Genomic DNA, 57,671 nt, shown 5'->3' with positions numbered 1-57,671 from the left:
TTTATACTCAATTTCAGCATGCTCACATCGGTACTTCTCGCCAGTATGTTTGCATCGCACACGCTAATTGCCTACCCTATTTTAGGTAAATTCGGAATTACAAAAAATCGCGCTGTCAACCTAGTAGTTGGCGGTACCATGATAACCGATACGCTGGCGCTTTTGGTACTCGCCGTAATAGTTGGCATGACCAAAGGAACTGTGAATAGCGAATTTTGGATTCGATTAATTATCTCAATTCTAATCTTTGGGTTTATTGTATTGCATATTTTCCCAATTTTAGGTCGTTGGTTTTTAAAACGATATCAAGACCATATATCGCAATACATTTTTGTTTTAGTAATTCTTTTTCTTGGGGCATTTTTAGCCGAAATTGCAGGTATTGAAGCTATTATTGGAGCATTATTGTCTGGTTTTGCTCTTAATAGATTAATCCCATCCACCTCGCCACTCATGAATCGTATTGAGTTTGTAGGTAACGCTATTTTCATTCCTTTTTTCCTTATTGGAGTAGGCATGTTGATTGATTACCGCGCCTTTTTTACAGATTCTGAAACTATTTTAGTCGCTGTGGTCATGACGATAGCCGTAACATTGGCAAAATTTATTGCAGCATGGGCAACACAGAAATCGTTTAGATTCTCGGTAGATGAGCGTCGCATTATTTTTGGATTAAGCATCGCGCATGCCGCCGTTACCTTAGCAACCGTATCGGTAGGTTACAACATTATTATTGGCGAAACTGCAGCAGGCGAACCTATTAGATTGTTAGGTGATAGCGTTTTAAACGGTACAATAATTATGATTTTAGTAACCTGTACTATTTCTACCTTCGTGGTACAAAAAGGCTCTAGAAACTTATCGTTATTTCAATCGACTGCTAAAGACAAAAAAAATGGTGTAAGTGAAGAAAAGATCTTAATCGCTATTAATAATTCTGAAACGGTTGAAGAATTAATTAGTTTAAGCAGTGTAATTAAGTCGAAAGAAAATAAAAATTCCTTGTATGCCTTGCACGTAATCAATAACGATACTACAGATGCGAATGCCGAAACCAGTGCTATTAAAATTCTAGACAAAGCCATTAAAATAGCTTCTTCTACAGATAATAATTTGAATAAATTGTTACGCTATGATAAGGATATTATGAATGGTATTTTAAATGTAGCTAAAGAACAAAAAGTAACCGATTTAATTTTAGGATTGCACATAAAAACCGATATCTCAGAATCGTTTCTTGGCAGTTTAACAGAAGGTGTGTTATCCAAAATAAATGCCACGAGTTTTATTTACAAAGCATTGCAACCCATAGCGACCATAAAAAGGCATATAGTTATCATGCCTAATAATGTAGAAAATGAAATTGGATTTCCGTTTTGGCTGTTAAATATCTGGAATATCGCCTACAATACTGGGGCTCAAATTATTTTTTACGGCACCGAACAAACAATTAAAGTTATTCAAAACGTTCATGAAGAACACCCCATTGATGCCGATTTTATAACTTTTAACAATTGGAAGAACACCAAAGCACTTTCAAATAATATTAAAATTGACGATAATTTAATATTTATTTTAACCAGAAAAGACGAACCCTCTTACCATAAAAACATAAAAAATATTTCGATTTTTATAAATCGTTATTTCAAATCGAATAACTTCATTTTGGTTTGCCCAATTATGAATACTATCGCGAATAACGAAGATATTGAGTTTAACAACCCGTCTTTAATGGAACCTTTGGAAAAGCTAGACGAAATTGGAAAAACCATCGCCAGCGTATTTCGTAAAAAATAAAATAGGGGCTTAATTTCATTATTTATTGAGGCCTAATAAGTGTTTTGAAATATCAAAAAATACGGATTTTCAATTTAGATATTAAAACAGCATCTAAAAGCTGACTACCAATCTTTTAGGTTATTTTTATTGTCAGTATTTGATTTCATTATTAGATGAAATACCATTTTATTTGTACAACTTGCCTACTTTCAACGAAAAAATCAGTTTTTTAAAAGACTAATTAATCTTTTTTTTACTTTGATAAAAAATTAAAGTATGGCATCACTTAAATCGTTAAGTACAAATTTAGATTTCCGAAAGGCAAAACACCTGCTTCGACGTGCTTCTTTCAATTTTACAAAAGAGCAATTAAATACATTTGTTGGCATGTCTGCTACGCAAGCTGTAACTAGTTTAATTTCAGTGGTACCAAACGCTTTACCCGAACCTTTCGACCCCTTACCAACAGAGGCTCCAGATGGGTTTTGGACCTCATCAACAGAACTCCCAAATTCATTTACAGGGCAAAGTAGAAAACGCGGCGTAGTTACCGCATGGTGGTGGTATAATGCTATGAAGCAAATCAGCTTAAAACATAAATTATCATTTTTCTTTCACACCTGCTTTACTGTTGGTAAAGACGATGGTGCCGGAGCCGCCACATATTTTTATGACTACATACGCTTAATGGATTTTTATGCTTTCGGAAATATTAAAACCTTGGCAAAAAAAATAACCTTAGATAATGCCATGCTCGATTATTTAGATAACACCCAAAACAACAAAAATAATCCAAATGAAAATTATGCCAGAGAATATCTAGAGCTGTTTACCATTTTAAAAGGAGAACAAATAGGTGCCGGAAATTATACAAATTATACCGAAATAGATATTCAACAAGCTGCAAAGGTGTTTTCCGGATTTAAAATTCAAGCCGATAGAAGCGCTATCGATCCGGATACCGGCATTCCAATGGGCTTTGTTAATAAAGATCAGCACGATACAAATAATAAAACATTTACTGCTGCATTTAATAATCAGGTAATTACAGGAAAAAGTATTGATGCCGAAATATTTGACGAATTAAACGATTTTGTTGAAATGGTTTTTGCGCAACCAGAAACTGCTAAAGCGTATTGTAGAAGATTATACCGCTATTTTGTAAAAAGCAAATGGGATGAGGAAGTTGAAACAGATATTATTACACCATTGGCTCAAATAATGATTAACAACGATTACGAGGTTTTACCGGTTGTTGAAGCTCTACTTTCTAGCGAACATTTTTATGATGCCGACGACAGTGATGCCACCGATGAAATAATTGGAAGCATCATTAAAAGTCCGATGCAAATGTTATCAGAGATATGCTCCATGTTTAGTGTCACGTTTCCTAACCCATCAACCGATGCTTTAAATTATTACTACAACTTCTTCTTCAGATTTCTTCATAATAGTTATTTTAAAGCTGCTGGAATGGATTTTTACAATCCAGACGATGTGGCGGGTTATCCTGCTTATTATCAAGAACCAGATTTTGATAGATATTGGTTTTCATCAAACACCATTATAGGAAGATACAAGCTTATTGAAAGTTTAATAGAAGGAAAAAACACCATTGGTTCGGGTAATATTTATGCGTCTTTAGATACCGTTCTGTTTGTTAAAAACAAAATTGCAAATGCATTAGACCCAAATTTGCTGGTTACAGAAATGGCCGACTTATTATACCCCGAAGCTATTGATGCCGATAGAATTACCTATTTTAAAACGTATTTAGTAGATGAAGGTTTCCCAGATTATTATTGGACCGGAGTATGGAATCAATACTTGAGCACCAATGATGATGTTACTGTAAAAACACGTTTAGATGCCTTGGTTATTGCAATGTGTAATGCAGCCGAATTTCAATTAATGTAAGTTATGAAAAGAAGAAATTTTATAAAACTTTCGGCAACTGCTTCCGTTATTGGTTTAACACCATTTCAATTGCAAGCAGCCTTAAAATCGTTTATGCCTTTTATGGAATGCCCAGACATTTCCAACAGAAAACTGGTTCTAATAAATTTAGCAGGCGCCAACGATGGGTTAAACACGGTGGTTCCACTAAATCAATATGATATTTACAGTAATTTAAGACCCACCATTAAGGTTCCTATTTCTGGATCGAATAAGTACATAAACCTTGATAACACACTAGCCGATAATCAACAAATTGGATTAAATCCCGCACTTATAGGCGTTAAATCGTTATATGATAAAGGGTACTTACGCATTATGCAGTCGGTGGGATATCCTTCTCAAAATAAGAGTCATTTTAAATCAACCGATTTATATTTAACAGGAAACGATGGTAACAGCCTTTTAAATGGTGAAGATTCTGGTTGGATGGGGCGTTTTATGGAATTATATTATGCCGATTTAATTGTAGAAACCTACCCGCTGGCCATCGAAATTGGCTCCAATAAAACATCGCTTGGTTTTCATGCTGAAGAAGCCCACGGATTATCTATAAACCTTACCGGACAAGATCCTGCTGGTTTCTATTCCGTTTTAAACGGGTTAGGAGGTGTACCGCCTTTAAATTTCCCAGATTCAGATTATGGTGATCAATTACGATTTATAACCAATACCGATTCCCTGTCTAATACCTATGCAGAATCTATTTCGAATGCTTTCAACAAGGGCAAAAACGACATTAGTTATCCTGATAACGATTTATCCGATCAGTTAAAAACGGTGGCTCGATTAATTAGTGGCGATTTAGAAACTAAAATATACATGGTACGCATTTCTGGTTTCGATACGCACGATGCACAAGTACAAGGTTCGGGTGAAGTTATAGGAAGACACTACGATTTATTATCGCAATTATCAGGAAGCATGGAGGCTTTTATTAACGATTTGGAAAGTCAAAATCTAGCTGATGATGTGGTTGGCGTTACCTTTTCAGAATTTGGAAGAAAAGCCGCTGAAAACGGTAATTTTGGTACCGATCATGGCGAAATAGCACCTATGTTTGTCTTCGGAAAACCCGTTGCAGGTGGTGTTTCGGGCACCAATCCAGATTTAACTGAGGCTACCAGTTATAATAATTTCCAATTAAAAACAGTTCAATACGATTACAGGCAAACATTCGCAACCTTACTACAAAATTTCCTTGGAGCGGACAATGCCATTATCGATGCCACCTTTTTCAATCATACATTAAATGATAGTTTTAATAATTTAAAAGTCGATGAAATTTTAAAAGGCGCCTACGATGTATCGAAAGGTTGTGTTGCAAACACCAATACCCCTAACGGCGAAAACAAATACTGGTTGGTGTATCCTAACCCTTTTAGAGATCTGGTTAATATATCAGGAATCAATGCCACCGAAACCATTACCTACAGAATTTATAACGCTTCAGGAGTTTTATTAAAAGAAAGAACCGATACCATGGTTGATGGTAAAGTCACCCTTTATTTAAATCGCTATAGCAGAGGTGTCTATTTTTTTGAAATTCTTTCGGGAAACAAAAAAGAAGTTCATAAGGTCATTAAAATATAAATTGAATATTTAAATCTCAAAATTCACAAATTTGATACAATTATTTAAACCATTTATGAAAGCCAGAAAAACAATTTTCACATTAGTCTTGCTTACTATTTTGTGTTCTGCATGTAATAGAGATTTAACCGAAGATATTATTTTCCCTTCAGTAACAGAAAACACCGAGTTTAAATGGTGGATATTAACCCATAAAAATTATGAAAGTCCTGGTATTTATTTATATAATGAAACCACCTCAACCATAGAACTTAAACTCGACCTACCCGAAAATTTAAAATCCCCTCATGCCCTAGCCTTCGATGGTGAATCCTTATGGGTTGGAGGTAACAGCGATAATGAATCTGTCTATCAATTAAATCCAGAAACGGGTGCCATTATTTCTGAAATTAAAAATATAAAGACGGAAGGTATTGCGGTATTAGATACATATTTATATTATTCTAGTGACCATGTAATAAACAAAATTGAAAAAAACGGAACGCTGATTGAAGCAATCCCAACAAAAAACTCATCCTATAACATTCCGGATATAGCGATTTATGGCGGTTTTTTATTTTACTTACGGTATTCGGAAAAAGAATCGGTTATAAAATTAAAATTATCGACCAAAACTGAAAGCGTAGTTCCCGGAATAATAAGTTCGGGCACCTATTGCTTAGCGGTTTTTAATAATGAAATAATTACCGTAACAGCATTAAATGAAATTAGCCATAATAACATAAAAACCGGAGCTACTATTTCAACCCATCCCACCGAAATTAAGGGTTGGATTACTGCCATAGCGCCTTATAGCCAAGACTAAAACCGCTAAATTTAAATCTTCAAAAGAGAGCATCAAAAACTTATTAAAAAATTTGATTTTGTAATAATTTTCAACTAGATTCGTTTTAGCGAAGATAAAGTCTTTAAAACAGACTAATCGCCTTATAATTGTGTACAATTATATAATTTTCGAAAAAAATATGGCAATCTTAGAAAGAAAGACTTCCGTTAAAAATCATTTAAGAATTAGTTTAAATCAGAAATGGTCAAACGTCGATTTTATCAATTTTTTCACTGCAATTCAAAACATTTATGAGCTATATATTCTAGGTGAGGAAATTAATTCAATCAAAGATTTTGAAAGTTTGTTTCAATCCGACCCAATTAAGGCATCATTGATCATAACTTATCTTGAACAGAATTTCATGAAATCTGATTCCACTATGATGATAAGTGGTAAAACTGAAACTAATTTATATACTAATAATGACTCTTTAAGGTTGAAGTTCTTAATAAAAAATGAATTACAAATAGTAAGAATTAGCTATGCATCACCTGGATTTGCAGATATAGGTGGTTTTGGCGCAGCAATTGGGCATGTAAAAGACTTAATTTTAAGATTAATCGACTTTTATGAAAATAGAAAATCCAATAAACTCGACAATGAACGAAAGGAAATTGAAAATGATATTCTTAGAATTGATAAAACAAAAAAAGTTCTTGAATTGTTAAGGGAAATAAACTATCCTGAAAGTAAAATTATAAAAATATTAGAAACGGAAAATAACTCTATAAAAGCATTAAAAAATTTAGTTGAATCTAAACAAATTGAAAACGCAGAATAAAATTGCAGATAAAACCTAATCTTTTACGAAATAATAATTATCTAACAACAAGTTAGTTATATATTTCCCAACCATAACTCAGCGAAATATATCATCCAACGAATGAAAAAAAAAATTAAGAACCTGACAAAAGTCAGTTTTCAGCCCAAAAACCAATCGTACATTTGCGATAAGCCATTAGAAGTGTATTATTACAACTCATACCGTTTTCAGCAAATTGCATCTGCTAGCTAGGAGGTAAACCAATAAAAACAACCTCTATAAGCATATGAAAAGAAGTTTAGAACACATAGAATACAAAGAAAATACCGAAACCTTGGCGAAATTCGCAAAAGCCTTAGGGCATCCAACGCGTATTGCCATTTTAAAACATTTAGAAAACCAATCGTGCTGCTTTACGGGCGATTTGGTAGATGTATTTCCTTTGGCGCAATCTACCATTTCTCAGCATCTTAAAGAATTAAAAAACGCTGGTTTAATTCAAGGAGAATTAAAACCACCCAAAATAAAGTACTGCATCAATCAAGAAAATTGGAACCTTGCAAAATCATTATTTCAACAATTTTTTGACTGATATTTTTTTATTAATTAAATCGTCTATTGGCGATAAACAAACAAATGTATTATGACCAAAGTAATTAAAATTTTAGGAACTGGATGTCCAAAATGCCAAACCATGACGAATCTTGTTAAAGATGTAGTTTCAGAAAACAACATTGATGCCTCTATCGAAAAAGTTGAAGATATCATGGAAATCATGAAATTCAATGTCATGACAACACCTGCATTAGTTATAGACGATGTTATTACCATAAAAGGACGCATCCCTTCTAAAGACGAAGTATTGGCGCTTTTAAATTAACAGCACATTAGTTTATAACATTTCAAATAAATAATTCTTCTTCTCAAATCTATTCGCGGTGGCTCATAAAAAGCAATCCATTCTAGATTTTGATATTACCATTGATACAAAAAAATGTTTGATTGGATACAACATATTGCAGATTGGTTTGTCTATGATGTCCTGAATCTAAATAAAGGTCAACATTTGGCAGAAGCCTTAAACTTCTTTATTTACGACACCACCAAAATTTTAATATTACTTTTTGTGGTTATCTTTTTTATGGGCATTGTAAACAGTTACTTCCCAATAGACAAGGTTAAAAATTATCTTTCAAGAAATAAATTATACGGACTAGAATACCTATTCGCAAGCCTTTTTGGAGTGGTTACACCTTTTTGTTCTTGTTCGTCCGTTCCGCTATTCATCGGGTTTGTAAGAGGCGGTATTCCGCTTGGCGTTACATTTGCTTTTTTAATCACTTCGCCTTTAGTAAACGAAGTTGCGGTAGGTCTCTTTATAGGCTTGTTCGGCGTTAAAACAACAGTTATCTATGTAATTAGTGGTATTCTTTTAGGCACTATTTCTGGGGTAATTCTTCAAAAGCTAAAGTTAGAATCCTATTTAACACCATGGGTGAAAGAAGTTTTAGCCACTGCTCAAAAAGAACAAGATGTCTTTATAGCCGAAAAACAAACCCTAAAACAAAGATTACCCATTATTTGGGACGAAGTAATAAAAATTCTAAAAGGTGTGGTGCCTTATGTTTTGGTTGGAATCGCCATTGGCGGACTAATGCACGGTTATATTCCGGAAGGATTTTTTGAAAAATATATGGCGAAAGATAATTTATTTGCGGTACCTATTGCCACCATTTTAGCAGTACCAATGTATTCTAACGCCTCAGGCATTCTACCGGTAGCTCAAGTATTGGTTGCAAAAGGCATACCCTTAGGTACTGCCATAGCATTTATGATGGGCGTGGTTGGACTATCATTACCAGAAGCCATGCTTTTAAAGAAAGTAATGACTTTAAAACTGATTGCCATCTTTTTTGGAGTTGTTACACTCTGCATCATTTTTTCCGGATATTTATTTAACATGATATTATAAAAATTAAAGATTTATTAAAACCAAAAAAACTTAAAACCATGAGTACAACAATCAAATTTTTAACAGCTTTAGCCTTTAGTTTAATACTAACTTCTTGCAACGGCCAAGGCAAAAGCAAAGACAATTCGCTAAATCATGCTATTTCTAAAATAGAAGTCATCGACTTTCATTCTACACACAGATGCATGACTTGCAATGCCATTGAAGCGAATGCAAAATACACTTTGAACACTTATTTTGCTAAAGAACTTAAAGAAGGAAAAATTTCGTTTAAAGCGATTAATGTAGATGAAAAAACTAATGAGAAAATAGCTGAAAAATTTGAGGCATCAGGTACATCTTTATTCTTAAATGTGATAAAAAACGGAAAAGAAACCCAAATAAATTTAACCGATTTTGCTTTTATGAAAGGAAACGACCAAGAAGCTTTTTCTAAAGAACTGAAATCTAAAATAGACACCCAATTAAAAACACTCTAAATGGATTTTTTACAAACTCTTTTAGAGAATTACAATTTTCCTATTTTATCTGCTTTTGTACTCGGACTAATGACCGCTATTAGTCCGTGTCCTTTAGCGACCAACATAACAGCCACTGCATTTATTTCTAAAAATATTTCCAGTAAACGGAAAGTTTTTTTGAGCGGATTACTCTATTCGCTTGGCAGAGGATTTAGTTACACTGCAATTGGTTTCATCTTATTTTTTGGTGCGAGCAAATTTCATATGGCGCGATTTTTTAACCAGAATGGCGAAAAATATTTGGGTCCTTTATTGATTCTAATAGGATTAATAATGCTAAACATTATTAAACTCAATTTTTTCGGAAAATCAAATTTTCAAGAAAAACTGTCAGAAAAATTTACAGGTAGAGGTTTATTAGGATCTTTTTTTATAGGTGTTATTTTCGCTTTGGCATTTTGCCCGTATAGCGGTGCTTTATTTTTTGGTATGTTAATACCCATCACAATCGCTACCGCCGACGGACTCTATTTACCTATAATTTTCGCATTTGGCACCGGATTACCCGTTATTCTTTTCACCTATTTACTGGCGTTCACAGCAGGTAAAGTTGGAATTTTCTATACAAGAATTACAAACATTGAAAAAATAATGCGAACCGTAGCTGGGGTTGTTTTTATAATAACAGGTTTGTATTATATTTTCATTTTTGCTGGTATATTATAAAAACCACCTAAATATTAAAACATATAAATGCAAACCATCTTTCCAAAGCCAACTACTTAGCTTTGCGACACTAAAATTAAGTACAAAAACCGACTAACCTAAACTCGCCAAACTCGCTTTTAAGGTTTCTATTTTAGCCAAGGCATCCGCTTCTTTGTTACGTTCGTTCGCAATTACTTGCTCTGGTGCGCCTGCAACAAAACGCTCGTTTGACAGCTTCTTTTGTACCGATTTTAAAAAGCCTTCGGTATAATTTAATTCTTCGGTTAGTTTTTTAATCTCAGCTTCTACATCAATGCTTCCTGCCATTGGAATAAAATACTCATTCGATTTTACTCTAAAAGTCAGCGCTCCATCAACGGCTTCATTAACGTAATTAATGCTCTCGAGGTTTCCTAACTTAACTATAACATCATCAAAAGCAGTGCTTGACTTTTCATTATTAATTACCGAAAAACCTATGGCATCTTTAAACGCAATATTTTTTTGCTTTCTGATGTTTCTAATACCCGAAATAACTTCCGAAGCAAATTCAAACTCAGTAATTAAAGCTTCATTTATTGGTTTAGCTTCTGGCCATTTGGCAACAATTAATGCTTCTTCTGGCGTTCTATCGGCTATATAATGCCAAATATCTTCTGTTAAAAATGGCATAAACGGATGCACAATTTTTAAGTTTTCTTCAAATATTGAGATAATTGCCTTATAAGTTACCACATCGATAGGTTGCTGGTATGCTGGTTTTACCATTTCTAATAACCAACCACAAAAATCGTCGTAAATAAGTTTGTAAATGGCCATTAAAGCATCGCTTAAACGGTATTTACTAAAATGGTCTTCAATTTCTATTAAAGCTTTTTGGAATTTCGATTGGTACCAATCGATGGCTATTTTACTCGAGTTAGGTTGCGGTATCGTTTCATTAATTTCCCAACCATCAACCAAACGGTAAGCATTCCAAATTTTGTTTCCAAAACCTTTTCCTTGCTGGCAAAGTGCTTCATCAAACATTAAATCGTTTCCGGCAGCACTACTTAATAATAAGCCAACACGAACGCCATCGGCACTGTATTCTTCAATAAGTTTTAAGGCATCAGGTGAATTTCCTAAAGACTTACTCATTTTTCGGCGTTGCTTATCGCGAACCAAACCTGTTAAATACACATTATTAAATGGTTTTTCGCCTTTATACTCGTATCCAGCAATAATCATACGGGCTACCCAAAAGAATAATATATCTGGACCTGTAACTAAATCGTTTGTTGGGTAGTAGTATTTAATATCGTCGTTTTCAGGATTTCTTATGCCATCAAACACGCTCATTGGCCATAACCAAGAACTAAACCAGGTATCTAAGGCATCTGAATCTTGACGTAAATCTTCTTTTGTTAATGGCGCTTCGACTGCGCTCAGCGTGACATGTAGTTTCTTATTGGCTAGTTCAACTGCTTCATCAATAGTTTCGGCAACTACAAAATCCTCTTTTCCATCGCCATAATAGTATGCTGGAATTTGTTGCCCCCACAATAACTGACGGGAAATATTCCAATCGCGAATATTCTCCATCCAATGGCGGTAGGTGTTTTCAAACTTCTTTGGAAATAATTTAATATCTGGATCTTCACCTAAAACCGCTTCGATAGCTGGTTTTACGAGCTCTTCCATTTTTAAGAACCATTGGTCTGATAATCTGGGCTCGATAACCGCTTTAGTTCTTTCGGAAGTCCCAACTTTATTAAGGTAATTCTCGGTTTTAACTAAGCTACCCTTTTCTTCAAGTTCTTTAACAATTTCCCTTCTTACAACAAATCTGTCTTTCCCTTGATAATGCAAACCAAAGCTGTTTAAACTGGCGTCTTCATTAAATATATCGATAACTTCCAGTTTATGCTTGTCTCCTAAATTTTTATCATTTTCGTCATGCGCAGGCGTTACTTTTAAACAACCTGTACCAAATTCCATATCCACATACTCATCTTCAATAATAGGAATTACTCTATTGCAAATAGGTACAATTGCTTTTTTGCCTTTTAGATGTGCAAAACGCTCATCATTAGGGTTGATACAAATGGCAGTATCGCCAAAAATGGTTTCCGGACGGGTTGTGGCAATGGTTAAAGTATCGCTACTTCCTTCAATTTTATATTTTAAAAAGTAAAGATTTCCCTGTTTTTCTTCATAAATCACTTCTTCATCAGAAAGTGTTGTTTTTGCCTCAGGATCCCAGTTTACCATGCGGTAACCGCGGTATATTAATCCTTTGTTATACAAATCGACAAACACCTTAATAACAGCTTCACTCATGTCGTCATCCATGGTGAATTTAGTTCTGTCCCAATCGCAAGAACATCCTAATTTTTTAAGTTGCTCCAAGATAACACCGCCATATTCGTGAGTCCAATCCCAAGCATGCTTTAAAAATTCTTCGCGAGATAAATCGTTTTTATCAATGCCCTGTTCCTTGAGTTTAGCAACTACTTTTGCTTCGGTAGCAATAGAAGCATGGTCTGTACCCGGTACCCAACAAGCATTTTTACCTTGTAAACGGGCACGACGAATTAACACATCTTGAATGGTATTATTCAACATATGCCCCATATGCAGCACTCCTGTTACGTTTGGTGGTGGAATGACAATGGTATAAGGTTCTCTTTCGTCTGGTTCTGAATGAAAATAATTGTGTTTCATCCAGTAATCATACCACTTGGTTTCTACCTGACTTGCATCATATTTTGAAGGTATTTGCATACTTTGGAATAGTTTTTGAATAATGAATCGCAAAAGTACTTATATTTCTTTTTCTGTGAAAGTTATAATACGGTTTGATAATATAGAAAATATCATTTTTTAACAGTAATTAATCCAATAGATAACAAGGAATATGTAAATTTGACTGAAGATATTCTGCCTTAAATATGCATTTCGTCTAATAAATTTGCTGTTTGTGGAAAAAATAAGTATGTTTGATTGAAAATAAGACATAAAAACAGTAGTAATTGAATAGCTTTTTATAATTGTTTTTTAGTCATAGAGAGTAAAAATTATAAATAACATAATAAAATGAAAAAATTAATTACAATTTTATTTATCGGATTAGTAAGTCTAGCTGTAAATGCTCAAGATAAAGTAGCTAAAATTGAATTCAAATCGGATACGATTGATTATGGAACGATTGAAAAAGGATCGAATGGACTACGTGTATTTGAATTTACTAATACAGGTAATGCACCATTAATAATATCGAATGTAACGTCTACCTGTGGTTGTACGATTCCTAAAAAACCGGACGGACCAATTTTACCTGGAAAAACTGGGCAAATTGAAGTGAAATACGATACTAACAGAGTTAGCCCTATTAGAAAAACTATTACTGTTATTTCGAATGCAGAAACACCAACAGTGGCGTTAAAAATTAAAGGCGAAGTAGTAAACCCTAATAGTTCAAGTGTTCTTGAAAAAACGAAAAGCGTCGTTCAAAAATAAAAATCTATCATTCTTAATAAATTTAAAAAGACCTAAACATATTCATGTTTAGGTCTTTTTTGTTATTGGAGATTGCAATGTAAAATCAAATTTTAATATCATACCATTTCTTTCAACTTCAAGTCTTATCTGCTTGCCTGTAGCTTCATAAAACTGATGTATAATTTGTTGTAAGGTGTATTGAGACGCATCCTTCCCGTTAATAGACAAGACAATGTCGCCAATCATTAAACCAGCATTAAAAGCAGGTGAATTTTCCCTTAATTCCACAATAGCATAGGCCGGTTTTAAAGTCAATTTATAGCGAACATCTAAAACAATACTTGTGTTGTTGTTTAATTCATTATCACTTTGCGCACTATAACTTTTAGCATCTAATTTGGTATCCTTTTCGCGTACAAGTCGTACCCCATTATGTGCTAATTCGATACCGCTTTTGTTATAACTGAATTTTTCTTTAAAAAAAGAATTCTTTTTAAATGTCACAATGCCTTTTTGATAATCAACAATTACATTAAACCGTTTTAAAATATTACCAGCAAGGGTGCCATTGCGTTCTTTTACATTTTTAGCGGTAGAGATGGAACTATCATCAGGATACGCTACATTGGAATTCTTCAATACAAAACTTTGTAATATTAAGGCATCAATGGTTGAACGCTTACCGTGAACACTTCCACCTAATCCGTAACCTAAAAAATCTTCAAAATAGGGATGCTCAATAACAATTCCTAAAGAATCATCTTCAAACAACCAAAGCGAATCACTTCCACCAGAATCTATTAACAATTTTACTGGAATTATTTTTTGCTTCACACTTACTTGAGCATTTATATAAGGTTTGTTATTGTAAAACTCTAAATTAAAAACTTCGCATTTCCTGCATTTCTTATATCTATATTTCTCAGGATTTGTTAATCGGATGTATTTGCTGCTGTAATTAATTTCAACCACCAGGTCTCTAAACACATCAAAACCAATTATTCCGTGAACCGGAAATCCAAGTCTAGGTGCAAAATTTAAATTAGAATCGAATATTTCGTATATATCCTGATTTAGTTTTAACGCATCGCCTATTTTAATTATATTGTTTTTGGATTTTATGGCCTTAACAGACTCCCCTTCTCCGAGTCCTCTTAAATAGATAGTTTCCGAATTTTTTAAGTTTAAGGTGTCAGAAATATTTAAAAAATTAAATATAATGGGCTTGCTTACACCGGTATCGAGTAAAAATGACAATTCCACGCCGTTTATTTCAACAGGTACAATTATTAGGTTGTTAACCAGTTTAAAATTTACTTTACTTGATTGTCGTTTATTTTCTACAACGAAACCGCGTTGTGCAAAACCATAGTGACAAAACAAAACGAACATCATAATTAAATAAAGTAGTTTTTTCATAAATTTCGTTACCATTTGTCATTAACAATTTACAACTCTTTGAAATACGAATATTATTTTAGTTAAAAATTTAAAAAAACTTTAAGATAATTTTCTCAACTTTGCCGCCTATAATTTATTTTAAATGCCAACAATATCTAGAAAAGGGCTATTAATGCCAGAATCTCCCATTCGTAAGTTAGTTCCTTATGCAGAAAAAGCTGCTAAGAATGGAAAGTCTATTTATTATTTAAATATTGGCCAACCAGATATTAAAACGCCCGAAGTTGCCTTAAAAGCAGTTAAAGACAATACCGTTGAGATACTGTCTTATTCTAGATCTGAAGGCTCGGATACCTATAGAAAAAAACTGGCGGCCTACTATAAAAAATACAATATAAATGTGTCTCATAAAGACATTATTGTAACAACTGGTGCGAGTGAGGGTTTGTTATTCCTATTTAGTAGCATCATGGATCCGGGTGATGAAGTTATTATTTCAGAACCTTTTTATGCCAATTATATTGCTTTTTCAACATCGTCTGGCGTTAATGTAGTGCCTGCTGTTTGTAGTATTGAAGATAATTTTGCATTGCCATCAATTGAAACCTTCGAAAAACTTATCACGCCAAAAACTAAGGCTATTTTAATTTGCAACCCTGGAAATCCAACGGGATATTTATATTCTAAAGAAGAAATTGAAAAATTGGCAGCTTTAGCCATTAAACACGATTTGTTTTTAGTTTCCGATGAAGTTTATCGAGAATTTGTGTACGACGGAAATACGCATTATTCCATTTTGCAAGTAGAAGGTTTAGAAGAACATGCTGTTGTAATTGATTCTGTATCGAAACGATATAGTATGTGCGGAGCGCGTGTTGGCTGTTTGGTTTCAAAAAATCGTAAGGTTCTTAAAACAGTATTAAAATTTGCTCAGGCCCGCTTAAGTCCGCCAACCTACGCACAAATTGCAAGTGAAGCCGCTTTAGATACACCACAGAGTTATTTTGATGATGTTATAGCTGAATATGTAGATAGACGCGACACATTAATTCATGAATTACAAAAAATTGAAGGTGTAAAAGTGGCAAAACCAAAAGGTGCTTTTTATTGTATTGCAGAATTGCCAATCAAAAATTCAGATGATTTTGCACAATGGCTACTAGAGAAATTTGATATAAACGGCGAAACCGTCATGGTTGCACCTGCAGGTGGATTTTATTCCACACCCGGCTTAGGTTTAAACCAAGTGCGCATTGCCTACGTTCTTAAAAAAGAAAGTTTAATAAAAGCGGTTCACATTATAAAAGAAGCTCTTAAAGTTTACAAAGATTAGTGCAAATTAAAGAAAACATATCGTTAAAACCCTTCAATACATTTGGTATTGATGTATCGGCAAAGTACTATGTCTCGGTATCGAATATTGAAGAATTAAAACAAATTCTATCACTAAAAACCTACCCAAATATACTATTTCTAGGAGGTGGCAGCAATATGTTACTTACCAAAAATTTTGACGGTCTTGTAATTCACATAAATTTAAAAGGCATCGAAATTGTTTCGGAAGACAGTAATTATGTTTATGTGAAAGCGTCGGCAGGAGAAAATTGGCATGAGTTTGTTGTTTGGTGTATAAATAACGATTTTGGAGGCATTGAGAATTTGTCTTTAATTCCGGGTAATGTTGGTACAGCACCCATCCAAAACATTGGCGCTTACGGCGTAGAACTTAAAGATATTTTTTATAGTTGTGAAGCCATGGCCACCGATACCCAACAACTAGAAAATTTCACTAACGAAACCTGTAATTTTGGGTACAGAGATTCTATTTTTAAAAATAAAATTAAGGGGCAATATATTATCACCAGTGTTATTTTTAAACTTACAAAACAAAACCATAAGCTTCATATAAATTACGGTAGCATATCTACAGAGCTCGAAGCTATGGGTATAAGTAACCCAACAATACAACAAATATCTAAAGTAGTAATTGCGATTAGAGAAAGTAAATTACCAAATCCAAAAGAAATTGGAAATAGTGGTAGTTTCTTTAAAAATCCGTTAGTTTCAAAAGCACATTACAATAAATTACTCAAAAATTTTAAAGACATGCCAAGCTATACAGTGTCAGAGCATGAAGTAAAAATACCTGCTGGTTGGCTAATTGAAAAAGCTGGTTTTAAAGGCAAACGATTTGGCGATTATGGCGTTCATAAAAATCAAGCTTTGGTGCTTGTAAATTATGGCAACGCCAAAGGTTCGGATATATTAAATCTTTCTAAATTAATACAAGAAACCGTTCAAAGGCTTTTCGATATTTCTATTGAAGCCGAAGTTAATATCTTATAATACCAAAGAAATTTCTAACTTTGGTATTATTAAAATTGATATTTTAACAAATTAAAACTTATTCATTTTGATTTCATCCTTAGAAATACAAATAGTTAGTTTATTAGAACAAGGCGATAAAAAAGCTATTTCTATACTCTACGATAATTATTCCGATGCATTATACGGTGTAATTAAGAAAATAATAAGTGATGACGATACCGCTCAAGATGTACTTCAAGAAAGTTTTGTAAAAATATGGCGCTATTCAGATAAATACGATTCTAGTAAAGCAAAATTATTCACTTGGCTATACAGAATTGCGTATAACACTGCAATAGACAAGGTTAGGTCTTTAAAAAACAAAGACGGTAACGAAGTCCAAATAGATAAATCATCCGTATATAAGATATCAGCAGGCGAATTAAATGAGGATGTATTAGACATACAAAAACATTTAAAAAGCATTGATGAAAAATATCAAATAGTAATAAATGCGCTCTTTTTTGAGGGCATGACCCAACAAGAAGCCAGTGAAGAACTCGATATTCCACTGGGTACTATAAAATCGAGATTAAAGATTGGATTGCGTGAATTGAAAAAAATTTATAATCCTTAACAAAAAAAGTCATGAATGCGAAAATAACTACTTTTTTAAATTCTGGCCTACTAGAAAAATATCTATTAGGTGATACTACTTCTGAACAAACAGAAATAGTAGAGTCTTATATTTCAAAATATCCAGAAGTACAGAATGAATACAACACATTACAATACAATCTTGAAATTGTAACAAGAAGTAATGCTGTTGAAGTTCCTAAAAATATTTTAAGTAATATTTTAGACGAACTAGATGAAAAACCAGTCATTAAAATGAATACCTCTGTTCGATACAAAAAGTGGTATAAATTTAGTGTTGCTGCCAGTATAGCTGCTTTTATTTTTGCTGGCACCTCGTATCTGTTTTACAATCAAAATCAACGACTGAATGAAGAAAATCAGGTAGTGGTTGATGAAATTTTCGATTTACGAAGCGATATTGAAGCTAACAATAAAAAGTTAGACAACATTATGCAGCAGTTTATGGAGCTTAACGACCCTAATACCTACAAATATATCATGCAAGGTAATAGTCGTTCAAAAAATTTCAAAACCGTAGCTTATATCAACCCGAAAGAAAAAACATCGATGATAGACGTTGTTTCTTTACCCGATTTACCAGAAGACCAATGTTACCAAATTTGGGCAGAGTTACAAGGAAAAATGGTTAGTTTAGGAATTTTAACCGAAACAGACAGACAACTTAGAGCGATTCCATACACAGAAAACGCGCTAGCGTTAAACATCACTATTGAACCTAAAGGAGGTAATACACGAGCTTCTTTAGACAGATCTGTTGCCGAAATAGATTTACATTAATAGATTGAATTGATTATAGCAAGGTAAAGGCCTTATTTGTTCATCAAATAAGGCTTTTCCATTTTCATAACATTATTATTTTTAAAACAATAAAGTTTTAAAAAATAAAAGTGAAATCCATTATCTTTGCAGCTAATTAAATTTCTGTTCCAATAATCAGAAATTGTATTTCAATTGATTAATCTTATAAAAAATGAAACTTCTTTTAATAACTATTGTACTGTTAGGTATAGGATTTGCTGGGATTGCCATAAAAATTTGGGCAAAAAAAGGTGGTAAATTTGCCGGAACCTGTGCAAGTCAAAATCCAGTACTAAATAAATCAGGTGAAAGTTGCGGGTTCTGTGGTAAAACACCAGACCAATTTGACACTTGTAACGAACCGAAACATTCATAATTTTTTATGATGCTACTTGACTTTGTCTACTATGGCTTTATAGCTGTAGTTTTTATTCAAGTTATTTTTTACTTAGGTATTTTCGGGAAATTTGCTTTTAAAAAGCCAAGTAAAGAATCTCGTAAAATAGTAGATGTATCTGTAATTATATGTGCAAAAAATGAAGCTGAAAATCTTAAAAATTTTCTGCCTTCAATCATCTCTCAAGACTATCCTAATTTCGAAATCGTTTTAATAAACGACGCTTCCAGTGACGATACACTCGATGTCATGGAAACTTTTGCCAATGAAAATGCTAATATTAAAATTGTTGATGTAAAAAACATCGAAGCTTTTTGGGGTAACAAAAAATACGCCCTTACACTTGGCATTAAAGCTTCTAAAAACGAACACTTATTATTTACGGATGCCGACTGTAAACCTGTGTCAAAATACTGGATACAAGAAATGTGTTCTCAGTTTAATGATGAAAAAAGCATCGTTTTGGGTTATGGGGCTTATTCAAAAATAAAAAAATCGTTTCTAAATAAAATTATTCGGTTTGAAACGTTAGTTACGGCGCTTCAATATTTTTCATTTGCAAAAATTGGATTGCCTTATATGGGCGTGGGCAGAAATTTAGCCTACGCAAAAGCAGAATTTTTTAAGGCGAATGGGTTTATAAATCATATAAAAATACGTTCCGGAGACGACGATTTATTTATAAATCAAGTAGCTACTAAAAAAAATACAGCCATTAGCTTTTCTAAAAAAAGCTTTACAATATCGAAACCAAAAACAAAATTTAAAGACTGGATAAAACAAAAAAGGCGGCATATTTCAACCGCCAACCATTATAAATTACATCATAAAATACTACTAACTTTAATTTATTGCACACAACTACTTTTCTGGATTTTAGCCATCATATTATTTGCATTCACCTTTAACTGGGAAATAGTTTTAGTCATCTTTTTAACCCGTATAATTATACAATTCATAGTTTTTGGAAAGACATCAAAAAAATTAGGAGAAAACGATCTCATCGCCTTACTTCCAATACTCGAAGTTTTTTTAATTACTATACAATTCGTTATATTTATAAATAATCTCATCTCAAAACCAAATCATTGGAAATAAAAGAAGCCATTAAACGTGCGAAAGAAAACGACCAAAAAGCGTTTAACTTTTTATTGGACACGTTTTGGGATGATGTATATGGCTTTCAGTTAAAGCGCATTCAGAATGAAAATGACGCTGAAGATATTACCATTCAAACATTCTCGAAAGCCTTTGATAGAATTGAAACTTTTGATGATTCTTATAAATTCAAAACCTGGCTTATTACCATTTCTAAAAATATTCATATCGATTTATTAAGAAAGGAAAAAAAGTCTATTACTCAAATTACTTCAAACGATGATAAGTCGGTGTATCAAATTTTAGATGAATCACCAACCCCTGAAGACGAATTAATTACCGAGCAACATTTAGCGAAATTATTGCGAGATATAAAAAAATTAAAACCGCATTACCAGGAAGTAATCAATCTTCGCTATTTTCAAGAATTGAGTTATAAAGAAATTTCTAATAAACTTAAAGAACCTATAAATAACGTAAAGGTTAAATTATTGCGTGCCAAAAAATTATTAGCCGAAATTATTCAGGAAAAGTAATGTTCTCTAAACTTAAAAATTTAGGTCCGGGTTTATTATTTGCCGGAGCAGCCATTGGCGTATCGCATTTAGTGCAATCTACCCGCGCGGGTGCCGATTTTGGCATGGGATTAATTTGGGCACTACTTTTAGTAAACCTGTTTAAATATCCTTTTTTTCAGTACGGACCGCGTTATGCCACTGCTACGGGCGAGAGTTTACTGGATGGTTATCTTAAATTAGGAAAAGGTGTTTTAGTAACTTATTTCATTTTAAATATAGCAACCATCTTTACCATACAAACGGCGGTTACTATTGTAACGGCAGGTTTAGCCTCTAACCTCTTTGGTGATTTTGGGTCGTTTAATCTTGGTTCTAGATTAATAACCAGTACAGAAATTTATACCGTTATCATACTTGGCATTTGCATTTTGCTTTTACTAATTGGCAAATACAAGCTTTTAGATAAATTAATGAAAATAATTGTTATAACCTTAACAATAAGTACATTAATAGCTGTTACTATGGCTTTTACAAATAAAACAGAGTCACTTTCGTTTACACAAATAATCCCATCAGACGCTGTGGGGATTGCTTTTTTAATTGCCTTTATGGGATGGATGCCCGCTCCGCTTGATGTTGCTGTTTGGCAGTCGCTTTGGTGCATTGAAAAAAATGATGAAACGAAACAGTACACACCAAAATCCGCGTTGTTCGATTTTAATATAGGCTACTTAAGCACCATATTTATTGGTGTAGGCTTCCTCATGTTAGGCGCTTTAGTGATGTTTAATAGTGGCGAAATATTTAGTAATTCGGCAAGTGTTTTTTCAAACCAATTAATTGGAATGTACACTAAAAGTCTCGGGAATTGGGCTTACTTAGTTATTGGAATAGCTGCTTTTACCACCATGTTTAGTACCACACTAACCACATTAGATGCTTCACCCAGAGCTATGGCACAAACCACAAAATTACTTTTTAAAAAATCTTCGAAATTTAATTACAACTTTTGGATAGCCTTATTAACTTTCGGAACAGTATTTATATTTTTATTTTTTGCTTCAGAAATGGGTTTACTAATAAAAATCGCTACCATTTTATCGTTTATCACGGCGCCTTTCTATGCTATTATGAATTATCGATTAATTTCAAGTAAACACACCCCTAAAGACTGGCAACCTTCCAAACAAATGCACTTATTAAGCATCATAAGTATTGCTTTTTTAATAGGTTTCAGTATTTGGTTTCTCATGTCGCTATAACGCACTTTTAAAAGAATACTTTGTATCTTTGCCCTTTATTTTAAAAACATGGATTCAGAAACCGTTTCAAATATACTACCCGAAGAACGTTTGGCTAAACCTAAATGGCTTCGTGTTAAATTACCAACAGGAAAAAACTACACCGAACTTAGAGGTTTAGTTGATAAATACAAATTAAATACTATTTGCACATCCGGAAGTTGCCCTAATATGGGAGAATGCTGGGGCGAAGGTACTGCTACCTTTATGATATTAGGTAATATTTGTACCCGCTCTTGTGGATTTTGTGGTGTAAAAACAGGAAGACCTGAAAATGTTGATTGGGATGAACCCGAAAAAGTAGCTCGCTCTATAAAGATTATGAATATTAAACACGCTGTGTTGACGAGTGTTGATAGAGATGATTTAAAAGACATGGGAAGCATTATGTGGGCTGAAACCGTAAAGGCTGTGCGACGAATGAATCCTGAAACCACCTTAGAAACACTTATCCCAGACTTTCAAGGTGTTGAGAAACATATAGACAGAATTATAAACGTAGCTCCAGAAGTGGTGTCTCATAATATTGAAACTGTTAGAAGATTAACGCGAGATGTTAGAATTCAAGCACAATACGACCGAAGTTTAGGAGTATTAAAATATTTAAAACAACAAGGACAACGTCGCACAAAATCTGGTATTATGCTTGGATTAGGTGAAACACGCGAAGAAGTTATAGAAACGCTACATGATTTAAAAGCAAATAATGTAGATATTGTAACTATTGGCCAGTACCTTCAACCTAGTAAAAAACATTTACCGGTTAAGCAATTTGTTAATCCAGATCAATTTAAAGAATACGAACAAATTGGTCTTGAATTAGGGTTTCGCCATGTTGAAAGTAGTGCGTTAGTACGTTCTTCATATAAAGCTCAAAAACACATTAATTAGTGATGATTTCTGTAGCTATTAATGGCTTTGGCAGAATTGGGCGTCGCGTATTTAGACTTCTTAAAAATTATCCAAATATTCAAGTAGTTGCTATTAACGATTTGGCCGATGCTAAAACCTTAAGTCATTTGCTTAAATATGATAGTGTGCATGGAGGTTTTAACGGAACGGTTTCTCATACCACCAATAGCATTCAGGTAAACGAACAAAAAGTTACCCTACTCAATCACCGTCATCCCAAAGAAATTAATTGGAAACCTTTTAATGTCGATTTTGTAATTGAAGCCACAGGTAAGTTTAAAACTAAATCCGATTTACAGCATCATATAACTAATGGCGCTAAACATGTTATTTTAAGTGTTCCGCCATTAGACGATGATATAAAAACTATCGTGATGGGCGTAAACGACCATATTATTGACGGTACCGAAAGCATCATTTCTAACGCCTCGTGTACCACAAATAATGCCGCCCCAATGATTGATATTATTAATAAACTTTGTGGTATTAATCAAGCTTACATTACAACCGTCCACTCCTACACTACCGACCAAAGTTTGCACGACCAACCGCATAGAGATTTACGTCGGTCGCGTGCTGCAGGTCAATCTATTGTCCCTACAACTACAGGAGCTGCAAAAGCATTAACCAAAATTTTCCCAGAACTATCAGATGTTATTGGAGGTTGTGGTATTCGCGTACCTGTTATAAATGGTTCATTAACAGATATAACCTTCAATGTAAAAAAAACAGTATCGATCGAAACCATAAATAATGCATTTAAACAAGCTGCCAAAAATCAGTATAAAGACATTTTAGAATATACAGAAGACCCCATTGTTTCTATCGATATTGTTGGAAACACACATTCTTGTATTTTCGATTCTGGAATGACTTCTGTGATAGGAAACATGGTAAAAATTATTGGTTGGTACGATAACGAAACAGGCTATTCGCAAAGAATAATTGACTTAATGTGTAATTTGTCGGAAAAAAAGTGTGTTTAATCGATAAAATAATTATATTTGTCCGTAATAATGATTAATATGTCCCGAATAAAAATCTACATATTTGTATTTACATTGCTTTTTAGCCTTGGCGCTTCTTCTCAAAAAACCATAGAAGATGACCCTGAATTGCTACAAAACAACATTAATTATCGAATTAATCAATCGCAAACGGAGTTAGAAAATTACAATTATTATAAGGCTCAGAAAAACTTAGATGAAGCTTTAATTTTAGCCGAAAAAAACGATCATAAAAAAAGTACAGGCATCATTTATTCTATAAAAGGCAAACTTCAACTTATTATAGGAGATCAAGATAAAGCCATCAAATCGCTTACAAAAGCCATAGAAGTTCAGCGACTTATAAACGATAATCAAAACTTAGGCAAATCATACAAAATTTTTGGTGATGTGTATATGGCTAAGAAAAATTACTATTCGGCCCTCGATTCTTACACCGCTGCAAAATCTAAATTCGAAGAAGAAGGTTTAAATAGCGATCTCGCTGATGTTTTATTATGCGAAGGTAAAACATATATTGCTCTAAAGAATTACAAAAAAGCCCGAGATATTATAGAACAAGCATTGGCTTTAGCAAAAAAAGAAGACGATTTTAAAACCCAGAGTGATGCACTCATTTCTTTAAGTCGTGTTTATAATCATTTAAGCAATAACGAAAAGTCTCTAACCTATGCGAATGATGGCGTAAATATCGCCAAGGCTAACAATTATATAAGCATTCTTAATAATGGTTATTTAGTACTGAGTGATATTTATAATTCAAATGAAAATTTTAAAGCTTCAAGAGATTATTTATCGTTATATGTTCAGCTTTCAGATTCGCTTGAAAATATAAAACGAACCAATTCATCGAGAGACGAGGAGACACAGTATTTGTTAAATGACGCCTTAGAAAAAAACAGTGAAATAGTTGAAAAATTAAATAAAGCTGAAGATGATAAAAGTTTAAACACGTTAATATCCATTTTAAGTGTCGCTTTAATTACCATCTTATCGTTACTAACGCTGTCGTTGTATAAAAACAATAACATTAGGTTAAAAACTAATAACATGCTCCACAAAAAAAATGGAGAATTAATTATTGCCAAAGAAAAAGCAGAATTAGCATCAAAAACAAAAGCAAACTTCCTTTCAACAGTAACACACGAATTAAGAACACCATTATACGCTGTAACTGGTTTAAGTAATATGCTTTTAGAAGAAAACCCAAAACCAGAACAAATTCAACATTTAAAATCGTTGAAATTCTCAGGCGATTACTTATTAACATTCATTAACGATATTCTTCAAATTAATAAAATTGAAGCCAATAAAGTTGATGTTGAACCAGAACCATTTAATTTAAAAAAGAAAATCAATAATATTATTCTGGCCTTACACAATTCGGCACAAGACAATAATATTAAAATACATTTAGAGTACGATAAAGATCTACCTGAAAACTTTATTGCCGACCAGTTAAAAATCTCACAAATCCTTATAAACTTAATAGGAAACTCTATTAAATTTACCAAAGATGGTGATATTTGGATTCGAGTGTACAAGATTGCAGAAGCCGGTAAAAATTACACTTTACGCTTTGAAGTTGAAGATAATGGTATAGGCATTAGCCAAGAAAAACAAGACAATATGTTCGAGAGTTTTTCTCAAGGATCTATTCAAATTAATAGAAAATACGGCGGCACAGGTTTAGGTCTTTCTATTGTAAAAGGATTAATTGATATATTAAAAGGAAAAATTTATGTGAAAAGTGAGTTGGATAAAGGCACTACTTTTTATTTTGAAATTCCATTAGAATACACCTCTGTAGAAGAAGCTAAAGACCTTAAAGTTAATTATTTTAGCGGTAATACAGACGAGATAGATTTAGAAAAAGTTAAAATTTTGGTGGTTGAAGACAACAAAATAAACCAAATGATTACTAAGAAGATTTTAACAAAAATGAAACTTAAGTGCGATATTATCGACAATGGTGAAGATGCTGTTGAAATGATTCGAGCCAATAAATACGACATTATTTTAATGGATATTCATATGCCAGGAATTAGTGGTATTGAAGCTACTAAAATTGTGCGATCATTTGATAAAGAACAAATAATTTTCGCTCTAACAGCGGTAACTATCGAAGATAAAATGCACGAATTTGAAGAAGCAGGGTTCACCGATATTATTCCAAAACCATTTAAACAGGAAGAATTCGAGAAAAAACTTTACAATGCTTTAGCTGCAAAAAAAGACAATTCGGCAACAGCCTAACTTTTTAAAAAGTCTTTAATCAATTTATTTACCAACTGTTCATTATCCATACGGACCTTTATTGGTAAGTAAAACAATTTATCCTTTAACGACTCGTATTGTTTTAAGCGCATAAAATCTTTTTCGGTGGTAATAATTAAACTTCTTTTTTCAATGTCTTTAATATCTTTTTCCGAAAAATTATAATGATCACTATAATTTAAATGCTCAAATTTTAAATTTTTCGACTTTAAAAAAGCTACCAAAGGATTGGCGTTGGCAATACCCGTTACCAAAGTAAAGTTAGAAACCGAATTAATAGATATCTCTCCACCTTCAGAGTTCAAGGTATTCGAATAGTCAATCGTACTAAAAAAAACATGCTGATGTTCTTCAGGCTTAATACGCTTAACAAAGCTACTTTTCTCTATGTCGCTTAAATTATCCGGACATTTAGTAACTATAATGATGTTTGCGCGTTTTGCACCTCTTCTTGGTTCTCTAAGATTTCCTGCTGGTAAAACAAAATCGTTAAAATAAGGTTTAGTATAGGTGGTTAATAAAATATTAAACCCCGCCTTTACCTTTCTATGCTGAAACGCATCATCCAACAAAACAATTTCTGCTGGTTTATTAAGCGTTCTCAATTGGGCTATGCCGTTTGTTCTAACAGCATCTACAGCTACATAAATATCATTTTTAAACTTTGTAAAAAACTGAAAAGGCTCATCACCTAAAGTTTCGGCTGTAGAATTTTCATCTGCCAAACCAAATCCTTTGGTTTTTCGTTTGTAACCCCTGCTTAAAGTGGCCACTTGATAGTCGTCTTTCAACAAATTAATTAAATACTCAATCATAGGTGTTTTCCCAGTACCACCAACACTTAAGTTTCCAACACATATCACCGGAAAATTATAGGAAGTCGATTTTTTTAAACCCAAATCGTACAAGGTATTCCGCAAACTTGTTACAGCATAATATAGGGGTACAAAAGGAAAGGATGCGTATCTAAGTAATTTCATGTGTTGTAATACTAGCTATTCAAGGATTACATGTAACATCTAAACAAAAAGTCTTTTTAACTGTCTTTATTTTTAGTATAAGATGTTTCATCTTAGCGAAAATAATATTTTATATTTGATACAAACAAATAAATTCATGATTGTTCAAGACGTTATTAATCATTTAGAAGAATTAGCCCCTTTAGCATATGCCGAAGATTTTGATAATGTGGGGCTTTTAGTTGGCGATAAAAACGAAAAAATAACAGGCATTCTGGTTACGCTCGATACGCTCGAAGCCGTTGTAGATGAAGCCATCAAAGAGAAATGCAACCTTATTATTAGTTTTCACCCAATTATTTTTAAAGGATTAAAAAAGTTAACTGGTAAAACATATGTTGAACGCGTCGTCATGAAAGCCATAAAGCACGATATAGCCATTTACAGCATGCATACCGCTTTAGATAACGCGATGCAAGGGGTAAACGACATGATATGCAACCAGTTAGAATTAATAAACAAACGCATTTTAATACCACAAAATGAAACTATAAAAAAACTAACAACCTATGTTCCTAAAGGTGAAGCCGAAAAACTGCGACTCGCTTTATTTAGCACTGGCGCTGGTAGTATAGGTAATTATTCTTATTGCAGTTTTAATGTTGAAGGCTACGGAACTTATAAAGGAAATGCCAATTCAAACCCTACCATCGGACAAAAAGATGTTTTACATACCGAAGAAGAAACAAAAATAACCATAACCTTTCCGAAGCATTTAGAATCTATAGTGAAACAAACGCTTTTTAAAACCCATTCTTATGAAGAAGTGGCTTATGAGATTATCACTTTAGAAAATAAAAATCAGAATATTGGTATGGGAATGCTAGGAGAACTAGCAGAATCTATGAATGAAAAAGATTTTTTAGTCTTTTTAAAAGAGAAAATGAACACAAAATGCGTGCGACACTCTTCATTTTTAAATAAAAATATTAAAAAAATTGCCGTTCTTGGCGGTTCAGGAAGTTTTGCTATTGAAGCCGCTAAAGCTGCTGGTGCTGACGCTTTTATAACTGCCGATTTAAAATATCACGACTTTTTTACAGCCGAAAACAACATTCTTTTAGCCGATGTGGGACATTATGAAAGTGAACAATTCACAAAAAATCTTTTAGTAGCATATCTTACAAAAAAAATTACTAATTTTGCAATCATTTTATCAAAGACAAATACCAATCCTGTTAAGTATTTTTAAAGTATGGCTAAAAGTAAAGAATTAACTGTTGAAGAGCGTTTAAGAGCGTTATACGATTTACAACTTATAGATTCTCGTATAGACGAAATTAGAAACGTACGTGGAGAACTTCCGTTAGAAGTACGTGATTTAGAAGATGAAGTTGCTGGACTAAACATTCGCTTAGAAAAATTAGTTTCGAATTTAGAAGTTATCGATAATGATATTGTATCTAAAAAGAACTTAATTGAAGAATCTAAATCGCTAATTAAAAAGTACAGCGAACAACAAAAAAATGTTAGAAATAACAGAGAATACAATTCTTTAACGAAAGAAGTTGAGTTTCAAGAATTAGAAATTGAACTAGCTGAAAAACATATAAAAGAATTTAAAGCTCAAATCGAGCAGAAAAAAGAAGTTATTGCTGAAACTAAAGAGCGATTAAAAGAGCGTGAAAACCACTTAAAACATAAAAAAGGTGAGTTGGATGCTATTTTAGCCGAAACTGAAAAAGAAGAGCAAGCTTTAATAGCCAAGTCTCATGAATATCAAGAGCAAATTGAAGAGCGTTTGGTTGCCGCTTACAACAGAATTCGTAAAAACGTAAAAAATGGCTTAGCAGTTGTACCAATCGAAAGAGGTGCTTCTGGAGGATCTTTCTTTACTATTCCACCGCAAATTCAAGTAGAAATTGCTGCGCGTAAAAAAGTTATTACTGATGAGCACAGTGGTCGTATTTTAGTTGATGCACAATTAGCCGAAGAACAAAAAGAAAAAATGACAAAATTATTTGCTAAATTAAGCTAATAATTGCCAAAAATATAGACGTAAAAGCCTTCTCAATGTGAAGGCTTTTTTTATTTCATAATCTTTCGTTAATTTCATTAAGGTCTTAAATAACGTTTCGTCTAAACTTGAAACTCAAAATATGAAACATATAATTTTAGCATGTTTTGTAACTGTATTATTCAGTTGCCAAAACAATGCACAAGCAAACAAAAACCAAGAAGCGGTTATAAACGCCAAACCTATTGAAGTTCCTATAAAAAACGGTAAAGCCAAGGCCTATTTTGCCAGTGGTTGTTTTTGGTGTGTTGAAGCTATTTATGAAAGCGTAAAAGGCGTTGACGAAGTTATTAACGGATATTCGGGCGGTCATACTAAAAACCCCACTTACGAAGCTAGCAATACGGGGAAAACCGGACATGCAGAAGCTGTAGAAGTGATTTACGACCCTAAAATTGTAAGTTTCGAAACCTTGGTAGATGCTTATTTTGGCTCGCAAAATGTAACACAAGTTAACGGACAAGGAAATGATAGAGGTTCGCAGTATCGTTCCATTATTTTCTTTCAAAACGACGCACAAAAACAAATCATTCTAAAAAAGAAAGAAGCACTCGCCAAAAAGTTAAATGCTAAAATTGCTGCCGAAGTGTATCCGTTTCAAAAGTTTTGGGTAGCCGAAGATTATCACCAAAATTACGAACGCCTACATCCAGAAAACTCGTATATCCAAAATGTCTCTATCCCAAGATTAAATAGATTTAAAGCTACATTTCCTAAAGAATTTCTGAAAGATTCGCATTAATTATTATTTGATTTGGTGAAATATTTAAGCTAAATTCGTTTGTGGTGTGTAATTAAAAAATGAAAGTATGGACCTATTAAAACTAGCAATAGAATGGGCAAAAGAGGAAGTATTCTCAACACGTTTCTTTATTTTCTTTGCGATTGGATTTTTAATCGCAAGTGTTGGATTTTGGCAATTAGGAAAAACAGATTTAGCAAAGGCTTATATCATTCCAACGTTAGTAGCAGGTATATTACTATTAATAATTGGCAGCGGTACTAACTACACCAATATTCAAAGAATTAAACAATTTGAAAAGGATTTTAATACCGATGAAACTGCCTTTTATCAGTCTGAAATTGAACGTTCTGAAAGCACGTTAAAGCAATTTACATTTGTATTTAAATTAGTTCCAATATTAATTATCGCAGCAGCATTATTAATTCTATTTATTAATACACCAACTTGGAGAGCAATTAGCGTTACAACCATTTCAATGTTAATTGTCATTTTATTAATTGACGGCAATGCACTTTCAAGAATTGAAATCTACAACAAAGAATTAAAATTGTTGGACTTAAAAAATGAAATAAAAAAATAACTACACATAACAGCGTATATAAAAAATTGCTGGTGTTGTGCTAAAACAAAGGTCGTTGCACGTTTGCTACGTCTGATTTTCCTTCGGAAAATCCTCGCACGCAAACACGCAATTTTCCATATACAAACACGATAACGAACATAATACAATTAAACAGAATTAAGTATATTACATCTAATTCTAAAAATTCGAAATGAAAATCTATTTCATCCTAATATTAACGATTGCTTCTTGTTCTTCAAATGATAAAGACTCTACTAAATCATTAACATACCCTTCATATGGTCCTGAAATAGAAGTTACCATAAATAACTTATCCTTTGATGCCATGGAACCCTTCATTTCTCCTAACGAAAACTTTCTGTTCTTTAATAATTTAAATGATGGCATAAACACCAAACTCTATTATGCGACTAAAGTAAACGATTCAACTTTTAATTATGTTGGTGAGTTATTAGGAACAAATCAAACAACACCACCTCATTTAGATGCCGTTGCCGATTTAGATGCAAATGGAAATTTTTATTGGACCTCAACACGTAACTATCCTTCCGAATTAAATAATCTCTTTCACGGAACTTTTAGTTCTGGCAGTGTTAATAATATTGAACGAGTTCAAGGAGACTTTAATATGAATACTCTTGGTTGGTTAGTTATGGATCACGGAATTAGTTTAGATGGACAATTTCTTTACTACAATAATGCCAGATTTGACGATAAAAATTGTCAAGGTCCTTGTGAAACAATTTTAGGTATTGCAAAAAAAGTCAACGCTTCTACATTTAATAAATTACCAAATTCACCTTCAATATTACAAAATATTAATAATTCAAATTATATTTATTACGCTCCTTGCATAAGTAGTGACAATCTAGAATTATATTTCACAAGATATTTAAAAGGAACAATTACATCGGGAACTATTTTTGAAATATGTGTATCTGTTAGACACGATGCTTCAGAGGAATTTTCAAATCCAAAAGTATTATTCTCCGAAACCATTTTAAATTTAATTGAAGCCCCGACTCTTAGCGTCGATAAAAAGAAAATGTATTATCATAGAAAATCTTCTGATACGCATAAAATTATGATGCGTTATAGAAATACATATTAATATCCACTTGAATTTAATTAAAGTATTATCTTTTAGAAGCAATAAACAATCTTGTTTATTTTAAACTTCTTTTAGTTTAAAGTTTCGTCGCTTTCAAAGTAAATATCAACGGGTATAATTTATCTTTCGTAACAAACATTCCTGTTTCGGTTTCAACCAAATTCGGCAATACGTTGTACGGACTTTCATCAAACTCTTTCAAATAATCGATGTGCAGTCCAGCTTCCGTTAACGCAGAAACGACTTCACCCAAACCATGATTCCATCCATATTCTTTACTTATGATGTTTGATTCTTGATTGGCATAAGTACCCTCGTATTCTTCATAAATAACTTCGTTCTGCATATAGCCATATGTCATTTCTGCCTTTCCGTTTTTATAATCGAACATCCAAACTATCGGATGAAATTCAGCCATAAAAAATACACCGCCTTTCTTTAATCGCTCAGCAATCATTTTACCCCAAGGTTTCAAATCTGGCAACCACCCAATTACACCATAACTCGTAAAAACAATATCGAACGTATCTTTAATAAATTTTGAAGTATCTAACACATTGCAGCATATAAACTTAGCATCAAGCTGCAATTCATTATTTAATTCTGTGGCAAGTTTTACGCCTTCATCGCTTAAATCTACCCCAACACATTTAGCTCCTAGCCTACTCCAACTTAAGGTATCTTGCCCAAAATGACATTGCAAATGCAAAAGCGATTTCCCTTTTACATTTGGCAACGCTTCCAACTCATAGGCCTTTAGAGACGTTTCTCCCCTTTTAAAAGCTGCCATATTATACATAGCACTTTCGGCATGAACTTTCACCTTGCTATTCCAAGTTGTTTTATTAGTTTTAAAATACTCTGCGTTCGTTCCCATTAATTTATGTTTGGCGCTCTAATATAAAACTTCTTTAGCTTTATTATTATCTTAGCTTAAAATTAAAAAGATGAAAAAAATTATTCTAGCCGTTTCTATAGTGTTATGCATTTCTTGCAAGCAAAATAAGGAAGTCAAAGAAAAAGAATTGACCATTGCCGAAAAAATAGCCTATGCCCATGGTTTCGAAAATTGGAAACAGGTGAAAGAAATCGCCTTTACCTTTAATGTGGAAAAAGACAGTAGCCATTTTGAACGCTCGTGGCGCTGGAATACAAAATCTGGGGAAGTTGTTTTAGTTTCAGGCTTAGACACACTTACGTATAACAGAAAACAAGTTGATACTGTGTCTTTAAATGCAGACAAGGCATTTATTAACGATAAATTCTGGCTACTTGCACCATTTCAGTTAGTTTGGGATGCTGGCACTCAAATTTCTGAACCTGTTAAAGCAGAATCGCCAATTAGTAAGACTCAAATGAACAAAATTACTATAACCTATACTAATGATGGTGGCTACACCCCTGGAGATGCTTACGATTTTTATTTTGGGGATGATTATATAATTAAAGAATGGGTTTTTAGAAAAGGAAATTCTAAAGATGCATCCTTAACGACAACCTGGGAAGATTATGAAAATTATGCAGGATTGCAAATTGCCACTTCTCACAAAAAACCAGAAGATAATTGGAAATTACATTTTACTGGAATAACGATTAAAACTGATTAATTTCCCTACATTAAGTACTTCATTGCTAAGTTTAGAATCCTTATTTTTGTTAGAAACCCAAAATCAATGCAATTTGTCACACTATAAATTAGGTCTCGATTTTGCCATAGAACAAGATCAAAACGACGTATTAGCTTCTTATAGAAATCAATTTCATTTTCCAAAAGATCAACAGGGAAATGACTGTATTTACATGACTGGAAATTCGTTAGGCCTTCAGCCAAAACGAACGCAAGCCTACGTGAATGCGGTATTGGAAGATTGGGCTAATTTGGCTGTTGAAGGTCATTTTAATGGCGAAAATCCATGGCTAAGCTATCAAGAAGGCATGGTAGAAAGTATGGCAAAAATTGTGGGAGCCAAACCTATAGAAGTGGTTGTGATGAATACTTTAACGGCCAATCTTCATTTTTTAATGGCCTCGTTTTACAAACCAACAAAAAAACGCTTTAAAATCTTAATTGAAGCCGACGCTTTTCCTTCAGACAAATATGCCGTAGAATCGCAGTTACGACATCATGGGTTTGACGACAAGGAAGGATTAATCCTTTGGAAAGCACCAAAAAACGAAGAATTAGTAAACTATCAAGATTTAGAAATGCTATTAGCATCTCAGGGAAATGAAATCGCACTCATTTTAATTGGGGCTGTTAACTATTATACCGGACAATTCTACGATTTAAAACGCATAACCGAGCTAGGGCATAAACACGGCTGTATGGTTGGATTTGATTGCGCTCATGGCGCAGGAAATGTGGCACTAAATTTACACGAGTCTGGCGCCGATTTTGCCTCTTGGTGTACTTATAAATATTTAAATTCCGGACCTGGAAGTATGGCAGCTTGCTTTGTACATGAACGCCATGCTTATAACAAAAACCTCAACCGATTAACGGGTTGGTGGGGACATAATAAGGAAACCAGATTTAAGATGCGTGATGAATTCGAACAGCTACCAGGAGCCGCTGGTTGGCAATTATCGAATCCTCCTATTTTGTCGCTTGCTGCAATTAAAGCATCTCTAGAAATTTTTAATGAAGTAGGCATGGATACATTGATTAAAAAATCAAAACACCTCACTGGCTATTTAGAGTTTCTACTAAAACAGTTAGGCGACAATACGATTAAAATAATCACACCAAATAATCCGGATGAACGTGGTTGTCAGCTTTCTATATTTATAAAAAATGCGGACAAATCATTACATGATAAATTTACCGAAGCTGGTGTAATTTCTGATTGGCGAGAGCCAAACGTTATACGTTGTGCACCGGCTCCATTGTATAATTCGTATCAAGACGTATATTATTTGGTAGAACGGTTGAAATTAATACTGAATGATTAAAGAACACCTTCCTAAAGATGGAAGGATTTTACATTGAAAAATTAAAATTTTATAACATGAGATTCCCGCCTTCGCGGGAATAACAGAAATGAATAAACAACAAAACATACTGATTATTGGTGGCGGACTTTGTGGTTCACTCCTCGCCTTGCGCTTGGGACAACGTGGTTACCGTGTATCTGTTTATGAAATGCGCCCCGATATACGTCAGGTAAACACAGACTCTGGTCGTTCTATAAATTTGGCCTTATCAGACCGTGGTAAAAAAGCCATGAAACTGGTAGGCATCGAAGAGCAAATAAAAGCCTTTTGCGTGCCAATGACCGGAAGAATATTGCATGATGTTAGTGGTAAAACAATGTTTTCGGCATACAGTGGTCGTGAAAATGAATTTATCAATTCCATTTCGCGCGGACAACTCAACGCCCTATTGATAGATGAAGCCGAAAAACATAAATATGTTTCGTTCTATTTCAACAAAAAATGCCTTTCTGTAGATTTTGAAAAAACAACCGCACTTTTTAAAGATTACGACACAAAAAAGGAATTTATAGAAGATGCCGACGTTATTATCGCTACAGATGGCGCAGGTTCTGCACTGCGAAAAAGCTACTTTACAGCAAGAAAATTTCTGTTTAGTTATTCGCAAGACTATTTAACCCACGGGTACAAAGAATTGAGCATTCCTGCCGATAAAAATGGTGGTTACCAAATTGATAAAAACGCATTACACATTTGGGGAAGAGAAGATTTTATGCTTATTGCTTTGCCAAATTTAGATGGTAGTTTTACGGTCACCTTATTTTTAAGTTACGATGAAGGGGATTATAATTTTAATAATCTCACTACTAAGGAACGTGTTTTAGAATTTTTTGACAAATATTTTAAAGATGCTTTAGAAATTATGCCGAATCTGGCCGAGGAATTTTTTAAAAACCCAACCTCACCACTTGGAACCATTAGATGTTCGCCTTGGCATTATAAAGGAAACACCCTTTTAATGGGTGATGCTGCACATGCAATCGTCCCGTTTTATGGCCAAGGTATGAATGCTTCGCTTGAAGATATTGTTGAGTTTGATCAGGTTTTAGATAATCATCAAGGAGACTGGGAAACCGTATTTAAAACTTATGAAGCCTCTAGAAGAAAAGACACCAATGCCATTGCGGATTTAGCGATAGATAATTTTCATGAAATGAAAGGACACGTAAACAGCGACATTTTTAGACAAAAACGCGCTCTTGAAATGGCTTTAGAAAAACACTTTCCGCTTAAATATGCTTCCAAATATTCGTTGGTTACCTTTAATGAAGATGTAGGCTATCGAGAAGCCATGATACGGGGAAGAGCTCAAGACAAAGCAATTTTAAATATGATTGCCGATGGCGATTTAGATTTGAAAGCAGATTTAGAAAGTATATTAAAAAAAGTACTAAAAGCTACAGAAGCAGTACTTGAGGACGATAAAATTGCTGGATTTAATTAATGTATAGATGAAACTATTCGCTACTTGCCTAAAATGCAAACATGAACTTAGTTTTAATTCAGATCATAAGACTAGAGTTGAATTTGTAATGCATGAGGGAAAAATAAAAGTCATAGAATGTTACAATTGTCACCACAAAAATTTATTTATCGTTAATGATTTGTATGCAAAAAAATCAAAATTAGCTTTTGTAATAGCTAGTATAATATTTCTGGTTGGAACACCTTTTTTAATATATTATATTCCGATATTTCTGCTTAAAAATGGCGGAATATATTCAAGTTTGATAATTGGCGGTTTTATGCTAATCCCAATTATAGTTTATTCAACAATTTTGAAAGAAGATAGAATAAGAGTCAATACATTTAATAGAGGATATTACCAATATGAACCTGAACTTAAAAAATAAAAACGCCTTAGTTTGCGGAAGCACACAAGGCATTGGAAAAGCAACAGCAATCGCACTTGCAAATGAAGGCGCTAATGTCACTTTAGTAGCCAGAAATAGAGATAAATTAAAACAAGTTCTGGCCGAATTACCAAATAATGAAAAACATAGTTTCATAGTTGCCGACTTTACAAACCCCAGAGATTTACAAGAAAAAATAATTAAGTTTATTGATGAAAATCATGGGTTTCATATCCTAATTAACAATACTGGAGGCCCAAGAAGTGGTGCCATTCTTTCTGCAAGTTTAGATGAATTCGACAATGCGTTTACCATGCATTTAAAATGCAATCATATTTTGGCACAAGCCACTGTTCCCTTCATGAAAACAGAAGGTTTTGGGAGAATTATAAATATTATTTCAACCTCCGTAAAAGAACCAATTCCTGGTCTTGGCGTAAGCAACACTATTAGAGGCGCTGTGGGTAATTGGAGCAAAACTCTATCGGTTGAACTGGGTGCTTTTGGCATTACGGTAAACAATGTATTACCGGGATTTACCGATACCGAACGTTTAGCTGAAATTATTAAAATTAAGGCTTCTATTGAAGGAACAAGCATAGAAGAAATGACAGAAATAATGAAAAACTACTCACCCGCACAACGTTTTGCCCAACCAGAAGAAACTGCAAATGTGGTTACTTTTTTAGCAAGTGAAGCAGCAAGTTATGTAAATGGTATTAATGTACCTGTTGATGGTGGTAGAACAAAGAGTTTGTAAAAGCCGCTCCCTAACCCTCTTCAAAGGATAGGAATATATCAAAAAAATAAAATATTTTTACTTGTTTTTTATTAGTAATTTTAAGATTAATTAAACTCTGTTCAACAAAAACTCACCATACCCTGTTTGAGTTTCTCCCTTTGGGGAGATTAAGAGGGGCTATAGTATATGAGCAAATTAGTTTCGCCTTTAAATTTCAAAACCTGGATTGAAGAAAACAGACATCTTTTAAAACCACCTGTTGGTAATAAATGTGTTTGGGAAGATGGAGAATATATTGTGATGGTGGTTGGCGGACCAAACAATAGAAAGGACTACCATTATAATGAAACACCAGAGTTTTTCTATCAGGTTGAAGGCAATATGATTTTAAAAATAATGGATGGAAAAACGCCAGTTGATGTGCCTATCAATGAGGGTGATATCTATTTATTACCTGCAAAAGTACCACACTCGCCACAGCGAGGCGCCAATACGGTTGGATTAGTGATTGAGTATCCCCGGTCTAAAAAAATGAAGGATGCACTGCAATGGTATTGCGAAAAATGCAACCATTTACTTTATAGAAAAAAATTCAAATTAAAGGATATTGAAACCGATATGCCTAAAATTTTTGAAAAGTTTTACACTAATGAAAGCCGACGCACTTGCAGAAAATGTGGTACAATTATGGAGCCGCCAAAAAAATTATAACAAATATTTAAAACCAGAATAGTACCTCTATGAATTTTTTACCCGATGCACTTGATGATTATGTTGTAGCACACTCTGAAGACGAACCATTACTATTACAGCAACTTACACGAGAAACCTACCAAAAAATATTGCAACCCATTATGCTTAGTGGTCCTTACCAAGGACGTATTTTAAGTATGATTTCTAAATTAGTGAATCCGAAAAGCATTTTAGAAATCGGGACTTTTACGGGGTACGCAACACTTTGTTTAGCTGAAGGATTACAAAAAGATGGCGAAATACATACCATTGATGTTAATGAAGAGTTGGTAGATTTTCAGCGTAAATATTTTGACAAATCTGAGTATGGATCACAAATATTTCAGCATCTGGGAAGTGCGATTGATATTATTCCCGCACTGAATAAAACATTCGATTTAATATTTATTGATGCCGACAAACCGAACTACGTTAACTACTTTCATTTAATTATAGATAAACTTAACCCTGGTGGAATTATATTATCTGATAACGTCCTGTGGCACGGAAAAGTAATTGAACCGTTGCAACCCGATGACACGTCGACTAAAGCTATTTTAGATTATAACAATCTCCTTAAAAATGATGACAGAATTGAAACTGTAATATTACCTATAAGAGATGGTTTGACGATAAGTCGAAAATCTTAGAGTCGAATTACGATACTTTAACCATAGTACTTACACGCTTGCTCTTAGCAATACTCGCTTGGATATGAGCATTTATTACTTGGAAAAACTCGCAATTATCAAAAGGTTTTGTAATAATACCATTATAACCAATAGTACCAAAATTCCTTTTAACCTCTTCTATATCGGCAGCTGTTAAGGCTATGATTGGAATGTCAGAATTTTCTTTTCGAATTTCTTGAGTGGCTTGGTTGCCATCCATTACGGGCATATTAATATCCATTAATATTAAATCGTATGTATTACTTTTAAACGCCTTAACACATTCCAGTCCGTTTTCAACAACATCACATATAAAATTCTCCTTCTTCAATAAATTTTTAGTTACAATTTGGTTTATTTTATTATCCTCGGCAATAAGTATTTTATACCCTTGATTTAATGAAACTATTTTCCCTTTTTTACTTGGTTTAGTGTCTTGTAAGACATTTTTATCGATTTGGAAAGTAACATTAAAACTAAATACAGATCCTTTACCTAAATCGCTAGACAATTCAATTTTACTATTAAACAGCTCTACTATTTTCTTTACAATTGAAAGCCCTAAACCGGTACCTTGATAGTTAGCATTTTTGTTTTCATCTAATTGTGTGAAATTTTCAAAAATGGTTTTATGCATATTTTTAGGTATGCCCGATCCATTATCTTCTATTTCAAAACGGATATCTGCATCATCAGTTCGTAGATTATTTAAAATAACTCGCAACCAAATTTTACCGTTATTAGTAAATTTGATGCTATTACCAATTAAATTGATTAAGACTTGTGATAGTCGAACGTTATCACACATGATGACTTCTGGAACACTATCATCAATTAATACATGAATTTCATTATTACTTTCTTGTAATCGGTATTCAAAAGATCCGATGATACTACCTACCATTTCCCTTAAATTAACCGAAACATTCTTTAATTCAACTTTTTCTGATTCCATTTTACCCATTTGTAAAATATCATTCACCAGATTTAAAAGATAATCTCCCGAATATTTTAAAGATTTCAACAATTTCTGATCTTCTTCATTCAAACTATTCTTTTCGAGCATTAACGATGTTAACCCTACCACGCCATAAAGCGGTGTACGTAATTCGTGCGTTACATTCGAAATAAAATCTGTTTTCAGTTTCGAAGATTTTTCAGCTTCATTTTTTGCAATCTGTAATAACCTGTTTCGCTCTTGTAAAATAAAACTTAAGCGTCTTTTTGAACGGTAATTTTTAACCAGAATGAAAATTAAAATCAGTAAAATAAATGCGGCTACACTTATATATACAACAACACTTTTAATTTCGTTCGATTTATTTTGAACGAGCCAAAGTTCCTTGTTGGCTGTTTGAGCAATATTTTTATACTGTAGCATGAAGAATTTAGAATTCGCATTTTGCTCCTCTTTTAATTTTTCGGCTTTTATAAGTTTTTCTCTATAATTATCATGATTTAATAAGGCCAAATAAGCGTCGTCTACTTTTCCTAAAGAAGCCAGTGCAACAGATTGTTCTTTATATATTTCTTTTAATAAGATACTTTTTCTAAGATCTTCAACATCATTTTTACTCTTATCTACATAGGCTAAAGCATCGCTAAATTTTCTGGTGGCAAGATTAAAAGATTTTAAATTAACATAATATAACCCATAGGCATAACTTAGAGAAGCCTTAGAAAACCAGTTGTTATCTAAATTCTTTTCGGCAGCTAATAAATTCATGTATGCTTCGTTAGGCTGATATACAGACATATAAATATGACTTAGCTTCATATGTATATCAAACAAAATACTTTGCCTCTTATCTATATTGTTTTCATCCCTAACATTGTTTTTTGACGCATAAGTTAATGCCTTTTTATAATAAGGTATCACAGCTTCCATAGGTTTAATAAGCTTGTAAATTTCACCCAAACTCAGGTAAGAACTCGCAATTAAATAGTTGTCTTCTACTTCTTTTGCACTCTTTAGCATTTTAGAATAGCATTCGGCAGCTTCATCAGGCATTCCCATGTACCTGTATAAGTTACCCAGCAAAAAATTTGCTTGAGCATTGCCGTAATCGTCATCAATAGATGCCGATAGCTCTACGTTTTTAAGAAGATAATTGAAAGATTGCGTGATATCATTACTTTTATAATGATTTGATGCAAGCGAATTAATACTGTCGATGTAGCTGATTACTTTTCTCTCATTTTGGCTAAATGATACAGTCAAGATAAAGAAAAAACTGATTGTTAGGTTAGTTTTCATCCTTCATTATTTAGATTTGGGATTACTAACGTAGACTAAAAATCTGACGATGCTAAAATAAAACGATAAAATCCTTAAAAAACTCGTTTAGTAAGACAATAATGCAAAAAAAAACGTTTAAAAACGTTATAATTCTGGTTATGTAGTAGTTAGAAGAATTATAATTTCCGTCTTACGGAGCCTGTAAAATCGTCGATATTGTCTTTAACTTTATCAATTTCTTTTTTAACATCTGTAACAATACTTGTGTCTATACCATTTTTTTCAGCAGACTTAGTAATTTCATGCTTAATGTCGTTGGTAGCGTCTTTAAGTACGCGCATACCTTTACCTAAACCTCTGGCCATTTCAGGAAGTTTATCGGCACCAAATACCATGAGTACAATAAATAGTATAAACGCTATTTCTGCACCACTAATAAATAAAAATGTAGTATATATTTTCACAACACAAATATAGTAAGTTGTTTGAATACAAATATAAAAACCGTCAAATTTTAAATAAATATCTAGAAAAATATAAGCCGATTTTTAAAATTCGGCTTAATATTCAGTTTATTAACCTCTTACTCTGTCTTTAAATTTTTCAAAGTCAGATTTCTCATTCTGTTTTGGCCAATGGTTGTTTGAAGTATCGATATCGGCAGTTTCTAAATCTGGATCTACTACAATACTTACAATTTCCTTATCAGAAGCAATAGCTTTACTCACTTCATTATCATTTAATCGCCAAATTTCGGCAGGATAGGTTTCTCGCTTCTTTGATCCGTCGGCATACGTGTACTCTACAATTATAGGCATCACCAAACCTCCAGGTTTATTAAAGGTAACATTGTAAAAGTATTTAGGCTCTTTAATTTTTAGACGCTCTTCGGCTGTAAAATTATCCATAAGATATTCATTTAAGCTTTTTGAAGCTTCTGAAGGTTTTACATGTTGCGGAGCGCCACTTGATGCTTCACTTCCCACTTCAACCAAATAAACCAAATCATCTGAACTTATTTTATAGCGTTGTACAATTCTTTTACCATAGTCATTAGGTTGTGACGACACAACGTATTGATTCACTTCTTTTACGCCTATATCAACCCAATCTGTTGTATAAAACCATCCTCTCCAGAACCAATCTAAATCGAAAGCAGACGCATCCTCCATAGTACGGAAAAAATCTTCGGGTGTTGGATGTTTAAACATCCAACGTTGTGCATATTCTTTAAAAGCATAATCAAACAGTTCGCGACCCATAACCGTTTCTCTTAAAATGTTTAAGGCGGTCGCTGGTTTTCCGTAGGCATTATCACCAAATTGATGCACATTAAGACCTTTGCTCATTATTGGAGATATAAAATCTTGGTTGCCTCCCATATATGGTATAATTTTTTGAGCTGGCCCTCTTCTTGAAGGGAATTTATCGTGACCAGGAGATAAAGCATTCGGGTACCACTCTGCAAAATCTTGTTCTGCAACATACTGTAAAAATGAATTTAAGCCCTCGTCCATCCAGGTCCATTGACGCTCATCACTATTTACAATCATTGGGAAAAAGTTATGACCCACTTCATGAATAATAACACCCATCATACCATACTTAACATTATCGCTATAAGTCCCGTCTGGATTTGGTCTTCCATAATTATAACAAATCATTGGATATTCCATTCCCATTGGTGCATGTACCGAAATAGCTTTATGATAAGGATAATCAAATGTCATTCGTGAATACGACTTTAGTGTACTGGCTACAGTTTTAGTAGACCAATCTTCCCAAAGCGGATTACCTTCTTTAGGATACATAGAAACAGCCATAACGTCTCTGTCTCCTATTTTTACCGCCATCATATCCCAAATAAGTTTTCTTGAAGTTGCGAAACCGAAATCGCGCACATTTTTTGCAGATAATTTCCAGGTTTTTTTATTTTTACTTTTTCCTTTTTCAGCAATTTCTGCTTCGGCTTGTGTTACAATTTTAACGGGTTCTGTGTATGATTTTTTTGCTTTCTCATAACGATCCATCATTACTTTTGAGAATACTTCCTTTCTGTTTATTAATTCTCCAGTGCCATCTAAAATATGGTCGGCAGGAACGGTGATGTTAACATCGAAATTTCCGAATGGTAGGGCAAATTCGTCACGCCCCCAAAACTGAGAGTTTTGCCATCCTTCAACATCATTATAAACGGCCATTCGTGGATAAAACTGCGCCATCACATAAATACGGTTGTCGGTATCAGGGAAATATTCATATCCAGAACGCCCATCTTCTTTTACATGATCATTGATATTGTACCACCATTTAATTGCAAACGAAAATTGTTCACCGGTTCGCAGCGGTGTAGGCAATTCAACACGCATCATGGTACTATTAATCATGTACACTAAATTAGCACCTTTGGTATCTTTTACTTCTAAAATATTGAAACCGCGTTCTAAAGGTTCAGACATATGCGATTTTACAAATTGCGAAATTGAGGTTGCTGGTCTAAAGCTGCTTTCTTCAATTAAAGGCGATTTGGAGTCTTTTGCCCGCATATTTTGATCTAACTGCACCCATAGATATTTTAAAACATCGGGAGAATTATTAGTATAGGTAATAATTTCGCTACCGGTTAATCGTGCATTAACATCATCTATTTCAATATCCATTTTGTAATCTGCCTGTTGCTGGTAATATGCAGGTCCCGGAGCACCAGAAGCCGTTCTGAACATATTAGGCGTTGCTAATAAATCATACATTTGTCTGAATTTATTAGTGTTTGTATGTCCTGTTTTTGGGCTTACTTGTTCTTGGGCATAAACTCCTCCAGAAATTAGCAGAATACTGAAGTAGTACAAAATAGATTTTTTCATCAATTCCTTTAAATTAAATTCATGTTTTTGTCCTTTTCTTAAATAATTATTTAATCATTTAGTCAAAAACGGTCAAAAATAATAAAATTATATATCTATTATGGTGTTTTAATTAAAATTTAACAGGGCAATTTTATTGCTTCGGTCAAGCAAAAAACTCTTTTGATTTGAATATATTTTAGTTTTTACAATATTTTGTTGCTCATCATACAAATCGAACAAAACTTGATTGCTAATTTCTATAGACTCAATTTTTTTTACCTCTTCTATTTCTAAATAACATTTAACAATATCGGCATCGTATTCTTTCCCAACAAAAGTTAAACGAGCGGCTTTATTATTAATTTTAATTTTTAATTTTTCTGTTAAATAGGTTTTTATGTACTCGTCGGTGGTACTTTCCTCATTTTTTGGTGATAGCGTTATAGCGTCATCGTAGCGTTCTTTTAATAAATTTTCTAAATCGTCAACAAAAATTCTGGATATAATTTGAACAGATTGTTCACTAGGCACATAATTTATTTGCGTAACACTAACATAGTACTTATGTACAGCAGTAAACGCGAGAAGTGGTAGTACTAAAATTAAAAAAAGTTGTTTTAAGTGCTGCATTCCTAATTTTTTACTAATGTAATTATTTTATTACTCTAGCGTCAAACATCATTCCAAAAAATTAATCAATATTAATGTTTCTATTTTCCATGTACTCTCTATATTTCTTTCTCAGAAAAATTAATATGTTAAAATCTGTCTGACCTTTACAGTATTTAATAAAATTTTCATCATCGGAACAAAAAAACCAAAAATCCATTTTTAAATCTTCAGCTAAGGGGTTTGAAATAAAAAAATCTTTAGCTAATCGGCCTTTTATACTAAGCATTAAGGCTTCGTTTTCTTCAAGTTTTACCTGAGTTTTTAATTGCTTTGTACGTCCTGAAATTCCGTTTAAAATTGGGTTTAAAGGAATTGTTCCAGTTAAAGGTGAATACCATTTTAGTTTTTGCCCATTAGAACCTGTAGTTGCTTCATTCATTCTTCGCTCACTTTGGGTAGCAATTTTCCCCGTATATCCTGGAATACCAACATCAAAAAAATTAATGGGTGGATCTCCTTCAATATTTTGAACATCTAAATGTAAATTTCCAGTCAAAATTTTACCAACCGTTACCTCGTCCAATTCATTAATGTGTTCCTCTAATGTAACTGCCAACGACTTAAACAATAATATATTTTTATCTACAACGACCCTTTTCGTCTTATGCTGAATAGAAGTAAATATTATTGTATCACTTAAATTTGCACCAATTATAAACTCACCTTTACTATTTGTAACTGTGAAGATTTGTGCTGTTTTGTTAATTACATGAATATTTTCAACATCGATATTACTTTTAACTATTCCTGTGATTTCGACGGATTGTGAAAAACTTGTTCGACAATTTAGAAATACAAAAAGAATAAAAAGTTTAACATAAACGAAAATAATATGTTTCACATATACATTTGAGCTTTTCCATTTAAATGTTTTTGCCAAAGTAACTGTTTTGTTTTAATTGTTACAAAAAATTAATCAGTACTAAGGTTGCGATTTTCGATGTACTCTCTATATTTCTTTCTAAGAAAAATTAATATGTTAAAATCTGTTTGACCTTTACAGTATTTAATAAAATTTTCATCATCGGAACAAAAAAACCAAAAATCCATTTTTAAATCTTCAGCTAAGGGGTTTGAAATAAAAAAATCTTTCGCTAATCGGCCTTTTATACTAAGCATTAATTCTTCTCTAGACTCTAAATCTACTCTGTTTCTTAACATTTTAGTTCTACCAGTTATGGCATTTATTAAAGCCGTTGCGGAAACTGAACCTCCAAATCCGCCTAACGAACCTCCAGATTTCGGATTAAAACTGGAAGCTTCACTTAACCGTCTTTCGCTTTGGGTTGCTGGTTTTCCGGTATATCCTGGGATGCCAACATCGAAAAAATTTATGGGCGCATCACCTTCCACATTTTTTATATCGGAAAGTAAATTTCCGGTAAGTACTTTACCTACTATTACTTCGTCTAATTCGGTTATCTGCTCTTCTAAAACAACGCGTATCGCTTTAAACAAAATCATATTCTTATCGACAACAATGGATTTTGATATTTGTTGAATTGACGAAAACACAATAACATCGTTTAAGCTAGCCGAAATCTCAAATTCTCCTTTACTATTTGTAATTGTAAAAACTTGTGCTGTTTTATTAATAACGTGAATATTTTCTACATCGACAGCGCTGTCTACTTTACCTTTAATATTAACTGATTGCGAAAAATTTATTTGGAAACACAGAAGCGTAAAAATAAAAATAATTGGTTGTAATTTTAACATAAAAAATGATTGGCGGCATAAAGAACGCACATGATTTCTTAAATAAAATTAAAATCACTTCTAAACTTTTGTTAAAGTAGTAAGGCTTATTTAAAACAGTTATGGTTAGCTACTTTTACTTCTTTAAAAACTCTAAACTTTTGTTGTGTAACAATTCTAAAAACTCCAATTCCCTACCATAATTAAGTAATGAAAAATCGAAATTTTCACTTTCAACAAATCGTATAAACTCTTCAACTCTATGCTTTGGAATAGCAAAATTATCAGATAAAAATTCCGACCCAAAATAGTATTTTATAGATTCTACAGGAACTTCTGTAACACCAGAATCTTTTTTGTTTTTTGCTTCCGATCGAAATAAAGGAAGTAATAACTGATCTACTACATTCACAATATTTAAGCCATTTATCATATGTTGCCTTTGAGAATTCATGCTAAGATTGCTTACGCCCGATTTATTATCGTCTGTAAAATCATAATCATCACTACGTGAAATACCAAAATACAACGCATCTAATTTCGGATTGAATGGCTTTGTTGCTTTTATATCTTTTACCAAATTGCCGGATAATTTATTCGAATTAACAATAACCTCATCAAGTTTATTAATTTCTTCAATTAAAAAAACTTTCATGGATTTAGACTGAATAATGGCTTCGTTAACCTGAAAACTAATGTTTTGAAATTGTAATGCGCTCACTTCAATCAAATCATTTAAAGCCACCATTAAAACAAACTCGCCATTATCGTCTGTAACAGCCACCCCATTCGACGATTTATTAAACACCGTAATCCCAGAAATATCGCTACTTTCAACAATAACTTTTCCATTAACTTGAATCCGCTTTAAGTCTTGCGAAAATGCCTGAAAGCCAATAAACACCGTAATTAAGAATAAAATGTTTTTCATAGTCTCTTTTTACTTAAAAATAAGTCATAAAAACTAAATTTTGTAACAAAACATATAAAATTTTTGTTAAAACCTACATTTGGCTAACTTTACTTCATAAAATAAACTTGATGAAAAACGTAATAATTGCCAGCACCTCTACCGTACACGGAAGTGATTATTTAGATTATATTTTAGATGAATTAACCGAATTCTTTAAAAACACAACTACTATTTTATTTATTCCTTATGCAAGACCAAGCGGCATTTCTCATAATAATTACACCCAGAAAGTGTCTGAAGCGTTTGCTAAAATTAACAAAACAGTAAAAGGAATTCATGAATTTGAAAACCCTGGAGAAGCGGTAAAACAAGCCGAAGCTATTTTTGTTGGTGGTGGCAACACCTTTGTTTTAACCTACCAACTTTACAAAAACAATTTAATAGAAGTATTACAAACAGCCATAAAAAATGGCACGCCGTATTTGGGAACCAGCGCCGGAAGTAACATTTGCGGACTCACCATTAAAACCACCAACGACATGCCTATTGTTTACCCACCAAGCTTTAATGCCTTGGCGGTTGTGCCATTTAATATAAATCCGCATTATTTAGACCCCGATACCGGTAGCAAGCATATGGGCGAAACCAGAGAAACCAGAATAAAAGAGTTTCATAGTTTTAATACACCTCCCGTTGTTGGTTTGCGCGAAGGAAGTTGGCTGCAAGTTACTGGCAATTCTATTATTTTAAAAGGACCATTAAGCGCACGTATTTTTGAGCACAATAAACCTCCTTACGAAGTTAAAACAGGCACCGAACTTAATAGTTTAAAATAAATTTAGGGCGTGCCCTTTATCCTTCACTAAGTTCCGGCTAAAGGTCGGGCTATACGCTACAAGTCCGCGCGCCCCCGAAGCCTCGGGGTCACTGTGGGCTTTTCGCTTCTATCCCTCACGCAACCATCAGCTAAGTTTTGTACTATCCAAAAACAGCAGGGTTTTCAGCAAAAAAAAGCCCCATATTTCTATGAAGCTTTTAGAGCGGGAGACCGGGTTCCCTTCGACTCCGCTCAGGATAAACTTCTCACCCTAACAAGTTATTAATCACAATCTGTATATAAATAAAAAAGCCCCATATTTCTATGAAGCTTTTGAGCGGGAGACCGGGTTCGAACCGGCGACATTCAGCTTGGAAGGCTGACGCTCTACCAACTGAGCTACTCCCGCAATTCTTCCGCAAATATATAAAAACAGTTCTTTAATTAACAAGAAAAAATCACAGCTTTTTAAAAAAATGATACCCCAATATTTTAAAGCCTTCATTATAATAAAATTTATGAGAATCAAAATTGCTCACATAGGTATTTAACTCTATTGATTCATAGCCTTTTGCCTTCACATAATTGTAAATCCATTTAAAATACGCCTTCCCTAGTCCTTGTCCTCGGTAGCTATCATCAATATAAACATGATCTACCTCTACGCTTTTACCAGAATAATGCCGTGTACAATACCACAACCCGCAAACACCAATTAAAGTATCCTTATCATAAACGCCTGTACATTCGTAATTTTGAGTAAACATTTCAGAAAAACGTTGTTTTAAAACCTCATAATCAACAGACCCGTTATTTAATTTTATAACTAACGGCAGTATGTCGTCTAATTTTTCTTGTGTTATTATTTTAAAAGTAAATGACATTTTTTTTGTGCGAAGTTAAATAATTTCAAGCAGCACAATTTATTAAAAAATATTTTTATTAAGTTTGATTTACAACGTGCCATAACCTAAAACTACTTAAAATTGGATTACCTTATTAAAAAAATTTCAGCATTAGAAACCTATACCGTAAGACATCCCGTTTTACGAGAAGGCAAACCTATAGAATCTTGTTTATTTGATGGCGATACATTAAACACTACTTTTCATTTAGGACTATTCGATGAGGGTAATCTAGTAGGCGTATGTTCCTTTTTAAAGAGTAAACATGCATTGTTAAAAGAGGAATCTCAATATCAGCTTCGTGGAATGGCTATTTTAAAAGAAAAGCAACATCTAGGATTGGGTAAATTAATTTTAAGTCACGGAGAAAACCTATTAAAACAACAAAACACACAAATTATATGGTGCAATGCCCGAGAAAAAGCCGTTGGATTTTATAAAAAAACCGGATATCAAATAATTGGACTCCCTTTTGATATTAAGAATATTGGGCAGCATTTTATTATGTACAAAGCATTATAAACTAATCTGATTAAAAAAGAAGAAGTCCTGAAATTCAGGACTTCTTTACTTTAATTAACTAATTCAAATTAAAAACTAACTTCTAATTATTTTTCAGACAAGGCTTTTTCCAGAATGGCGTAAGCTTCTTTTGCGCCATGCAATTCGGCATACTTAATAGCTGTCATGTTTTTATCAGATTTTGCATTTAAATCGGCTCCTTTTTCAATAAGCAGTTTTAAAATTTCAGTTCTGTTGTACTTGGCAGCATACATTAATGGCGTCATGCCATACGATTTTTGATTCACATCTTCACCTAAAGAAAGCAACTTCTTTACGGTTTCAATATCGCCTTTGGCAATTGAGATACAAAAGGAATTAACCTTTAATGTAGGCACCATTTTTAAATGGTCTGTGTTGAGACTAATTGTGTTTGCATGTACTGTGGCCATAGAGAAACATAATGCCACTGCAGAAATAATGATTGATTTTTTCATGATTAATGATTTTTGATTAATGAAATTGATATACCATAAAGACGACAATCGATTAATTCTGTTACATTTAAAATCAATTATAACAGAATTTTAACGTTTAACTCACTTTTACTCAAGAGAATCCAATCATTTTAATTTTCTTTTAAAAATCAATATCTACGAAGGATTTTCAATTAAAAAGCACTCGGTATTTTATCAAACTTCAGTATCTTTGAACTCTTTTTAAAATATTAAAACCAATGAACAAAAAAGTTATCCTAATGATACTCGATGGGTGGGGGAATTCTCCAGACCCAAAAGTTTCCGCAATCGATCATGCCAATACGCCATTTATAGATTCTTTATATAAAAAATACCCATACGCCACGTTAAGAACAGATGGTTTACATGTTGGTTTACCTGAAGGACAAATGGGAAATAGCGAGGTAGGACATATGAATTTGGGAGCAGGTCGTATTGTTTATCAAGATTTAGTGAAAGTAAATTTAGCAGTAAAAAATAAAACGCTTAATACCGAAAAAGTATTGGTTGACGCGTTTAACTATGCCAAAACCAACAATAAAGACGTTCACTTTTTAGGATTATTGAGCGATGGTGGTGTGCATTCTCACATAACACATTTATTAGGTTTAATAGATGCAGCTAACGATTTTGGTTTAAAAAACACCTATGTACACGCCTTTACAGACGGACGAGATGTAGACCCAAAAGCAGGCTTCGGGTTTTTAACCACTTTAGAAAGTCATATAAAAAACACCCCAACCAAATTAGCTACCGTTACTGGTCGCTATTATGCTATGGATAGAGATAAACGTTGGGAACGCGTAAAATTAGCGTACGATGGTATGGTGAATAGTATTGGTGAAAAATCGACCAATATTACGAAAACCATGCAAAAAAATTACGATAACGACATTACCGATGAGTTTATTAAACCAATTATTATGGTTGATAATGTTGGGAATCCTGTCGCTAAAATAAAAGAGGACGATGTTGTGATCTTCTTTAATTTTAGAACAGACCGTGGACGCGAATTAACAGAAGCCTTATCGCAAACCGATTTTCATGAGCAAAACATGCACAAATTGAATTTGCATTATGTAACACTTACCAATTACGACGACACTTATAAAAACGTAAATGTTATCTTTAATAAAGACAACCTAAGCGAAACTTTAGGTGAAGTTTTAGAAAAGAACAATAAAAAACAAATTAGAATAGCCGAAACAGAGAAATATCCGCACGTTACATTTTTCTTTTCTGGCGGACGCGAAGAACCTTTTAAAGGCGAAACTCGAATTCTAAGAAATTCTCCAAAAGTAGCTACCTATGATTTAAAACCTGAAATGAGTGCCTTCGAATTACGCGATGCATTAATTCCAGAATTACAAAAAGGAGAGGTTGATTTTGTGTGTTTAAATTTTGCTAATGGCGATATGGTTGGACATACTGGCGTCATGGAAGCAGCCATAAAAGCTTGCGAAGCTGTTGATGCCTGCGTAAAAGATGTGGTAACAACCGCATTAGAAAACGGTTATACCACACTGCTAATTGCAGACCATGGTAATTGCGAAACTATGATAAACCCTGATGGTTCTCCAAATACAGCACATACCACAAATCCGGTACCTGTAATCTTAATAGATAATGAATTAAAAACCATTAAAGACGGTATTTTAGGAGATATGGCGCCAACTATTTTAAAATTAATGGGCGTTGAACAACCTAAAGCAATGACGCAACATCCTTTAGTCTAGATAGTTAAAAATAAATTATTGTATTTTTGTGTTAAAACAAAGCCCCAAATTTGAATGAAATTTAACGAAAACCTAATAATTGCTGTCGATTTCGATGGAACCATTGTGGAAGATGCCTATCCAAAAATAGGTAAACCCATGATTTTTGCTTTCGAAACTTTAAAAAAGCTTCAAGAAGAAGGACATCGTTTAATTTTATGGACCTACAGAAGTGGGGACAGATTACAAGAAGCGGTAAAATTTTGTGAAGAAAATGGCATCTATTTTTACGCCGTCAATAAAAGTTTTCCTGAAGAAGACTTTAGCGAAAGTATCAGTCGAAAAATTCATGCCGATCTCTTTATTGACGATAGAAATGTTGGTGGTTTTTATGGATGGGGAGAAATTTACCAATTAATAACAAACACAAATCCACCGGTAATAGAACAAAAAAAGAGCTTTTTCGATTTTTTTAAATAAATGGTAAACCTATAAAGCGATTTTTAATAGAGCGTTTTAAGTATCATTACCTATATTTTTTATACATGATTATTATAAAGACCAGAGAAGAAATAGAATTAATGCGTGAAAGTGCCTTAATTGTATCTAAAACATTAGGCGAAGTTGCAAAAGCAATTAAACCAGGAGTAACCACGCTACAACTCGATAAAATTGCCGAAACATGCATTAGAGACCACGGTGCGATTCCTGGATTTTTAGGATTGTATGATTTTCCTAATACCCTTTGCATGAGTCCGAATACCCAAGTTGTACACGGTATTCCGAACAATACACCGTTGGTGGAAGGTGATATCATCTCCATCGATTGTGGTGCACTTAAAAATGGCTTTTATGGTGATCATGCCTATACATTTCCTGTTGGTGAAATCGCTCCGGAAACCGAAAAATTACTTCAAGTTACAAAGGAGTCGTTATACGTTGGTATTCGCGAATTTAAAATAAACAATCGCGTTGGCGATGTTGGGTATGCGATTCAAAAATATTGCGAAGACCATGGCTATGGCGTAGTGAGAGAATTAGTCGGCCATGGCTTAGGTAAAAAAATGCATGAAGACCCAGAAATGCCAAATTACGGTAAACGCGGACGTGGTAAAAAATTTATGGAAGGTATGGTAGTAGCCATCGAACCTATGATAAATATGGGAACACATCGCATTAAACAACATAAAGATGGATGGACCATAACCACTTTAGATGATAAACCTTCAGCACATTTTGAACACGATGTAGCTATTGTAGATGGTAAGCCCGAATTGCTTTCAACATTTGCATATATTTACGAAGCGCTTGGCATTATCTCTGACGAAGAGGATGAATTCCGCCAAAAAGCATTAGTGCTTTAAATTTTTGGACACCGATTTCACGGATTGGCACAAATTAGAATTATATAAAAATTATTACAAAAAATTGTGAGTCAACTAATTTACAAGGAAGACACCTATAAAATAATTGGATTATGCATGAATGTCCATAGTGAATTAGGGAAAGGATTTAGCGAAGTAATTTATGGGGATGCGCTTGAAATTGAATTAATTGATAATAATATTAACTATTCTAGAGAATCTAAATTTAATATAGCTTATAAAGGCAATTTACTCCCGCATAAATACATAGCTGATTTTATAATTGACAACAAAATTATTTTAGAAATCAAAGCAATAAGTACTCTTACAGATTCGCACATTAAACAAACTCTAAATTATTTAGCAGTTTCAAAATTAAAAATCGGATTACTTATTAACTTTGGAGAAGATAGTCTAAAATACAAAAGAGTAATTTTATAAATTTTAGTGAAAATCTGTGAAATCCGTGTCAAAGAAAATATTCAAATTCTTATTAAATCTTGTCCCAAGACCTTTATTAATTAGGTTAAGTTATCTAGTTCGCCCTATTTTAGTTTTAATACTTAAAGGAAACACATTTACCGACCCGATTGATGGTAAAAGTTTTAAGTCCTTTTTACCTTACGGATACGGCAAACAACGAAACAACGTATTATCGCCATCTACATTGAGCTTAGAACGCCACAGATTATTATGGCTGTATTTAAAAAATGAAACTAATTTCTTTTCAGCTCCAATAAAAATACTTCATTTCGCACCAGAACAGGCTTTTTACAAACGATTTAAGAAATTGAAAAATCTTAACTATGTAACCACAGATTTAAATTCGCCATTGGCCGATGTGAAGGCAGATATTTGTAATTTACCCTTCAATGACAATGAATTTGATATGATTTTATGCAACCATGTGTTAGAACATATACCCGACGATACTAAGGCGATGCATGAACTCTATCGTGTCATGAAAGTTGGTGGCATGGGAATTTTTCAAATTCCACAAGATTTAAATCGGGAGTTTACTTTTGAAGACAATACCATAACCGATAAAAATGAGCGCGCCAAACTATTTGGGCAATACGACCATGTGCGTGTGTATGGGCGTGATTTTTTCGACAAGTTAAGAAGTATTGGTTTTAAAGTTGAGGAGGTTGATTATACTGCAACGCTTGCAGCAGACGAAATAACAACATATTGTTTAGCCAAAGGAGAAATTATTCCTGTGGTTTATAAATAAAAAAAGCTGAGTTAACCGATGGTTCCCTCAACTTTTTAATTGATTAATAGCATTTATGTGACACATCTTTTTTTAAACGGTCACATTTAAATCTATATTACTTCGGAAAATTATTTAACGATAAAGTCTCCAATTCCTTTTTATCATTTTCAAAAATAAAAAATACTTTCAATTCTGGGTGCGATTTTAAAAAAGCTGTTACTTTTTCAATCCCCATCGCTTTAAACGCAGTAGCATAGGCATCGGCAGTCATACAATCTTTGGCTATCACAGAAACACTTAACACATTCGTTTTGCTAGGATACCCTGTTTTGGTATCAATTATATGAGCATATCGGTTACCAAGACTATCCACCTTAAACTTTCTATACGTACCTGAGGTTGCCATAGCTTCATCATTCACTTCGACAGCTTCTAAGATAGCTTGTTGCTCATCAAAATTAGGTGTTTCTATACCAACTTTCCATGGAGTTCCCTTTTCAACATTCTTGCCTTTAGCTCTAATTTCACCACCAATTTCAACTAAATAATTTTTAACATTTCTGCTTTCTAAAAACTCGCCAATAACATCAACACCATACCCTTTTGCTATGGCGTTAAAATCTAAAAATGTCCCTGCTGGCTTCGTAATTTTAGTATCCAAAAGAGTTACCTTGTTTAATCCCACAGACACCATTAAACTATCAATTTTTAAACTATCGATGTTCGCAATTTTACCTTCCGGACCAAAATCCCAGGCATTCACTACAGCTCCAATAGTGGGATCGAAAGCGCCGTCTGTTTCCTTATAAATTACTTGTGAAGCCTGAAAAACATTTACAAAATGAGTATCTACATCAACACTTTCATTTCTATTTAGTTTAGAAATATCAGAATTTACATGATAGGTAGACATCGACTTATTGATGACATAAAACAAACTGTCAAATTGCTTTTCGAAATTCTCTTCAGAATTATAAATAACGTGATAACTTGTACCAAAAACCGAACCCTCAAGCTTCGTGTTCTTTACCTCTTTTTTACAAGAAACAACAAGTAATAATATGATTAAAAATGACACTTGTTTCATTATAGTTAATTCAAATTTGTTTCTAGCACCTGTATGCCGTTATACTCTAATAAATAATCCTGATTTAAATAAATGGGCTCTTTTTCTCCAGTAATATTACCTATTCCAACACCCGCATAAAGCACTTTAGCATCTTTTTCTCTGGCGTGTTTTTTGAAAGTTTCCATCCAAATCACATCGTAATTATTAGGATTATCGGGTAAAATAACGGCTCTTACAATTACAAAATAATATTGCTTGTTTTTATCGATGCAAACAAATTGTGGATGTTTTTTTAGTTTACTGTTAATCGCTATAAACTCGAAACCACGTTGTTCTAAATCTTTCCCAACATGGTTCATTGCTAAATTGTGCAATTCCTGCTCTGTAAGTGCTTTGCTCATAGCACAAAAATAATATTATTTATTTACTCATGCTAAAATTAAAAAATGTTTACCTTTCAATGCAGTTCTTAATGAAATAAATTATTCAGAAAATTAAATTATGGGCACATACGCGACCTCCAAAATAATCGGACTGTTTTTAGGTCCCATTTTATTTATCATTGTTCAACTTTTACCCTTTGATATTATTTCAACAAACGCCGACACCGTAATTGCTACGGCGTTATGGATGGTTTGCTGGTGGATTACCGAAGCGGTGTCTATTTCTGTTACAGCACTACTGCCATTATTATTATTTCCCATTTTTAAAGTAATGCCCATGGATGCTGTGGGAGCGAATTATGGAAGTCCGATTGTATTTTTGTTTTTTGGTGGTTTTGTTTTAGCGCTGGCACTGGAGAAAGTAAACCTGCATCGCAGAATTGCACTAAATATTATTAAAAAAACAGGCACGACACCCAACAAAGTTATTTTAGGATTTATGATTGCCACTGCTTTTTTAAGCATGTGGATTAGTAACACCGCCTGTGCTGTTTTTATGCTCCCCATTGCTTTATCGGTAATACATTTACTAATTAATGATGCCGATGGCTTTACTAAAAACGATCAGAATTTTGCAATTAGTGTTATGTTGGGAATTGCATTTTCGGCCAATGCTGGGGGTATTGCAACCGTTATTGGCACACCACCCAATTCTATTTTAATCGGACTCCTTGAAAACCAATATCAAATTGAAATCTCCTTTTTTAAATGGATGCTCATTGGCTTACCGTTTTCTATTGTTTTAATCGCTATTATATATTTCGTAATGGTAAAATGGATGTTTCCGAATAATGGCTTAAAATTTAATGCGTCGAAAGATATTATTGATGCCGAGATTTTAAAACTAGGCAACATGACTCCCAAAGAAAAACGGGTGTTAACCATATTTGGAATCACGGTTTTTCTGTGGATATTTAGAAGTGTTATTAATTCCATTATACCAAATTTGGATTTGTCTGACACCATGATTAGTATTTTTGGTGCTTTAGCACTTTTTACCATTCCCTTTAATTTAAAAACAGGTGATTTTATATTGCAATGGAATGACACTCACAAATTAGCCTGGGGTATATTAATTCTATTTGGTGGTGGCTTAGCATTGGCAAACGGCATGTCTGAAAGTGGTATTGTAGATATAATTGCCACAAGTATTTCAAACAGCAAAGTGAGTGTTCTAATTATGGCATCTTTATTAATCGTTTTAATGCTGTTTATGACGGAGTTAATGAGTAATGTTGCTCTTACGGCTGTTTTGGCCCCTGTAGTGGCAGGAATCGCTATCGGATTAAACATTCCCATTCTTTATCTACTCATTCCTGTAACCATAGCCAGTAGTTGCGCCTTTATGCTTCCTATGGCAACCCCTCCAAATGCCATTGTTTTTGCCAGCGGGTATATAAAGGTTAGTGAAATGGCGCGTGTAGGTATCATCTTAAATTTGATATCCGTAATCTTATTGATTTTAATGTTTAAATTCATCATTCCTCTAGTGTTTTAAAAGGCCCCTTTAGGAAATAACATGATTTTTTATTAATTTAGAATCAAAATCACGATGTTTTGAATACTTCTAACAGGCTTGAATTGGCTATAAAAAAGCTTTATAATGCATTTCATAATAATGAATTGCATCCGGAGTGTTGTATGCAATGTGCTGTTGGAAATATTCTAGACAACAAAGACAGTTGGAAACATTTATCTGACCATCATGGTGCTTTAGAATTGAATTATCTAGGTAGCGTACATCAAAATCTGGGGCGAAAATTTAATGGTTACACGCCATTAGAATTATTGCAAATTGAAGCTACTTTTTTAAAAGCCTGTGGTTACCAACTTCCATTACATTACAAAAACAAAAAGCCGAAGCATCCAACGGATAAAGATGTTTTGTTTAACGGACTTTCAGCCGTTATTACTTATTTATGCGAATTGGACGGAGTATCGAATGTGATGGATTACACGAAACTCTTTGAGGTAAGCAATGAAAAACCGCGATATACATTAGACGAAATGTGACGTCCTGAAATAGTGATACAGAATTAATAATTTAAAGGTAGTGATTTTATGTCAC

Annotated in this window: 58 protein-coding genes and 1 tRNA gene (1 of these 59 running past the window's edge); 43 read left to right on the top strand and 16 right to left on the bottom strand. The window is 33.3% G+C overall.

Going from position 1 to position 57,671, the window contains the following annotated elements; translation table 11 throughout:
* The 10 genes from ACFQ0I_RS13625 to ACFQ0I_RS13580 form a co-directional block, all read left to right on the top strand.
* Window positions 1-1,797: the 3' portion of a cation:proton antiporter domain-containing protein gene (locus ACFQ0I_RS13625; RefSeq protein ID WP_379943158.1), read on the top strand. 351 nt of this gene lie to the left of the window's left edge; the window shows 1,797 of its 2,148 coding nt (coding positions 352-2,148); the start codon falls outside the window, past its left edge; it ends in the stop codon at window positions 1,795-1,797.
* Between the two features lie 258 nt (window positions 1,798-2,055).
* Complete coding sequence (locus ACFQ0I_RS13620; protein ID WP_379943156.1) at window positions 2,056-3,696, top strand: DUF1800 domain-containing protein; 1,641 nt, start codon at window positions 2,056-2,058, stop codon at window positions 3,694-3,696.
* Window positions 3,697-3,699: 3 nt separating this feature from the next.
* Complete coding sequence (locus ACFQ0I_RS13615; RefSeq protein WP_379943154.1) at window positions 3,700-5,328, top strand: DUF1501 domain-containing protein; 1,629 nt, start codon at window positions 3,700-3,702, stop codon at window positions 5,326-5,328.
* 55 nt (window positions 5,329-5,383) lie between these two features.
* Window positions 5,384-6,133 carry a hypothetical protein gene (locus tag ACFQ0I_RS13610; protein ID WP_379943153.1) on the top strand — a complete coding sequence of 250 codons (750 nt, stop codon included), beginning with the start codon at window positions 5,384-5,386 and terminating at the stop codon, window positions 6,131-6,133.
* A gap of 160 nt (window positions 6,134-6,293) precedes the next feature.
* Complete coding sequence (locus ACFQ0I_RS13605; protein WP_379943151.1) at window positions 6,294-6,938, top strand: hypothetical protein; 645 nt, start codon at window positions 6,294-6,296, stop codon at window positions 6,936-6,938.
* Between the two features lie 268 nt (window positions 6,939-7,206).
* The gene (locus tag ACFQ0I_RS13600; protein WP_379943150.1) at window positions 7,207-7,512 is read left to right on the top strand and encodes an ArsR/SmtB family transcription factor; all 306 of its coding nucleotides are present in this window, start codon (window positions 7,207-7,209) and stop codon (window positions 7,510-7,512) included.
* A 51-nt stretch (window positions 7,513-7,563) separates the two neighbouring features.
* Window positions 7,564-7,800: a thioredoxin family protein gene (locus ACFQ0I_RS13595; protein ID WP_379943148.1), complete on the top strand. Its 237-nt coding sequence runs from the start codon at window positions 7,564-7,566 to the stop codon at window positions 7,798-7,800.
* Window positions 7,801-7,914: 114 nt separating this feature from the next.
* Window positions 7,915-8,892, top strand: a complete 978-nt coding sequence (locus ACFQ0I_RS13590; RefSeq protein WP_379943146.1) for a permease — start codon at window positions 7,915-7,917, stop codon at window positions 8,890-8,892.
* Between the two features lie 38 nt (window positions 8,893-8,930).
* Window positions 8,931-9,371, top strand: a complete 441-nt coding sequence (locus ACFQ0I_RS13585; protein WP_379943144.1) for a nitrophenyl compound nitroreductase subunit ArsF family protein — start codon at window positions 8,931-8,933, stop codon at window positions 9,369-9,371.
* Window positions 9,372-10,079, top strand: a complete 708-nt coding sequence (locus ACFQ0I_RS13580; protein ID WP_379943142.1) for an aromatic aminobenezylarsenical efflux permease ArsG family transporter — start codon at window positions 9,372-9,374, stop codon at window positions 10,077-10,079.
* A 93-nt stretch (window positions 10,080-10,172) separates the two neighbouring features.
* On the opposite strand, the gene ACFQ0I_RS13575 is transcribed toward ACFQ0I_RS13580, so the two are convergent.
* Window positions 10,173-12,827: a valine--tRNA ligase gene (locus ACFQ0I_RS13575; RefSeq protein ID WP_379943141.1), complete on the bottom strand. Its 2,655-nt coding sequence runs from the start codon at window positions 12,825-12,827 to the stop codon at window positions 10,173-10,175.
* Window positions 12,828-13,139: 312 nt separating this feature from the next.
* Between ACFQ0I_RS13575 and ACFQ0I_RS13570 the strand changes: the two genes are divergently transcribed.
* Window positions 13,140-13,562, top strand: coding sequence for a DUF1573 domain-containing protein (locus ACFQ0I_RS13570; protein WP_379943139.1), 423 nt, complete (start codon window positions 13,140-13,142; stop codon window positions 13,560-13,562).
* Between the two features lie 48 nt (window positions 13,563-13,610).
* Here the strand turns inward: ACFQ0I_RS13570 and ACFQ0I_RS13565 are convergent, their stop codons facing one another.
* On the bottom strand, window positions 13,611-14,963 hold the full coding sequence (locus ACFQ0I_RS13565; protein WP_379943137.1) for an aspartyl protease family protein: 1,353 nt from the start codon (window positions 14,961-14,963) through the stop codon (window positions 13,611-13,613).
* Between the two features lie 124 nt (window positions 14,964-15,087).
* Between ACFQ0I_RS13565 and ACFQ0I_RS13560 the strand changes: the two genes are divergently transcribed.
* The 11 genes from ACFQ0I_RS13560 to ACFQ0I_RS13510 all read left to right on the top strand — a co-directional run bounded on the left by ACFQ0I_RS13560 (window position 15,088) and on the right by ACFQ0I_RS13510 (window position 26,199).
* Window positions 15,088-16,278: a pyridoxal phosphate-dependent aminotransferase gene (locus ACFQ0I_RS13560; RefSeq protein ID WP_379943135.1), complete on the top strand. Its 1,191-nt coding sequence runs from the start codon at window positions 15,088-15,090 to the stop codon at window positions 16,276-16,278.
* Window positions 16,278-17,291 (top strand): UDP-N-acetylmuramate dehydrogenase, encoded by a 1,014-nt coding sequence (gene murB / locus ACFQ0I_RS13555; RefSeq protein WP_379943133.1) that lies wholly within the window; start codon window positions 16,278-16,280, stop codon window positions 17,289-17,291. Before ACFQ0I_RS13560 ends, murB begins: the two co-directional genes overlap by 1 nt.
* Before the next feature lie 67 nt (window positions 17,292-17,358).
* Entirely contained in the window at window positions 17,359-17,889 is a 531-nt protein-coding gene (locus tag ACFQ0I_RS13550) for an RNA polymerase sigma factor (RefSeq protein WP_379943132.1), read from the top strand.
* 11 nt (window positions 17,890-17,900) lie between these two features.
* A complete protein-coding gene (locus ACFQ0I_RS13545) occupies window positions 17,901-18,689 on the top strand; it encodes an anti-sigma factor domain-containing protein (protein ID WP_379943130.1) in 789 nt (262 codons plus the stop codon).
* A 193-nt stretch (window positions 18,690-18,882) separates the two neighbouring features.
* On the top strand, window positions 18,883-19,086 hold the full coding sequence (locus tag ACFQ0I_RS13540) for a membrane or secreted protein (protein ID WP_379943129.1): 204 nt from the start codon (window positions 18,883-18,885) through the stop codon (window positions 19,084-19,086).
* Between the two features lie 6 nt (window positions 19,087-19,092).
* The gene (locus ACFQ0I_RS13535; RefSeq protein ID WP_379943127.1) at window positions 19,093-20,205 is read left to right on the top strand and encodes a glycosyltransferase; all 1,113 of its coding nucleotides are present in this window, start codon (window positions 19,093-19,095) and stop codon (window positions 20,203-20,205) included.
* Window positions 20,196-20,741, top strand: coding sequence for an RNA polymerase sigma factor (locus tag ACFQ0I_RS13530; protein ID WP_379943125.1), 546 nt, complete (start codon window positions 20,196-20,198; stop codon window positions 20,739-20,741). The genes ACFQ0I_RS13535 and ACFQ0I_RS13530 overlap by 10 nt, the downstream gene beginning before the upstream one ends.
* Entirely contained in the window at window positions 20,741-21,985 is a 1,245-nt protein-coding gene (locus ACFQ0I_RS13525; RefSeq protein ID WP_379943123.1) for an NRAMP family divalent metal transporter, read from the top strand. Before ACFQ0I_RS13530 ends, ACFQ0I_RS13525 begins: the two co-directional genes overlap by 1 nt.
* A gap of 48 nt (window positions 21,986-22,033) precedes the next feature.
* Complete coding sequence (lipA, locus tag ACFQ0I_RS13520; protein ID WP_379943121.1) at window positions 22,034-22,915, top strand: lipoyl synthase; 882 nt, start codon at window positions 22,034-22,036, stop codon at window positions 22,913-22,915.
* Between the two features lie 2 nt (window positions 22,916-22,917).
* On the top strand, window positions 22,918-23,922 hold the full coding sequence (gap, locus tag ACFQ0I_RS13515) for a type I glyceraldehyde-3-phosphate dehydrogenase (protein ID WP_379943290.1): 1,005 nt from the start codon (window positions 22,918-22,920) through the stop codon (window positions 23,920-23,922).
* Window positions 23,923-23,961: 39 nt separating this feature from the next.
* Entirely contained in the window at window positions 23,962-26,199 is a 2,238-nt protein-coding gene (locus tag ACFQ0I_RS13510; protein ID WP_379943119.1) for an ATP-binding protein, read from the top strand.
* Here the strand turns inward: ACFQ0I_RS13510 and lpxK are convergent.
* Window positions 26,196-27,200 carry a tetraacyldisaccharide 4'-kinase gene (gene lpxK, locus ACFQ0I_RS13505; RefSeq protein WP_379943117.1) on the bottom strand — a complete coding sequence of 335 codons (1,005 nt, stop codon included), beginning with the start codon at window positions 27,198-27,200 and terminating at the stop codon, window positions 26,196-26,198. The genes ACFQ0I_RS13510 and lpxK overlap by 4 nt on opposite strands.
* Window positions 27,201-27,336: 136 nt before the next feature.
* Here lpxK and ACFQ0I_RS13500 point away from each other — a divergent pair, with 136 nt between their 5' ends.
* The 5 genes from ACFQ0I_RS13500 to ACFQ0I_RS13480 all read left to right on the top strand — a co-directional run bounded on the left by ACFQ0I_RS13500 (window position 27,337) and on the right by ACFQ0I_RS13480 (window position 31,695).
* Entirely contained in the window at window positions 27,337-28,431 is a 1,095-nt protein-coding gene (locus tag ACFQ0I_RS13500; protein ID WP_379943116.1) for a Nif3-like dinuclear metal center hexameric protein, read from the top strand.
* 3 nt (window positions 28,432-28,434) lie between these two features.
* Window positions 28,435-29,217: a zinc ribbon domain-containing protein gene (locus ACFQ0I_RS13495; RefSeq protein ID WP_379943114.1), complete on the top strand. Its 783-nt coding sequence runs from the start codon at window positions 28,435-28,437 to the stop codon at window positions 29,215-29,217.
* Window positions 29,218-29,338: 121 nt separating this feature from the next.
* The gene (gene msrA / locus ACFQ0I_RS13490; RefSeq protein ID WP_379943112.1) at window positions 29,339-29,998 is read left to right on the top strand and encodes a peptide-methionine (S)-S-oxide reductase MsrA; all 660 of its coding nucleotides are present in this window, start codon (window positions 29,339-29,341) and stop codon (window positions 29,996-29,998) included.
* A gap of 67 nt (window positions 29,999-30,065) precedes the next feature.
* A complete protein-coding gene (locus ACFQ0I_RS13485; RefSeq protein WP_379943110.1) occupies window positions 30,066-30,581 on the top strand; it encodes a hypothetical protein in 516 nt (171 codons plus the stop codon).
* Between the two features lie 193 nt (window positions 30,582-30,774).
* On the top strand, window positions 30,775-31,695 hold the full coding sequence (locus ACFQ0I_RS13480) for a hypothetical protein (RefSeq protein ID WP_379943108.1): 921 nt from the start codon (window positions 30,775-30,777) through the stop codon (window positions 31,693-31,695).
* Window positions 31,696-31,771: 76 nt separating this feature from the next.
* Here ACFQ0I_RS13480 and ACFQ0I_RS13475 read toward each other — a convergent pair whose 3' ends face one another.
* The gene (locus tag ACFQ0I_RS13475) at window positions 31,772-32,572 is read right to left on the bottom strand and encodes a class I SAM-dependent methyltransferase (protein WP_379943106.1); all 801 of its coding nucleotides are present in this window, start codon (window positions 32,570-32,572) and stop codon (window positions 31,772-31,774) included.
* 70 nt (window positions 32,573-32,642) lie between these two features.
* On the opposite strand from ACFQ0I_RS13475, the gene ACFQ0I_RS13470 reads away from it, so the two are divergent.
* The 7 genes from ACFQ0I_RS13470 to ACFQ0I_RS13440 all read left to right on the top strand — a co-directional run bounded on the left by ACFQ0I_RS13470 (window position 32,643) and on the right by ACFQ0I_RS13440 (window position 38,666).
* A complete protein-coding gene (locus ACFQ0I_RS13470; protein ID WP_379943104.1) occupies window positions 32,643-33,302 on the top strand; it encodes a hypothetical protein in 660 nt (219 codons plus the stop codon).
* Window positions 33,303-33,375: 73 nt separating this feature from the next.
* Window positions 33,376-34,647 (top strand): kynureninase, encoded by a 1,272-nt coding sequence (gene kynU / locus ACFQ0I_RS13465; protein ID WP_379943103.1) that lies wholly within the window; start codon window positions 33,376-33,378, stop codon window positions 34,645-34,647.
* 88 nt (window positions 34,648-34,735) lie between these two features.
* Window positions 34,736-36,133: an FAD-dependent oxidoreductase gene (locus ACFQ0I_RS13460; protein ID WP_379943101.1), complete on the top strand. Its 1,398-nt coding sequence runs from the start codon at window positions 34,736-34,738 to the stop codon at window positions 36,131-36,133.
* A gap of 7 nt (window positions 36,134-36,140) precedes the next feature.
* The gene (locus tag ACFQ0I_RS13455; RefSeq protein WP_379943100.1) at window positions 36,141-36,542 is read left to right on the top strand and encodes a hypothetical protein; all 402 of its coding nucleotides are present in this window, start codon (window positions 36,141-36,143) and stop codon (window positions 36,540-36,542) included.
* Window positions 36,520-37,302, top strand: a complete 783-nt coding sequence (locus tag ACFQ0I_RS13450) for an SDR family oxidoreductase (RefSeq protein ID WP_379943098.1) — start codon at window positions 36,520-36,522, stop codon at window positions 37,300-37,302. Before ACFQ0I_RS13455 ends, ACFQ0I_RS13450 begins: the two co-directional genes overlap by 23 nt.
* Window positions 37,303-37,470: 168 nt before the next feature.
* On the top strand, window positions 37,471-37,995 hold the full coding sequence (locus ACFQ0I_RS13445) for a 3-hydroxyanthranilate 3,4-dioxygenase (RefSeq protein ID WP_379943096.1): 525 nt from the start codon (window positions 37,471-37,473) through the stop codon (window positions 37,993-37,995).
* Between the two features lie 29 nt (window positions 37,996-38,024).
* The gene (locus ACFQ0I_RS13440) at window positions 38,025-38,666 is read left to right on the top strand and encodes an O-methyltransferase (RefSeq protein ID WP_379943095.1); all 642 of its coding nucleotides are present in this window, start codon (window positions 38,025-38,027) and stop codon (window positions 38,664-38,666) included.
* A gap of 7 nt (window positions 38,667-38,673) precedes the next feature.
* Here the strand turns inward: ACFQ0I_RS13440 and ACFQ0I_RS13435 are convergent, their stop codons facing one another.
* From ACFQ0I_RS13435 to ACFQ0I_RS13405, 7 genes are all read right to left on the bottom strand, one after another.
* Window positions 38,674-40,944 (bottom strand): ATP-binding protein, encoded by a 2,271-nt coding sequence (locus ACFQ0I_RS13435; RefSeq protein ID WP_379943094.1) that lies wholly within the window; start codon window positions 40,942-40,944, stop codon window positions 38,674-38,676.
* A 158-nt stretch (window positions 40,945-41,102) separates the two neighbouring features.
* Entirely contained in the window at window positions 41,103-41,384 is a 282-nt protein-coding gene (locus ACFQ0I_RS13430; protein WP_379943288.1) for a Sec-independent protein translocase subunit TatA/TatB, read from the bottom strand.
* A 117-nt stretch (window positions 41,385-41,501) separates the two neighbouring features.
* Window positions 41,502-43,790: a M1 family metallopeptidase gene (locus tag ACFQ0I_RS13425; RefSeq protein ID WP_379943092.1), complete on the bottom strand. Its 2,289-nt coding sequence runs from the start codon at window positions 43,788-43,790 to the stop codon at window positions 41,502-41,504.
* 108 nt (window positions 43,791-43,898) lie between these two features.
* Window positions 43,899-44,402: a DUF6702 family protein gene (locus ACFQ0I_RS13420; protein ID WP_379943090.1), complete on the bottom strand. Its 504-nt coding sequence runs from the start codon at window positions 44,400-44,402 to the stop codon at window positions 43,899-43,901.
* Between the two features lie 61 nt (window positions 44,403-44,463).
* Complete coding sequence (locus tag ACFQ0I_RS13415) at window positions 44,464-45,324, bottom strand: hypothetical protein (protein ID WP_379943089.1); 861 nt, start codon at window positions 45,322-45,324, stop codon at window positions 44,464-44,466.
* A gap of 32 nt (window positions 45,325-45,356) precedes the next feature.
* The gene (locus ACFQ0I_RS13410; RefSeq protein ID WP_379943087.1) at window positions 45,357-46,163 is read right to left on the bottom strand and encodes a hypothetical protein; all 807 of its coding nucleotides are present in this window, start codon (window positions 46,161-46,163) and stop codon (window positions 45,357-45,359) included.
* Between the two features lie 115 nt (window positions 46,164-46,278).
* Window positions 46,279-47,073, bottom strand: coding sequence for a hypothetical protein (locus tag ACFQ0I_RS13405; RefSeq protein ID WP_379943085.1), 795 nt, complete (start codon window positions 47,071-47,073; stop codon window positions 46,279-46,281).
* A gap of 110 nt (window positions 47,074-47,183) precedes the next feature.
* Between ACFQ0I_RS13405 and pepE the strand changes: the two genes are divergently transcribed.
* Entirely contained in the window at window positions 47,184-47,891 is a 708-nt protein-coding gene (gene pepE / locus ACFQ0I_RS13400) for a dipeptidase PepE (RefSeq protein WP_379943083.1), read from the top strand.
* Between the two features lie 317 nt (window positions 47,892-48,208).
* On the opposite strand, the gene ACFQ0I_RS13395 is transcribed toward pepE, so the two are convergent.
* Window positions 48,209-48,281: transfer RNA gene (locus ACFQ0I_RS13395), tRNA-Gly, on the bottom strand.
* 49 nt (window positions 48,282-48,330) lie between these two features.
* Complete coding sequence (locus ACFQ0I_RS13390) at window positions 48,331-48,756, bottom strand: GNAT family N-acetyltransferase (RefSeq protein WP_379943082.1); 426 nt, start codon at window positions 48,754-48,756, stop codon at window positions 48,331-48,333.
* A 102-nt stretch (window positions 48,757-48,858) separates the two neighbouring features.
* Between ACFQ0I_RS13390 and ACFQ0I_RS13385 the strand changes: the two genes are divergently transcribed.
* Complete coding sequence (locus ACFQ0I_RS13385) at window positions 48,859-49,299, top strand: GNAT family N-acetyltransferase (protein WP_379943080.1); 441 nt, start codon at window positions 48,859-48,861, stop codon at window positions 49,297-49,299.
* Window positions 49,300-49,385: 86 nt separating this feature from the next.
* Here ACFQ0I_RS13385 and ACFQ0I_RS13380 read toward each other — a convergent pair whose 3' ends face one another.
* A complete protein-coding gene (locus ACFQ0I_RS13380; RefSeq protein WP_379943078.1) occupies window positions 49,386-49,775 on the bottom strand; it encodes an ankyrin repeat domain-containing protein in 390 nt (129 codons plus the stop codon).
* A 239-nt stretch (window positions 49,776-50,014) separates the two neighbouring features.
* On the opposite strand from ACFQ0I_RS13380, the gene gpmI reads away from it, so the two are divergent.
* The 5 genes from gpmI to ACFQ0I_RS13355 all read left to right on the top strand — a co-directional run bounded on the left by gpmI (window position 50,015) and on the right by ACFQ0I_RS13355 (window position 54,109).
* Entirely contained in the window at window positions 50,015-51,532 is a 1,518-nt protein-coding gene (gene gpmI, locus ACFQ0I_RS13375) for a 2,3-bisphosphoglycerate-independent phosphoglycerate mutase (protein WP_379943077.1), read from the top strand.
* A gap of 54 nt (window positions 51,533-51,586) precedes the next feature.
* Window positions 51,587-51,991 carry a BT0820 family HAD-type phosphatase gene (locus tag ACFQ0I_RS13370; RefSeq protein ID WP_379943075.1) on the top strand — a complete coding sequence of 135 codons (405 nt, stop codon included), beginning with the start codon at window positions 51,587-51,589 and terminating at the stop codon, window positions 51,989-51,991.
* A 65-nt stretch (window positions 51,992-52,056) separates the two neighbouring features.
* Entirely contained in the window at window positions 52,057-52,875 is an 819-nt protein-coding gene (map, locus tag ACFQ0I_RS13365) for a type I methionyl aminopeptidase (RefSeq protein WP_379943074.1), read from the top strand.
* A gap of 66 nt (window positions 52,876-52,941) precedes the next feature.
* A complete protein-coding gene (locus ACFQ0I_RS13360; RefSeq protein WP_379943072.1) occupies window positions 52,942-53,316 on the top strand; it encodes a GxxExxY protein in 375 nt (124 codons plus the stop codon).
* 25 nt (window positions 53,317-53,341) lie between these two features.
* Window positions 53,342-54,109 carry a class I SAM-dependent methyltransferase gene (locus ACFQ0I_RS13355; protein WP_379943071.1) on the top strand — a complete coding sequence of 256 codons (768 nt, stop codon included), beginning with the start codon at window positions 53,342-53,344 and terminating at the stop codon, window positions 54,107-54,109.
* Window positions 54,110-54,206: 97 nt separating this feature from the next.
* Here ACFQ0I_RS13355 and ACFQ0I_RS13350 read toward each other — a convergent pair whose 3' ends face one another.
* Window positions 54,207-55,178: an FAD:protein FMN transferase gene (locus ACFQ0I_RS13350; RefSeq protein ID WP_379943069.1), complete on the bottom strand. Its 972-nt coding sequence runs from the start codon at window positions 55,176-55,178 to the stop codon at window positions 54,207-54,209.
* Between the two features lie 5 nt (window positions 55,179-55,183).
* Window positions 55,184-55,561: a Na(+)-translocating NADH-quinone reductase subunit F gene (locus tag ACFQ0I_RS13345; RefSeq protein WP_379943067.1), complete on the bottom strand. Its 378-nt coding sequence runs from the start codon at window positions 55,559-55,561 to the stop codon at window positions 55,184-55,186.
* Window positions 55,562-55,661: 100 nt separating this feature from the next.
* On the opposite strand from ACFQ0I_RS13345, the gene ACFQ0I_RS13340 reads away from it, so the two are divergent.
* The gene (locus tag ACFQ0I_RS13340; RefSeq protein ID WP_379943065.1) at window positions 55,662-57,101 is read left to right on the top strand and encodes an SLC13 family permease; all 1,440 of its coding nucleotides are present in this window, start codon (window positions 55,662-55,664) and stop codon (window positions 57,099-57,101) included.
* 59 nt (window positions 57,102-57,160) lie between these two features.
* Window positions 57,161-57,616: a Na(+)-translocating NADH-quinone reductase subunit F gene (locus ACFQ0I_RS13335; protein WP_379943063.1), complete on the top strand. Its 456-nt coding sequence runs from the start codon at window positions 57,161-57,163 to the stop codon at window positions 57,614-57,616.
* The last annotated feature ends 55 nt before the right edge of the window (window positions 57,617-57,671 follow it).

The organism is Mariniflexile aquimaris (assembly GCF_042676825.1).
GTDB classification, from domain to species: Bacteria; Bacteroidota; Bacteroidia; order Flavobacteriales; family Flavobacteriaceae; genus Mariniflexile; species Mariniflexile aquimaris.
This window is presented reverse-complemented; position numbering and strand designations above follow the sequence as displayed.

Bases quoted from the DNA above. Each gene is read 5' to 3' on its own strand.
- ACFQ0I_RS13615 (WP_379943154.1), top strand. From the start codon at position 3,700: ATGAAAAGAAGAAATTTTATAAAACTTTCGGCAACTGCTTCCGTTATT.
- ACFQ0I_RS13500 (WP_379943116.1), top strand. From the start codon at position 27,337: ATGATTGTTCAAGACGTTATTAATCATTTAGAAGAATTAGCCCCTTTA.
- ACFQ0I_RS13585 (WP_379943144.1), top strand. From the start codon at position 8,931: ATGAGTACAACAATCAAATTTTTAACAGCTTTAGCCTTTAGTTTAATA.
- ACFQ0I_RS13425 (WP_379943092.1), bottom strand. From the start codon at position 43,790: ATGAAAAAATCTATTTTGTACTACTTCAGTATTCTGCTAATTTCTGGA.
- ACFQ0I_RS13445 (WP_379943096.1), top strand. From the start codon at position 37,471: ATGAGCAAATTAGTTTCGCCTTTAAATTTCAAAACCTGGATTGAAGAA.
- ACFQ0I_RS13435 (WP_379943094.1), bottom strand. From the start codon at position 40,944: ATGAAAACTAACCTAACAATCAGTTTTTTCTTTATCTTGACTGTATCA.
- msrA (WP_379943112.1), top strand. From the start codon at position 29,339: ATGAAACATATAATTTTAGCATGTTTTGTAACTGTATTATTCAGTTGC.
- ACFQ0I_RS13595 (WP_379943148.1), top strand. From the start codon at position 7,564: ATGACCAAAGTAATTAAAATTTTAGGAACTGGATGTCCAAAATGCCAA.
- ACFQ0I_RS13460 (WP_379943101.1), top strand. From the start codon at position 34,736: ATGAATAAACAACAAAACATACTGATTATTGGTGGCGGACTTTGTGGT.
- ACFQ0I_RS13350 (WP_379943069.1), bottom strand. From the start codon at position 55,178: ATGAAACAAGTGTCATTTTTAATCATATTATTACTTGTTGTTTCTTGT.
- ACFQ0I_RS13600 (WP_379943150.1), top strand. From the start codon at position 7,207: ATGAAAAGAAGTTTAGAACACATAGAATACAAAGAAAATACCGAAACC.
- gap (WP_379943290.1), top strand. From the start codon at position 22,918: ATGATTTCTGTAGCTATTAATGGCTTTGGCAGAATTGGGCGTCGCGTA.
- ACFQ0I_RS13405 (WP_379943085.1), bottom strand. From the start codon at position 47,073: ATGAAAAACATTTTATTCTTAATTACGGTGTTTATTGGCTTTCAGGCA.
- lpxK (WP_379943117.1), bottom strand. From the start codon at position 27,200: ATGAAATTACTTAGATACGCATCCTTTCCTTTTGTACCCCTATATTAT.
- ACFQ0I_RS13525 (WP_379943123.1), top strand. From the start codon at position 20,741: ATGTTCTCTAAACTTAAAAATTTAGGTCCGGGTTTATTATTTGCCGGA.
- ACFQ0I_RS13370 (WP_379943075.1), top strand. From the start codon at position 51,587: ATGAAATTTAACGAAAACCTAATAATTGCTGTCGATTTCGATGGAACC.
- ACFQ0I_RS13610 (WP_379943153.1), top strand. From the start codon at position 5,384: ATGAAAGCCAGAAAAACAATTTTCACATTAGTCTTGCTTACTATTTTG.
- ACFQ0I_RS13545 (WP_379943130.1), top strand. From the start codon at position 17,901: ATGAATGCGAAAATAACTACTTTTTTAAATTCTGGCCTACTAGAAAAA.
- map (WP_379943074.1), top strand. From the start codon at position 52,057: ATGATTATTATAAAGACCAGAGAAGAAATAGAATTAATGCGTGAAAGT.
- gpmI (WP_379943077.1), top strand. From the start codon at position 50,015: ATGAACAAAAAAGTTATCCTAATGATACTCGATGGGTGGGGGAATTCT.
- ACFQ0I_RS13345 (WP_379943067.1), bottom strand. From the start codon at position 55,561: ATGAGCAAAGCACTTACAGAGCAGGAATTGCACAATTTAGCAATGAAC.
- ACFQ0I_RS13440 (WP_379943095.1), top strand. From the start codon at position 38,025: ATGAATTTTTTACCCGATGCACTTGATGATTATGTTGTAGCACACTCT.
- ACFQ0I_RS13620 (WP_379943156.1), top strand. From the start codon at position 2,056: ATGGCATCACTTAAATCGTTAAGTACAAATTTAGATTTCCGAAAGGCA.
- ACFQ0I_RS13480 (WP_379943108.1), top strand. From the start codon at position 30,775: ATGAAAATCTATTTCATCCTAATATTAACGATTGCTTCTTGTTCTTCA.
- ACFQ0I_RS13475 (WP_379943106.1), bottom strand. From the start codon at position 32,572: ATGGGAACGAACGCAGAGTATTTTAAAACTAATAAAACAACTTGGAAT.
- ACFQ0I_RS13510 (WP_379943119.1), top strand. From the start codon at position 23,962: ATGTCCCGAATAAAAATCTACATATTTGTATTTACATTGCTTTTTAGC.
- ACFQ0I_RS13540 (WP_379943129.1), top strand. From the start codon at position 18,883: ATGAAACTTCTTTTAATAACTATTGTACTGTTAGGTATAGGATTTGCT.
- pepE (WP_379943083.1), top strand. From the start codon at position 47,184: ATGAAAAACGTAATAATTGCCAGCACCTCTACCGTACACGGAAGTGAT.
- ACFQ0I_RS13570 (WP_379943139.1), top strand. From the start codon at position 13,140: ATGAAAAAATTAATTACAATTTTATTTATCGGATTAGTAAGTCTAGCT.
- ACFQ0I_RS13450 (WP_379943098.1), top strand. From the start codon at position 36,520: ATGAACCTGAACTTAAAAAATAAAAACGCCTTAGTTTGCGGAAGCACA.
- ACFQ0I_RS13455 (WP_379943100.1), top strand. From the start codon at position 36,141: ATGAAACTATTCGCTACTTGCCTAAAATGCAAACATGAACTTAGTTTT.
- ACFQ0I_RS13565 (WP_379943137.1), bottom strand. From the start codon at position 14,963: ATGAAAAAACTACTTTATTTAATTATGATGTTCGTTTTGTTTTGTCAC.
- ACFQ0I_RS13605 (WP_379943151.1), top strand. From the start codon at position 6,294: ATGGCAATCTTAGAAAGAAAGACTTCCGTTAAAAATCATTTAAGAATT.
- ACFQ0I_RS13535 (WP_379943127.1), top strand. From the start codon at position 19,093: ATGATGCTACTTGACTTTGTCTACTATGGCTTTATAGCTGTAGTTTTT.
- ACFQ0I_RS13390 (WP_379943082.1), bottom strand. From the start codon at position 48,756: ATGTCATTTACTTTTAAAATAATAACACAAGAAAAATTAGACGACATA.
- ACFQ0I_RS13590 (WP_379943146.1), top strand. From the start codon at position 7,915: ATGTTTGATTGGATACAACATATTGCAGATTGGTTTGTCTATGATGTC.
- ACFQ0I_RS13420 (WP_379943090.1), bottom strand. From the start codon at position 44,402: ATGCAGCACTTAAAACAACTTTTTTTAATTTTAGTACTACCACTTCTC.
- ACFQ0I_RS13340 (WP_379943065.1), top strand. From the start codon at position 55,662: ATGGGCACATACGCGACCTCCAAAATAATCGGACTGTTTTTAGGTCCC.
- ACFQ0I_RS13485 (WP_379943110.1), top strand. From the start codon at position 30,066: ATGGACCTATTAAAACTAGCAATAGAATGGGCAAAAGAGGAAGTATTC.
- ACFQ0I_RS13380 (WP_379943078.1), bottom strand. From the start codon at position 49,775: ATGAAAAAATCAATCATTATTTCTGCAGTGGCATTATGTTTCTCTATG.
- ACFQ0I_RS13580 (WP_379943142.1), top strand. From the start codon at position 9,372: ATGGATTTTTTACAAACTCTTTTAGAGAATTACAATTTTCCTATTTTA.
- ACFQ0I_RS13410 (WP_379943087.1), bottom strand. From the start codon at position 46,163: ATGTTAAAATTACAACCAATTATTTTTATTTTTACGCTTCTGTGTTTC.
- ACFQ0I_RS13470 (WP_379943104.1), top strand. From the start codon at position 32,643: ATGAAAAAAATTATTCTAGCCGTTTCTATAGTGTTATGCATTTCTTGC.
- ACFQ0I_RS13495 (WP_379943114.1), top strand. From the start codon at position 28,435: ATGGCTAAAAGTAAAGAATTAACTGTTGAAGAGCGTTTAAGAGCGTTA.
- ACFQ0I_RS13575 (WP_379943141.1), bottom strand. From the start codon at position 12,827: ATGCAAATACCTTCAAAATATGATGCAAGTCAGGTAGAAACCAAGTGG.
- lipA (WP_379943121.1), top strand. From the start codon at position 22,034: ATGGATTCAGAAACCGTTTCAAATATACTACCCGAAGAACGTTTGGCT.
- ACFQ0I_RS13560 (WP_379943135.1), top strand. From the start codon at position 15,088: ATGCCAACAATATCTAGAAAAGGGCTATTAATGCCAGAATCTCCCATT.